The 55,273-nt window shown below is 63.6% G+C and carries 59 protein-coding genes (1 of these 59 cut by a window edge); 24 read left to right on the top strand and 35 right to left on the bottom strand.

The genetic code is table 11. The features are described 5' to 3' along the window. The 4 genes from LPN03_RS07425 to LPN03_RS07410 form a co-directional block, all read left to right on the top strand. Positions 1-32, top strand: partial view of a DUF2637 domain-containing protein gene (locus tag LPN03_RS07425; protein WP_262453774.1) — the final stretch only. Its footprint begins 568 nt before the window's first position; the window shows 32 of its 600 coding nt (coding positions 569-600); the start codon falls outside the window, past its left edge; its stop codon occupies positions 30-32. 91 nt (positions 33-123) lie between these two features. Then, on the top strand, positions 124-261 hold the full coding sequence (locus tag LPN03_RS07420) for a hypothetical protein (RefSeq protein ID WP_262453773.1): 138 nt from the start codon (positions 124-126) through the stop codon (positions 259-261). A gap of 31 nt (positions 262-292) precedes the next feature. Next, positions 293-853 (top strand): hypothetical protein, encoded by a 561-nt coding sequence (locus LPN03_RS07415; RefSeq protein ID WP_262453772.1) that lies wholly within the window; start codon positions 293-295, stop codon positions 851-853. Beyond that, positions 850-1,719, top strand: a complete 870-nt coding sequence (locus LPN03_RS07410) for a hypothetical protein (protein ID WP_262453771.1) — start codon at positions 850-852, stop codon at positions 1,717-1,719. Before LPN03_RS07415 ends, LPN03_RS07410 begins: the two co-directional genes overlap by 4 nt. Before the next feature lie 59 nt (positions 1,720-1,778). On the opposite strand, the gene LPN03_RS07405 is transcribed toward LPN03_RS07410, so the two are convergent. The 18 genes from LPN03_RS07405 to LPN03_RS07320 form a co-directional block, all read right to left on the bottom strand. Beyond that, a complete protein-coding gene (locus LPN03_RS07405) occupies positions 1,779-2,585 on the bottom strand; it encodes a hypothetical protein (RefSeq protein WP_262453770.1) in 807 nt (268 codons plus the stop codon). Positions 2,586-2,648: 63 nt separating this feature from the next. Next, positions 2,649-3,242 (bottom strand): hypothetical protein, encoded by a 594-nt coding sequence (locus tag LPN03_RS07400; RefSeq protein WP_262453769.1) that lies wholly within the window; start codon positions 3,240-3,242, stop codon positions 2,649-2,651. A 165-nt stretch (positions 3,243-3,407) separates the two neighbouring features. Then, the gene (locus LPN03_RS07395) at positions 3,408-3,788 is read right to left on the bottom strand and encodes a hypothetical protein (protein ID WP_262453768.1); all 381 of its coding nucleotides are present in this window, start codon (positions 3,786-3,788) and stop codon (positions 3,408-3,410) included. 84 nt (positions 3,789-3,872) lie between these two features. Next, the gene (locus LPN03_RS07390; RefSeq protein WP_262453767.1) at positions 3,873-5,387 is read right to left on the bottom strand and encodes a CCA tRNA nucleotidyltransferase; all 1,515 of its coding nucleotides are present in this window, start codon (positions 5,385-5,387) and stop codon (positions 3,873-3,875) included. Positions 5,388-5,548: 161 nt separating this feature from the next. Continuing rightward, positions 5,549-6,553 carry a hypothetical protein gene (locus LPN03_RS07385; protein ID WP_262453766.1) on the bottom strand — a complete coding sequence of 335 codons (1,005 nt, stop codon included), beginning with the start codon at positions 6,551-6,553 and terminating at the stop codon, positions 5,549-5,551. Between the two features lie 123 nt (positions 6,554-6,676). Then, on the bottom strand, positions 6,677-8,050 hold the full coding sequence (locus LPN03_RS07380; RefSeq protein ID WP_262453765.1) for a DUF7007 domain-containing protein: 1,374 nt from the start codon (positions 8,048-8,050) through the stop codon (positions 6,677-6,679). A gap of 65 nt (positions 8,051-8,115) precedes the next feature. After that, positions 8,116-8,949 (bottom strand): hypothetical protein, encoded by an 834-nt coding sequence (locus LPN03_RS07375; protein ID WP_262453764.1) that lies wholly within the window; start codon positions 8,947-8,949, stop codon positions 8,116-8,118. Positions 8,950-8,994: 45 nt separating this feature from the next. Continuing rightward, positions 8,995-9,729 (bottom strand): hypothetical protein, encoded by a 735-nt coding sequence (locus LPN03_RS07370; RefSeq protein ID WP_262453763.1) that lies wholly within the window; start codon positions 9,727-9,729, stop codon positions 8,995-8,997. Positions 9,730-9,774: 45 nt separating this feature from the next. Beyond that, a complete protein-coding gene (locus tag LPN03_RS07365; RefSeq protein WP_262453762.1) occupies positions 9,775-10,701 on the bottom strand; it encodes a hypothetical protein in 927 nt (308 codons plus the stop codon). Positions 10,702-10,725: 24 nt separating this feature from the next. Next, positions 10,726-11,577 (bottom strand): hypothetical protein, encoded by an 852-nt coding sequence (locus LPN03_RS07360; RefSeq protein ID WP_262453761.1) that lies wholly within the window; start codon positions 11,575-11,577, stop codon positions 10,726-10,728. After that, positions 11,574-12,230, bottom strand: coding sequence for a hypothetical protein (locus tag LPN03_RS07355; RefSeq protein WP_262453760.1), 657 nt, complete (start codon positions 12,228-12,230; stop codon positions 11,574-11,576). Before LPN03_RS07355 ends, LPN03_RS07360 begins: the two co-directional genes overlap by 4 nt. Before the next feature lie 30 nt (positions 12,231-12,260). Beyond that, on the bottom strand, positions 12,261-13,223 hold the full coding sequence (locus tag LPN03_RS07350) for a hypothetical protein (protein WP_262453759.1): 963 nt from the start codon (positions 13,221-13,223) through the stop codon (positions 12,261-12,263). A gap of 26 nt (positions 13,224-13,249) precedes the next feature. Then, positions 13,250-13,774: a hypothetical protein gene (locus LPN03_RS07345; RefSeq protein ID WP_262453758.1), complete on the bottom strand. Its 525-nt coding sequence runs from the start codon at positions 13,772-13,774 to the stop codon at positions 13,250-13,252. A 36-nt stretch (positions 13,775-13,810) separates the two neighbouring features. Next, positions 13,811-14,728 carry an HNH endonuclease family protein gene (locus LPN03_RS07340; protein WP_262453757.1) on the bottom strand — a complete coding sequence of 306 codons (918 nt, stop codon included), beginning with the start codon at positions 14,726-14,728 and terminating at the stop codon, positions 13,811-13,813. 17 nt (positions 14,729-14,745) lie between these two features. Next, entirely contained in the window at positions 14,746-15,240 is a 495-nt protein-coding gene (locus LPN03_RS07335) for a hypothetical protein (protein ID WP_262453756.1), read from the bottom strand. 70 nt (positions 15,241-15,310) lie between these two features. Next, positions 15,311-16,153, bottom strand: coding sequence for a hypothetical protein (locus LPN03_RS07330; RefSeq protein ID WP_262453755.1), 843 nt, complete (start codon positions 16,151-16,153; stop codon positions 15,311-15,313). Positions 16,154-16,158: 5 nt separating this feature from the next. Then, on the bottom strand, positions 16,159-16,755 hold the full coding sequence (locus tag LPN03_RS07325; protein WP_262453754.1) for a 5' nucleotidase, NT5C type: 597 nt from the start codon (positions 16,753-16,755) through the stop codon (positions 16,159-16,161). 54 nt (positions 16,756-16,809) lie between these two features. Then, positions 16,810-17,313, bottom strand: coding sequence for a hypothetical protein (locus LPN03_RS07320; RefSeq protein ID WP_262453753.1), 504 nt, complete (start codon positions 17,311-17,313; stop codon positions 16,810-16,812). 110 nt (positions 17,314-17,423) lie between these two features. Between LPN03_RS07320 and LPN03_RS07315 the strand changes: the two genes are divergently transcribed. Together LPN03_RS07315 and LPN03_RS07310 are read left to right on the top strand one after the other, a co-directional pair. Continuing rightward, on the top strand, positions 17,424-17,639 hold the full coding sequence (locus LPN03_RS07315; RefSeq protein WP_262453752.1) for a hypothetical protein: 216 nt from the start codon (positions 17,424-17,426) through the stop codon (positions 17,637-17,639). Between the two features lie 478 nt (positions 17,640-18,117). After that, a complete protein-coding gene (locus LPN03_RS07310) occupies positions 18,118-18,333 on the top strand; it encodes a hypothetical protein (protein WP_262453751.1) in 216 nt (71 codons plus the stop codon). A gap of 803 nt (positions 18,334-19,136) precedes the next feature. Here the strand turns inward: LPN03_RS07310 and LPN03_RS07305 are convergent. The 4 genes from LPN03_RS07305 to LPN03_RS07290 form a co-directional block, all read right to left on the bottom strand. After that, complete coding sequence (locus LPN03_RS07305; protein ID WP_262453750.1) at positions 19,137-19,544, bottom strand: hypothetical protein; 408 nt, start codon at positions 19,542-19,544, stop codon at positions 19,137-19,139. Between the two features lie 38 nt (positions 19,545-19,582). Continuing rightward, the gene (locus LPN03_RS07300) at positions 19,583-20,017 is read right to left on the bottom strand and encodes a hypothetical protein (protein ID WP_262453749.1); all 435 of its coding nucleotides are present in this window, start codon (positions 20,015-20,017) and stop codon (positions 19,583-19,585) included. Between the two features lie 290 nt (positions 20,018-20,307). Further along, positions 20,308-21,111, bottom strand: coding sequence for a helix-turn-helix transcriptional regulator (locus LPN03_RS07295; protein ID WP_262453748.1), 804 nt, complete (start codon positions 21,109-21,111; stop codon positions 20,308-20,310). Between the two features lie 73 nt (positions 21,112-21,184). After that, entirely contained in the window at positions 21,185-22,006 is an 822-nt protein-coding gene (locus tag LPN03_RS07290) for a hypothetical protein (RefSeq protein WP_262453747.1), read from the bottom strand. A 156-nt stretch (positions 22,007-22,162) separates the two neighbouring features. Between LPN03_RS07290 and LPN03_RS07285 the strand changes: the two genes are divergently transcribed. Then, the gene (locus tag LPN03_RS07285) at positions 22,163-22,630 is read left to right on the top strand and encodes a hypothetical protein (RefSeq protein ID WP_262453746.1); all 468 of its coding nucleotides are present in this window, start codon (positions 22,163-22,165) and stop codon (positions 22,628-22,630) included. Positions 22,631-22,890: 260 nt separating this feature from the next. Here LPN03_RS07285 and LPN03_RS07280 read toward each other — a convergent pair whose 3' ends face one another. After that, positions 22,891-23,571, bottom strand: coding sequence for a prepilin peptidase (locus tag LPN03_RS07280; protein WP_262453745.1), 681 nt, complete (start codon positions 23,569-23,571; stop codon positions 22,891-22,893). 123 nt (positions 23,572-23,694) lie between these two features. Between LPN03_RS07280 and LPN03_RS07275 the strand changes: the two genes are divergently transcribed. After that, complete coding sequence (locus tag LPN03_RS07275) at positions 23,695-24,366, top strand: hypothetical protein (RefSeq protein WP_262453744.1); 672 nt, start codon at positions 23,695-23,697, stop codon at positions 24,364-24,366. Positions 24,367-24,397: 31 nt separating this feature from the next. On the opposite strand, the gene LPN03_RS07270 is transcribed toward LPN03_RS07275, so the two are convergent. Together LPN03_RS07270 and LPN03_RS07265 are read right to left on the bottom strand one after the other, a co-directional pair. Beyond that, positions 24,398-25,510 (bottom strand): type IV pilus twitching motility protein PilT, encoded by a 1,113-nt coding sequence (locus LPN03_RS07270; RefSeq protein WP_262453743.1) that lies wholly within the window; start codon positions 25,508-25,510, stop codon positions 24,398-24,400. Positions 25,511-25,518: 8 nt separating this feature from the next. Then, a complete protein-coding gene (locus LPN03_RS07265) occupies positions 25,519-27,198 on the bottom strand; it encodes a GspE/PulE family protein (protein WP_262453742.1) in 1,680 nt (559 codons plus the stop codon). A 152-nt stretch (positions 27,199-27,350) separates the two neighbouring features. Here LPN03_RS07265 and pilM point away from each other — a divergent pair, with 152 nt between their 5' ends. From pilM to LPN03_RS07245, 4 genes are all read left to right on the top strand, one after another. Further along, positions 27,351-28,403 carry a pilus assembly protein PilM gene (gene pilM / locus LPN03_RS07260; protein WP_262453741.1) on the top strand — a complete coding sequence of 351 codons (1,053 nt, stop codon included), beginning with the start codon at positions 27,351-27,353 and terminating at the stop codon, positions 28,401-28,403. Continuing rightward, positions 28,403-29,191: a hypothetical protein gene (locus LPN03_RS07255; protein ID WP_262453740.1), complete on the top strand. Its 789-nt coding sequence runs from the start codon at positions 28,403-28,405 to the stop codon at positions 29,189-29,191. Before pilM ends, LPN03_RS07255 begins: the two co-directional genes overlap by 1 nt. Before the next feature lie 29 nt (positions 29,192-29,220). After that, entirely contained in the window at positions 29,221-29,826 is a 606-nt protein-coding gene (locus LPN03_RS07250; RefSeq protein ID WP_262453739.1) for a hypothetical protein, read from the top strand. 101 nt (positions 29,827-29,927) lie between these two features. Then, positions 29,928-30,506 carry a hypothetical protein gene (locus LPN03_RS07245; RefSeq protein WP_262453738.1) on the top strand — a complete coding sequence of 193 codons (579 nt, stop codon included), beginning with the start codon at positions 29,928-29,930 and terminating at the stop codon, positions 30,504-30,506. Between the two features lie 192 nt (positions 30,507-30,698). Here the strand turns inward: LPN03_RS07245 and LPN03_RS07240 are convergent, their stop codons facing one another. Continuing rightward, positions 30,699-30,854, bottom strand: coding sequence for a hypothetical protein (locus LPN03_RS07240; RefSeq protein WP_262453737.1), 156 nt, complete (start codon positions 30,852-30,854; stop codon positions 30,699-30,701). 54 nt (positions 30,855-30,908) lie between these two features. On the opposite strand from LPN03_RS07240, the gene LPN03_RS07235 reads away from it, so the two are divergent. The 9 genes from LPN03_RS07235 to LPN03_RS07195 all read left to right on the top strand — a co-directional run bounded on the left by LPN03_RS07235 (position 30,909) and on the right by LPN03_RS07195 (position 42,661). Further along, entirely contained in the window at positions 30,909-32,168 is a 1,260-nt protein-coding gene (locus LPN03_RS07235) for a type II secretion system F family protein (protein ID WP_262453735.1), read from the top strand. A 101-nt stretch (positions 32,169-32,269) separates the two neighbouring features. Continuing rightward, positions 32,270-32,797: a prepilin-type N-terminal cleavage/methylation domain-containing protein gene (locus LPN03_RS07230; RefSeq protein ID WP_262453734.1), complete on the top strand. Its 528-nt coding sequence runs from the start codon at positions 32,270-32,272 to the stop codon at positions 32,795-32,797. Positions 32,798-32,891: 94 nt separating this feature from the next. After that, complete coding sequence (locus LPN03_RS07225) at positions 32,892-33,086, top strand: hypothetical protein (protein WP_262453733.1); 195 nt, start codon at positions 32,892-32,894, stop codon at positions 33,084-33,086. Beyond that, positions 33,083-35,203, top strand: coding sequence for an FG-GAP repeat domain-containing protein (locus LPN03_RS07220; RefSeq protein WP_262453732.1), 2,121 nt, complete (start codon positions 33,083-33,085; stop codon positions 35,201-35,203). Before LPN03_RS07225 ends, LPN03_RS07220 begins: the two co-directional genes overlap by 4 nt. Further along, a complete protein-coding gene (locus tag LPN03_RS07215; protein WP_262453731.1) occupies positions 35,197-36,453 on the top strand; it encodes a hypothetical protein in 1,257 nt (418 codons plus the stop codon). The genes LPN03_RS07220 and LPN03_RS07215 overlap by 7 nt, the downstream gene beginning before the upstream one ends. A 42-nt stretch (positions 36,454-36,495) precedes the next feature. Then, entirely contained in the window at positions 36,496-39,651 is a 3,156-nt protein-coding gene (locus tag LPN03_RS07210; RefSeq protein ID WP_262453730.1) for a hypothetical protein, read from the top strand. Continuing rightward, on the top strand, positions 39,648-40,712 hold the full coding sequence (locus LPN03_RS07205) for a hypothetical protein (RefSeq protein ID WP_262453729.1): 1,065 nt from the start codon (positions 39,648-39,650) through the stop codon (positions 40,710-40,712). Before LPN03_RS07210 ends, LPN03_RS07205 begins: the two co-directional genes overlap by 4 nt. Positions 40,713-40,780: 68 nt before the next feature. Next, a complete protein-coding gene (locus LPN03_RS07200) occupies positions 40,781-41,512 on the top strand; it encodes a hypothetical protein (RefSeq protein WP_262453728.1) in 732 nt (243 codons plus the stop codon). Positions 41,513-41,638: 126 nt separating this feature from the next. Further along, on the top strand, positions 41,639-42,661 hold the full coding sequence (locus tag LPN03_RS07195) for a hypothetical protein (protein ID WP_262453727.1): 1,023 nt from the start codon (positions 41,639-41,641) through the stop codon (positions 42,659-42,661). A gap of 70 nt (positions 42,662-42,731) precedes the next feature. Here LPN03_RS07195 and LPN03_RS07190 read toward each other — a convergent pair whose 3' ends face one another. Next, complete coding sequence (locus LPN03_RS07190) at positions 42,732-44,483, bottom strand: cell division protein FtsK (RefSeq protein WP_262453726.1); 1,752 nt, start codon at positions 44,481-44,483, stop codon at positions 42,732-42,734. A gap of 135 nt (positions 44,484-44,618) precedes the next feature. Here LPN03_RS07190 and LPN03_RS07185 point away from each other — a divergent pair, with 135 nt between their 5' ends. From LPN03_RS07185 to LPN03_RS07175, 3 genes are all read left to right on the top strand, one after another. Next, positions 44,619-45,467 carry a DNA-binding protein gene (locus LPN03_RS07185; protein WP_262453725.1) on the top strand — a complete coding sequence of 283 codons (849 nt, stop codon included), beginning with the start codon at positions 44,619-44,621 and terminating at the stop codon, positions 45,465-45,467. Positions 45,468-45,503: 36 nt separating this feature from the next. Continuing rightward, positions 45,504-46,022, top strand: coding sequence for a helicase associated domain-containing protein (locus tag LPN03_RS07180; protein WP_262453724.1), 519 nt, complete (start codon positions 45,504-45,506; stop codon positions 46,020-46,022). 124 nt (positions 46,023-46,146) lie between these two features. Then, entirely contained in the window at positions 46,147-46,899 is a 753-nt protein-coding gene (locus LPN03_RS07175; RefSeq protein ID WP_262453723.1) for a DUF5677 domain-containing protein, read from the top strand. A gap of 267 nt (positions 46,900-47,166) precedes the next feature. Here the strand turns inward: LPN03_RS07175 and LPN03_RS07170 are convergent, their stop codons facing one another. The 8 genes from LPN03_RS07170 to LPN03_RS07135 form a co-directional block, all read right to left on the bottom strand. After that, complete coding sequence (locus tag LPN03_RS07170) at positions 47,167-47,556, bottom strand: hypothetical protein (protein ID WP_262453721.1); 390 nt, start codon at positions 47,554-47,556, stop codon at positions 47,167-47,169. Between the two features lie 115 nt (positions 47,557-47,671). Next, complete coding sequence (locus LPN03_RS07165; protein WP_262453719.1) at positions 47,672-48,358, bottom strand: hypothetical protein; 687 nt, start codon at positions 48,356-48,358, stop codon at positions 47,672-47,674. 98 nt (positions 48,359-48,456) lie between these two features. Continuing rightward, positions 48,457-49,632, bottom strand: a complete 1,176-nt coding sequence (locus tag LPN03_RS07160) for an ATP-binding protein (RefSeq protein ID WP_262453717.1) — start codon at positions 49,630-49,632, stop codon at positions 48,457-48,459. 126 nt (positions 49,633-49,758) lie between these two features. After that, positions 49,759-50,877, bottom strand: coding sequence for an AAA family ATPase (locus tag LPN03_RS07155; protein WP_262453716.1), 1,119 nt, complete (start codon positions 50,875-50,877; stop codon positions 49,759-49,761). Between the two features lie 93 nt (positions 50,878-50,970). Beyond that, positions 50,971-51,900, bottom strand: coding sequence for an RNase H family protein (locus tag LPN03_RS07150; RefSeq protein WP_262453715.1), 930 nt, complete (start codon positions 51,898-51,900; stop codon positions 50,971-50,973). Then, on the bottom strand, positions 51,900-52,661 hold the full coding sequence (locus LPN03_RS07145) for a hypothetical protein (protein ID WP_262453714.1): 762 nt from the start codon (positions 52,659-52,661) through the stop codon (positions 51,900-51,902). The genes LPN03_RS07150 and LPN03_RS07145 overlap by 1 nt, the downstream gene beginning before the upstream one ends. Continuing rightward, on the bottom strand, positions 52,654-53,997 hold the full coding sequence (locus LPN03_RS07140; RefSeq protein WP_262453713.1) for a DUF2201 family putative metallopeptidase: 1,344 nt from the start codon (positions 53,995-53,997) through the stop codon (positions 52,654-52,656). Before LPN03_RS07140 ends, LPN03_RS07145 begins: the two co-directional genes overlap by 8 nt. A 13-nt stretch (positions 53,998-54,010) precedes the next feature. Further along, entirely contained in the window at positions 54,011-55,102 is a 1,092-nt protein-coding gene (locus LPN03_RS07135; protein ID WP_262453712.1) for a hypothetical protein, read from the bottom strand. Between the last annotated feature and the right edge of the window lie 171 nt (positions 55,103-55,273).

Genomic DNA, 55,273 nt, shown 5'->3' with positions numbered 1-55,273 from the left:
GTCTTGACCATCCGCAGCCCGTGGCTGTCTGACCCTTGCATGGTGCGGCCCGGATCGAAGTTCTGGTCCGGGCTGCACTTTTTCGCGGGAGCCGCACACATGGTGAATATGAGAGGAATCGAAGTGCAAGCTCCCGAACTCATCTGCATTGCCTGCAGCGGAGGACACCGGGACAAGAACGGCGCCTACACCGTCTGTGCGATTTGTGAACTCTCCGGGGCCACCATCCCCAGCGCCGAACACGACCTGCTCGCCGCCTAGCCACCCACCTCAAGCAGCAAAGGATCCCGCCATGCACATTCCTCCTCGCTTCCAGGCATATCTGGATACGGACACGGACCCGGTAGAGCGTGTGCGAAAAGGCAGAGGGCGCATCGGGGCGTACCGCTCCGCCAATCCGGAACTGCGGCGCTCCGTGCGCCTGGCCGGCCAGTCCGAACACGACAAAATCCGCCGGGCTACCAAGGCACTCAAGGTCACCATCCATGCCGGGTGCACGCTCGACGAGTTGCGGCACTCCGCCTACGAGGCCCACCGCGTGGATGTGGCCGCCCGGCTGGGACGCACTGTCACCGCATTCGAACGGATGCACCCCGACAACCTGGATCGCATCACCGTCAACCACATCCGCCACAACCACACCGAATACGACAGGTCTCTGATGCGCAACCGATTCAACACCGGGGACCTGCGCAGCGCCTACAACAAGGAGATCAAGTTGAAGTGCCTGGGCGAGATCTCCCGCCTGTTTCCCTCGTTGGCCAAGGAGTGCGAACGCCAGCGGCTGGTGGCCAGCAGCAACCTTGAAAAGGCGCTGGAGCGCTCTCGCAGCGTACAGCAGGCCGCCGCGTGATCCCCCGCCAGCCCCGGGGCATCCCCACCGGCGGCCAGTTCGCCGCAACCAGCCACGCCGAGGCGGGCCAGGGCGTGGCCCTTCGGCCTCCAATCCTGGCCACGGTCGCGGGCGACCACATCTGGGAGGCTCATACACGGGCCGAGGAGGTTGCGGCCGAACGCACAGGCCTCCGATCCGGGAGCACCTACTCATTCAGCCATGTCTCCCTCCAGGCGGTGCCCGGGAAACCCCTCGAAGGCGTCATAGTCCTCAGCAACCGCAAGACGGGCAAGCTGGTGCGCCTGGCCCACGACTACCACTCCAACGTCACGAGCCTCACCGACCGCACCGGAGACAACAGCACGGCCGACAGTGAATCAATCCAGGCCGCCGTGGCCGACATTGCTCCGGACTGGTTCGGTGACCCGGCCGGCCTGTTCACCCGCCTGCGGGAAACTGCCGTCAAAGAGCCTGGGTTGGAGCGTTGCACGCGCAACGCGCTCCTGAGCGTGCCCGGTCCGTGGACACTCCACCACGACGCCCAGGAGGCGGCGGCCGCCTCTGTGGGCCTGCGTGACGGTGAGAGCCACCGGTACAACTCGACTGCCCTGATGATCAACCCCCAGGACGAACCGGAGGCCTACATCAACCTGCAGGAAGATTCCGGCGTCCAAGGCCAACTCACCCACAACTACGCCACCGGGGAGAGCGCCTACCTGAGCAGGGTGCGCCGTACCCGCACCGCGGACCCCGACAAGGTCCACGCCGTCCTCTCCGACATCGGCGGCGGCACTGATGCCGGGGAGTTCTTTGGGAAGCTGCGCACCGCGTCCCTGGCCGAACCGAAGCTTCACTCCAAGCTGCGCAAGGCGCTGAACCAGTAGGCCAGGCAAAGAAAAACACCCCAAGTTGTTGGGGTGGCTTTCTGCTGCCTGCGATGGTGTCAGGCCTGGAAAGACCAGGAGAGTAGGGCTCGCTCTCTCTTCCGTCGCATGCGGTTCACATACTCCACGGCGCCCCTGCAGTCGGCGCCGAAGGGGACAGTCCTGTTGTGCGCCTCGACCGTCCACAAGACGCCATCCTCTGCCGTGTCCAGGGGCCAGGCCAGCATCCCCATCTCGGACATCGAGCGGGTCAGCTCGCTGAATTCCAGGGTGCGCGGGAAGTCCGGGTCCGTCTGGTTCCATTCGGCGAAGGTGAGCCCGCGGTGCCCCATGGCGGCGAAGCGGCGGTGGGCGGCCAGTTCTGCGGCGAACTGGACCAGCAGCCCGTCCAGGTCCTGATCGGTGGGCTCCTCCTGTGCCACAGGGGAGTCATCGCGCCACCACCGGTCCTTGCGGTGTTCCTCGGCGTCATTGCTGGCGGCGTAATGGGCGTCGATGGCGTCCGCGAAAAGCTCACGCTGGCTTGAGTCGAGGCGGAGCCACTCATAGCGGCCCAAGTACAGGTCCAGGGTGGACAAGAGCTCGTTGACGGCGGCAGGAGGCTCAGCCGACACCTTGTCCGAGCCGGAGCCCTGCTGGATGAGGACCGGCTGCCCCTGTCGGTGATATGGATCCAGGACAACGCACTTCCACCCCTCGGCAAGGGTGATGCCGGCGGATGACATTGCCCTGTGGACTGCCGCTTCGGCCTTCTGTCCGGCGTCGTGAAAGTCGGTCATGTCCAGCGCCTCCGTCGAATGCCACGACCCGTCGGGGGCAAAGAGGTCAAGCCGGACGCTGCCGGGGTTTTTCGAATAGTTGGTCATGGATTCCATGTGTGCGGACCGGATCGTCACGTTCCACGGACATAAAGGGCGCCATCCAGGATGTTAGGCGTCGAGGTTGAGCAGACCCATTGCCTCTCGGTACCCCTTCGTCGAGGGTGTGATCTCATTTCCCATGTCGGCAACCATCCGGTCGTCGCCGAACCCATCGTCGCGGCGGCGGAGCCAGTAGGCCCAGCTGCACCCGCCCCCGTGCTTGCTGCCGTAGCGAAGCCCCAAGGGCAGGGAGCCGTCGTCGAGAGTCGACGCCCTGACCCAGGAGGCGATGCGGGTTGTCACGTCGCGTGAGCCCCCGCGCAGGATCCCGGTGTCCAGGTGGTCTAACCCTGTTTCGGCGTGAAGGATGGGGCCCAGGGCATTTCGGATGGCCGCAATTGAGTCCGGGTGTTCGACGTCCACCCACCAGCCGGGGCCGGTTACTTGCAAACGGTAAATGCTGCGCTTGTTGGCCCACTCTGGTGGAAGGTGCCCGGTTCCGTAGAAGCCCTGGTCTTTCCAGTCCTTGGCGATGGCGTCCAAGAATTCGGCCAGCGACAGCCCGAGGGCATCGGCGTCCTTGTGCAGTGAGGACGAGGCACCGAGCGGAAGTGCGAATGCCGAGATCATCTCCAGGAAGGCGACAAGTGGCGTCTCTGCCACGTAGACCGTGGAGCCTACCGTATCGTAGCGATTCCATTGGGACCGGGGGCTGGCCGCCCGAGCCGGGGGATCGAGGGGCCCATATGCGTCGGAGGCAACGCGGTGGCCAATCATGGGTGCCGGAACGAGCCACAGTCCCGTCTTCTGGCATTGCCGCTCGGGCACCTACACGTCCTGCCGGTCATCGATCAGGGCTGCCACGGCGCCCATGACGTCGGCGGCCCGGTCTTCGCGGATCGCCGTCATCGGGGTGTCCTCTCCGAGGAAGGGGTTGGCTCCAATAAACCACATCCGCCCCACTGAGTCGCCCTCGGCGCCGGCAACGCTCAGCCATGCCCGGTAGGCAAGGATGAGCCGTCGCTGGAAGTCGTCGCTGGGGACCGGCCCGTCCAGCTTGGCCCAGCGGTGGGGGAGTTTTCGATCCTTGGACCCGGTGAGGGCGGCGACAATTGTCGCCCCAAGGCGCGAATTGAGCCTTTGGACGATTTCGCGCACATCCATCTGGGTGGTCGCATTGAACGCTTCGTTGATTGACATAGTTGCCATGACTCCACCTTACGCAGGATTTACACCAATATTACACCAGAGTGATTGACCTCACAAGACACTGGGTCACCTCCACAGCATGGGCTAGGCGCCGTGTGCGCCCGGATCCACTCCTTGCCGTATGTGGTGGCCGGACTGCTTGGTCTCCCAGCCTGTCCTGCCTGCGGCAATGGCTGCCGCGCCGTGTTCACGCACCCAGGCCAGTGCTCCACTCTCGTCGCTGAACGTTCCGTCATCCTGGGCGGCCAGCGAGCCTTGGATGAGGAAGTGCATGTCGCGGCTTGGCTTCATTCCCAGCGTCTTCAGGTGTTCTCCGCGCAGGATCGCCTTCGACGGGGAGCTGCCCCAGCCGATGGTTTCTGCGACGGCGACCCACCGGTGACCGAAAGGCTCCTTGTTGCCGGCCCCACGGCCGGTCACATCAGCGTCAACGACGCGCGCCCACTGGCGGATGTCCGGCCCCCGCCCGTTGTCCCCGGCCAGGCGGCGGATTAGCCGGCGCACCGCGGCGGGGGAGGGATCGCCCTTGGTGCCGGCATGGCACATATGCTCGGCGACGATGGGCAGCACCTTGTCCACTACTGTCCGGGGCGCCCCGATGGCATTCAGGAAGTCCCGCACCGGTTCCACACCCTCCTGGGCGTGTCCATGGCTGGTGATTGCTCCACTGGCCTCGTGGACAGTGTTCGTGGCTTTGCCCAGGTCGTGGAGCATCGCTGCCAAGACAACGACGGTGCGCTCGGCCGGCTCTAACCGGTCCCGGACGGCAATCGCCGCTGCGCTGTCGGCCGCCAGGCCCAGGTGGACTTCGACACTGCCTTCCGGGTGCCACTTGGGATCCTGGGGGACGGCGCGCACGGCAGCCAGAGTGGGGAAGTGCTCCTCCCAGCCGGTGGCGTGCAGTGTTTCCAGGGCTTTGGATACGTGGGGTGCCTGCAGGGCGATGCCGGAAAATTCGCCCCACAGCCGGCTCTTGGGCAACTCGGGGAAGGAGTCCTTGATGCTGCGGCACAGCTCGGCGGTTTCCGGGTCCAGATCGAACCCGAGCCGTCCGGCGAACCGGACAGCGCGCAGCACCCGCAGCGGGTCGTCAGCGAACGCAGGCGAGGTGTGGCGCAATACGCCAGCCTCCAGGTCTGCCATGCCGTTGTAGGGGTCGATGAGTTGCCCCGACGCCGGATCCCAACCCATCGAGTTGATGGTCAGGTCCCGGCGGGCGAAAGAGTCTTCAAAGCTCATTTCCGCGTCAGTCGTGACCTGGAAGCCGCGGTGGCCTGGCCCGGACTTGGATTCCCGCCGCGGCAGGGCGATGTCGAAGTCCTGGCCATTGATTTTGGTGTTGAGCACGTAGAAGGATTCCCCGTGGAGTCCAGCCTCCCCGGGCATGGCCTCCAGCAGGGCCTCCAGGGTGGTTCCGCGGACTTCAATGTCGATGTCCTTGAACTCCGCCCCCTGGCCGCTGGCGCGGGCCAGCAGCGCGTCGCGAACGCTCCCACCGACGATAAGGGCCCTGCCACCGACGGAGCTGATGGCGTCCAGGACCGCGTGCGCCTCATCGGTGAGGTCTATGAGGCCGGGGAGGGTATTCGGGTTGGGCAATATCGCTCCTTCGGGGTGCACTTGGGAGGTGAAGCGACCTCCGGTTCGGACACCACGCGGTACTCTGCTTTGTTTCATACTCACGATGTGTGCGGCAGCTGGCTCCGAGTCCGCGAGGCTCCTGGTCGCAGGACTTTAGGCGGCACTGCAGGTAAGCATGGCTAATGTGCGTTCAGCGCTGCGACCCGCTCCCGCGCTTTTCGCATGATGTCAGCCAGGTCTGCCACGAAAGTCTTGCCGTCGGTGCCCGTCGAGTTCGCTGCAACATGGTTGAGCAGCGCATCGGTCATGGACTGGTGAACGGTGACGCCGCTTATGGAAATGTCGGAATCACGCAGACCCAGGTCGTACTCTACGCCGTCAACCTTGAGCTCAGCGCATCGATGCTCGGCATCAACGACCCCGAACAGATCGCTGTGATTCTCGAAAGCGGATGCCTTCATCTCCTGGCACAGGATGGCGTGGGAATGCATGCCTGCGAAGTCTTCAGCAACACCTCGAGCGGCGTTGACATCGCCGAACTTGTCACCAATGCTGAAACCATCGACCCGGTCCATCCATCCAGTGCCGTCGTAGTCGTCATCTGCTGCGTGGGCCGAGAACCCGGAATACCGTTCGCCAAGGCGCAAGGTAATAGCCGCACCGCCGTGATCTATGACGTACTCGGCGATGCCACGGTCGACAGATGTCAGGGCGATGGCCCCGGGGATCTTCGACGCTTCGATCAGCCGGTTTGCCTGGAAGGCCGTGGCCATGTCGTCTTCGTCGAGGTGAACGACTACGTCGCGGGGCAGGGCGATGCGCCGCGAGCTGAAGTCAAGGCTGTCAAGAAGGTAGGCGTGATTGTTCAGCCCGGCATCCTTGAGCAGCCGACGCCGGCCCTCCGCATCCAGGGAGTCCCATTCGGCGACTCGTTCGGTGAGTGGGCTGGTCATGGGCAACAGCGAGTCGGGGACTCTCTGTTTTTCTGCTCGGCGCTGAAGATCGCCCAGTTCGTTCGCCGCTGCCGTCCTGAGTTTCTGGGCGATGAGCGCGTCGGCACCGTCTCGCAGGCGCCGGTTGACGGGCGCAGGCCGTCCCAGGGCCACAGGCGACGGGGTTTGGACCTTGTGGGTGAAGGTGCCGTCCCCGATGCGCGGGTGGAGGGCATTGAACGAGGTGGTCATGGTGCTCCTAGATATGAACGGGGTGGCTGGGGCGTCTCACCTTCATGTGTGCGGCTGCCCGGCCGTATGCCCACCGGGAAGCCAAAAGCCCGCCACCACCGAAGCAGTGACGGGCCAGGGCGCTTACCAGTCGGACAGGGCGCCGTAGCGTTTCGGGTCGGTGCGGATGGCCGTGGCCAGCTGGGGTCCGTACTCCTTCTTCGCAATTTCGAGTGCCTTGGCTACCCGCTCGTAGGCGTACTCGCCGTGGTGCGTCAGAGTGGGGATGACCCAGGCGATCTTCTCGTTGTAGAAGCCGTCCTTGTTGCGCCAGACGGGGTGAACGTCGGCGTTTCGGTTCTCGGTCAGCTTGAACGCTGCGAGCCCGCCCTTGGCCCATACGTAGTCGACGCCGGGCAGAGTGCGCTCGGAGCCGGCGGAGATGCCAAACGGCAGTCGGTCGCCTTCGTGAATTCCGGTATTGGTGCCGTAGTGGAAGGCGGCGGCGCGCTTGGCCCTGGCCACGGCCATGACCTCCTGCAGGTCTTGGCCGTGGTCCGATGACAACTGTCGTGAAACGCCGGGCTCGCGGTTGTCCCAGACTTCGTACTGGACGATGGCGCCCAAGTAGTCGTCGCGCACCTTGACGTCGATGCCTCCGACCGTGGATCGGTAATCGTGGTTCAGGTCGTTCATGTCGCTGGTCTTGGTCCAGCTGCCTCCGGCGGCATCGAAGGCGATCTCGCGCAGGCGGCCATCTGCTGGCACATCATCGGGGTTGTCCATGTCGACACCGATCAGGGCCTTGCGCAGCGCACCGTGGACGAATGGGGATGCGGCTGACATTTGGAGGATTTTGTCGAACCCCTGCTGGGCGCTGGTGCCTTCCGGGAAGAGGTCAGTGATGACCTCCTCGAGGGTCAGGTCGGGGTTGTCGCAGTCGGACAGCGATGCTTCGCCGGTCGTGTAGTCGTAGCCGAGGTAGCCGAAGCCGCCAAGCTCGTCCTGGTCGTCGCAGATGATAATGCGAGTGTGAATGTTTCCCTCGCCGTCCGCGTGAATTCCCGTGTCCCGGATTTCGAAGCGGTCGGGCATGGTGGCCGAGTAGACGGCGTTGTTGACGCCCTGGGTGAAGAGCATGTCCTGGACCATGTCGCCCATCTCTTTTGGCGAGGGGTACTCGTCGGAGGTGGTGCGGAAGGAGTTGGCTTCGTCGTAACGGTCCTCATAGAGGACGGCGAAACCCTCGTCGTTCTTCGGGTCGATGACCAGCTCGGTGTCGGAACGCGGGTGCTTGAAGACGATGGCGGCATCGCTGATGTCGGGGTTGTCGCCATCGTAGGGCTGCAGTGTTCCGCGCAATCCGGCGTGGTGCAGGACTTCGACAAAGTCCTGGTCCAGGGACTCGTCCGCGGCAAGTTCGCGCAGTTGCAGGTGCAAGTCAGGTTCGGATTTGATGGGGGTTGCGAACTCGCCGCCGTTGCCCGGCAGGCCGCGGTCTTGCTTGCGTGTAATCATCGGTGTGCTCATACCTATTCGTGTGCGGCCCACACCAAACATTGATCGATGCGGGCCGCGGACAGCTAGGAAGGATCCGCCATGGCCAGGAGTTCGGTGTTCTTGATGGCAGCATTGATGTCTGCCGGCGTCGCTGTCATGGGAAGTTCGGTGGCGAACCGGACAGAATTTTCATCCTCGTAGGCGACAAGGTAGGTATTGTCAGCCTTTTTGCCGATGACCACCTCACCCGCCAGCTCTTCGCGCCAGTAGCGCAGCGCTCCGTCTTCGACGTGGATGTCGCCGTTGTAGGGCTCGAAGTCGCCATCCAGGCCGCCCGCTGCGTAAAGCGAAAGCGGGAATGCCCGGACCTCCTCGGAAAACATCGAAAGGTCTACTTCGGCGTCCTCCAGGTATTGACAGTGGCGCTCCGGAGACAGTTCCTTGATGGCCTGTTTGGCCTCGTATTCCAGGTTGTCGTGGTCTTCGGGGTCGCCGGAATACTGGAAATCACCGATGTGCTCGTTGGTGTTCTCGTCGTAAAGCGAGTAGTTTTCACCGCCGCGGTGGTCGATCTCAACGCGATCGTCGCCGAAGTCGAAAACGCAGACGGTGTCCGAGTCCTCTTCGTCGTCGTCCCCGAATTCAACATCGGCGCAGTCCGGGCACAAGCCGTCGTATCCATCCCCGCATCCGTTGTATGCCTCTCCGCATTCCCGGCAGTGGGTCTCGGCATGGCAGTCCGGGCACAGGCCGGAGGATTGGCTCAGGTCATCCGTTGTCCCGCAGCTGGGGCACGCACCTTCCGGGGCTGCGTTCAAAGTGACGTCCGACGCCTCCCCATGGATCTGGGTGCCGAATTTACCGTCCGCCTGCCGGGCCTGATCTTGCGCGGACTGTGCCGTCTTAGAGATGCTCATGCCCGTCAGTGTGCGGCGCGCCAAGTCATTGCCTATGCCGTGGTGCTAGACGTAGTTGCCGGCCGCGTCATCCTCGAGTTCACCAGCATAGTAGCCGGCGCCGCCGTCCAAGGACGCATGGAAGTCGACCCCCTGGGCGTCGGCGTAGTGCCGGAGATCGGCCAGGATGTCCCGCAGGTAGGTTCCTGATTCGTTGCCCTGGTCATAGAGGGCAATAATTCGTTCGGCGCGGGCGACGGACCTGCTGGCGTAGGGTGTTGGACCGGCTTCGGGCTTTGCGGTTGCATGGGCAACGATGGCCTTGTGGACATCGGGGTTGGAAATCAGGGCACTGGTCAGCGTGTCGACGGCGAGGGTGGCATTTTCGTGGGCGTCCCGTCCATACGCGATGACGGCTTCTCGGTCCGCCTCGCTGAGCGCCTCGAAGTCAGGGTACTCCTCGGGGTCGAGCCGTGCACCGCAGGTGATGCCGCCAAAGTTCTCGGGGTCGCCCCAGAAAGGCACCAGGTCTTCGCCGACGGTGACATAGGTTTCCAGGGTGCCGGCGTCGGAGTAAACGATTCCAACCTCGGGAGCCGGCAGATTGCCCGGCCAGGGTGACATCTTGGAGGTTCCGGTGTTGTACAGGCGGCCCTGTCCGGCAAACGGGATGACTGTGACGTTCGGGCGCGTCAGTGAGGCTGATGCCGGCGGTTCCGAGTGCGCCAGGGCGCCGAATCGGCCACCGTTGCCTGCCTGTCCGAGGTCTTTTTTCCGAGTGATGGGATTCTGGGTTGTCATACCCATCATGTGTGCGGCTGGGACACGGAACTGGAGCCGTCCCAGCTATTCGCCCTTGACGGTGATCCCCGGCTTGTCACGCAGTCCCCAATACCCGTCGGCTCCGGAAAGGATGATGCCCGCGGCAAGATGTCCGCGCCGCTGCTCCTCGTTCGGCAGGTGTTGGAGCTTGTGGCGCCACATTTCTCTGGCGCGCTTGGATGCCCGCCACTTTCCCAGCATCCCCACGGCGTCCTCAATGTCTGTCGGATGTTCTTCGTGCATCAGCGCCTGTGCCCCCGATTCGAGGCCGTCCGCGAAATCGAGGAACTCCCGCTCCCCAGTCTCCGAACCCTGAGCAATCGCCCATTGATACCAGGAGGTCAGGGCGTTGCGTCGTTGCTTGTTGGACAACCCACGGGACAGCGGCCCGTCGGTCACGGTCAGTACTTTGAAGTCGTCCCAGGAGTCGTCCAGGAAGGTTGCACCGTGCAGTGCGACAACGTCCCGAATGCCTGAGTTTCGGGGCTGGTAGCCGTCCTCTGGCAACTGGATGGCACCCAGGTGTCGAGGGTCATCACCCGGGGATGCGTAGGTTCGGTCGGCAGGGTCCATGCGTCCTATGGCGCGTCGCGCTTCTGCTGCCCGGGCCTTGTCACTCTCTTCGGCCATCATGGCGACGCAGCCGACCACTTCCTCCATGAAGTCATGGGTAACCCCGGCGCCCGCATACTCGCTGTGGTCGTGCTCCCGGTCGTCAACGGCCGCCAGCCATCGATCCGCAACTGGTGTCCCACGGTGCTGGCGCAGGAATTCGACAGCCTTGTAATACCGGCCGTGCGTGCCGGCCGCGGCGTAAATGTCAGTGGCCGTGACTGGGGTGGCGCCCTTCAGCCTGATTTCCGGCTCTGGATGGGCGATGGCGCCAAACTGGCCACCGTTGCCTGTCTGTCCGAGGTCTTTTCTGCGGGAAGGGGCCTTGTGAGGAGTCATATTCATCATGTGTGCGGCTCGCGGCTACCTGCTGCGGGCGCCCCAGACATTGTCGTTCAGCTCGTCGGCCGTGAGCGTCATATCGTCTAGCCGGGCCGCTTCCATGAGGGTGGTGGCCCACCCCGCAGCAGAGGCCAGTTCTTTCTCATCGCAGGGTTCGCTGCCGCTGGCGAGGCGCAACCCGGCGTCAAGGTAAACGTCGTGGGCTCCTAGCTTTTCCTGACCTCGTCCTACCGGCGCACTGCTCTGGTAGCTGTCGATGGCGAGACGCAGGAAATGCCCGGCCAGCCGGGCTCGACGTTCCGCGCTGAGCGCCGGAATGTCACCGTTGGCTGTGCTGTCTCGACCCATGGCTGCTTCCCCTAGGTCCCGGAAGTCCTCAGGGGCGGCGTCGGCATTGGAGAGCGCACCAGCCACCTCGATCCATGCTCTGGACTGGCTATCACTGGACGGGTCAGCACACTGCTTCCCGGCGCAGGTGAGTGCTTGGTTGGCGGCGACGGCACGACGGAGCAACTGTGCAGGCACCTTGCCTGAGGCCGTTCCCCCGTCAATGGCATAGCTGTTCTTGAGGCCAGGCATGACCACATCCAAGTAGTGGTCCCAGTTCACTACCTTGCTGGCTTTGGCGTGGACCTGCCAGCCGTCATCGAGCTGGACGATCACTCGGTCGTTGGTGTCCCGCTCCTGAACAATCCGGCCGTATTGCCCGTTGACCCAGGCCCGCGCGCCCGTCGGGTAGGGGAGTGGGTCGGAAGGTCGCAGGGTAACGGGGGCTTCGGCCTGGACCTTGGTCCTGAATTTGCCGGCGAAGCCGCGCGGGTGGTCGCCTTCGATGAACGTTGAAGGACCTTTGCTGGACGGCATGCGGCTCATGGGCGAATACCTCGTCCCATGGCATCTGAAATGCGGGCCATGGCCTCCCTTTCGGAGTCCACCCATTTTTCCATGGCCAACGCCTTTCGCTGGGTTCCGTCGAATGCCTGCACCCGGCGGCCGTTGACGGAACGTGCGAGCTCGCCGTCGGCGGACACCTGGATTTCTGCCAGATAGTCGGGTGTTGAGCACCTGGCGGTGGCATTGAGGGTCACCCCACTGGGGCCCACGCTTTGGCCGGCGGCATGGGCTCGGTCGGTGAGGGCATACAGCACATCTCGACAGTCCAGGACGCTGGTGATCGGCCGGTTGGGGTCAGCGGCCCGGGCCCGGCGTTCATGGAGCTGGAGCAGCCGCCAAGAGTAGGATTCGGTGGCGTCTGCCTGGCCGCGTTCACTGTGGCCGTAGAGCCGGTCACAATCGGAGAGCACCTGTGCCACCGTTTCGCTTGACTGGGATTCGCGCCGCACGGCCTCCGCCGCATAACTGATGTCTTGGGGGTCGATCTCGGACCGAAGGTGCTCCAGGACCGATTCGATGCGCTGGCTGGCATCAGGGCGCAGGGCGACCGAGGGTTCGGATTGCACCTTGTTGGTGAATTTGCCGGCGGCACCGCGCGGGTGGTCGTTCTCTAAGAAGGCTGGTGTGCTCATGCCTGTCAGTGTGCGGCCGGTGGCCTCTCTCTACAGGTTTTCGTCGTATTCGCCGGAATCGGAGGTTTCCAGGATTGCCGCGACCCGGGAGAACTCGATGTAGGACCTCTGGCCGTCCGTGGACATGAACTCGAAGCTGGGGTTCAAGCCCTGCGAAAACACGTTGTGGATCTTGCCAAACACCGGCTTGGGGGCCGAGTAGCCAGCCCCGCGCATGTACACGGCCGCAATCCCATAGAGCAGTGGGCGTGGGGCGTCGGCGGCGCGCATGAAGCGGCGGGCCATGTCCAGGGTGCTGGGTCGCTCGGCAGCGTCCAGGGCGCGCATGAGCATTCCCAAATCCGAGTAGGTGGCAGTCGTCTTTCCGCACTGAACGGTGATTTCCGTGCCGGACTCGACAGTGTAGTTGGTGAAGTCCTCCCACATTTCTTCGGTGACCGTCACCTTTGTGCGTGCAGGCGCCTTGAACGCTTTGCGGACCGCGTCGGCGAACACCTTGTCCCCGGACAGGTCTGTAGTCGTCGTGGTGACGTGCTCGTTCTCCGGGTCGTCGACCTGGACCAGCTGCTTCCGCGCAAGGTGGTGGGTTTTCGGTTGCCGAGGCGGGATCCCATAGACGGTCGGTGTGGGGCGGGGATTGAGGGTGCCGTCAATGACGAAGGCGCACTGGCACTGCTTGCACCAGCTGTCAGGGCTGCTCTGGGCCGGTTCACCGGCATGTGTATGGCAGCGGCCGCCAACGTTTTCCTTCGCCAGCTTCTCCAGCTCTGCCACCGGGTCGCCGCCTTCCTTGATGACCTTTCGGATTTCGCGACAGCGGGTGCTCAGCTCCATCTCGTACCGGCCCTCCCAGATGGTCAGAATGGCGTTCAGCTGCCTGCGGGCGTCATCTGGTGCCTTGGCGGCAAGTTGGATTGTTGACTCAGATTGGGCCTTGGTCGAGAACTTGCCTGTGGTCGCGCGCGGGTGGTCGGCTTCGTTGAACATTGTCATGCCCTTTATGTGTGCGGCTGATTCGCCTACTGCAGCGGAATGATGGTCTCTCCGGTCTCCGGGTCGTAGCCGAATCGGTCCTCACGCCCCTGGCCGTCCTTGGTGATGGCGCTGATTCCTTCCATGAGTTGGATGGCCAGGTCGATAGAGAGGTTCTTGCCGTCGGCACGTTCTGACTGCCAGTTGTCGGTGTGGATGGTGCCGTCGCCAGCTTCCCGGCGGGTTCCGTCAGCGTCAACGACCGCAGTGGTGCCGAACGACAAGGGGCCGTTGCGGTGCCGGGCCCTGTGTCCGAGGCGCAGCTCCGTGCCCGTCGGGAACTGCTCCTTGGCCCGGGCGATGGCCGCCTGAAGGAGGACTTCATTGCGCTCGATCTTCAGCTGCTCCATCTGGCGGTGAATGACCCAGGACTGCGCCAGCAGGTCGTCGTAGTGGGCGGACGGCTCCCCAGTGAGCGTGATCGAGTCGTCGATACGATGGGCGGGAGTGACGAAGCGGCCACCGTTGGTGGGGGACCCTTGGACGTCTTTGGCGCGTGTGTGGTTGCTCATGCCCGGTATGTGTGCGGCGAACCTGGCAGTGCGCTGTTAGATCCGCCAGCGCAGCCGGGCGTCCGTCGTAGATGCCTTGCAGGTGTAGGTTTTGCCGCTGGCCTTTGCCATGCCCCTGGCATTGGCCGTGGAGCAGTAGGCGCCGGGGGAGACCTGTGGCAGCGGGGCCGGCTTCGGGACGGGCTTCGCCACGACCGGAGGTTTCGGGGAAGGGTTCACGGCCTTCCCCGCCGGCTTGACCGGAACCACCTTGGGGACGCCCTGTTTCGGGCAGGCCCTGAGGACCTGCAGCATGGTGGCCTTCTCCGTTGCTGTGACCGAGAGGGCGTACTTTTTCTTCACGGCGATCTGGGTGGCCACGTACTGGCAGCGGAACGCCTTGTTGGCTGGCAGCCAGGCGGAGGCCTCGCTGTCGCCCTTGGCCCTGTTCGCCGGGGCGTCGACGGCGAGCAGGTTGAGCGGGTCGTTGGCCAGGGCGGTGCGCTGGTCCAGGGACAGTTGCTGGGCCCCGGATACCCAGGCCTGGCCGAGAGCCACCACATGATCGATGTCGACGGAGTTTCTGCCCTTGGCCCAGTTGATGGTTTTCCCGGTGTAGGGGTCGCGCAGGGTGCCTGAGGCAACGGCGCATTTCTTGGCGTCGGAGAATCTCGTGGCCGTGAAGTCGCGCTTGAGGATGTCGTTGCGCGTGTCGCAACCGTTGCGGTCCACGTCCTTCCAGGCCTGGCCGAACTGGGCGCGCGTGTAGCCGGTTTTGGCCGCCTTGCCCTTGACCGGCACGGCACCCAACATTGTGGCGGCCGAGCCGCCATCCGACGGGAGGGCCAGGGCAGCCAGCGAGTTGTTTGCCGCCTGATCGAGGGAGACCGTGCTCAAGGCCGGGGTGCAGGCGGTCAGCGCCAAGGAAGTGCCGAGCCATGCGACAGCGAGGATGCGGGGCAGCGAAGTTTTCATGGTCTCCATGTGTGCGGCTAGTTCTCCAGGAATTCTTGCATGTCGGCAAGGAATTCGTCGGCAGCCTGCAGGATTGGTTCTTTGCCGGTGTGCGAGAGACCGCCGAACAGGTCGTTGTGGATGCGGATGCGGTTGCGTGCGTCTCCCAGGGCCTTGCCTAGGCCTTCGGGGTCCTTTTCGGCGTTCAAGAAGGCCTTGGGCACGTCTCTGAGCGAGCCGTAGGCAAAGGCGTACATGGCAGCGGACACCTCGCGGCCGGCGTCCACGTTTGACTTCACGCTGTCCAGGTATGACGTTGCAAATCCCGCTGTCAGGGCGCCACCCAAGAGTACCTTGGCCTCGCCTGTGGTTTTTCCCGAGGCGACGATACTGGCTACTGCCTCATCCCAGTCGGGATGCTTGGACACCTCTGGCGGTGCAAGGGCGACGGCGGACTCCGTGTGGGACTTGGTGGTGAATTTGCCGGCGGCACTGCGCGGGTGGTCGATTTCGTTGAAGGCTGGGGTGGTCATGCCTGTCAGTGTGCGGCCAGAAAGATTGAAGCCCAGGGGCTGCAATACAGGTCAGCCCCTGGGCTTGTCATCACGGCCTGAAACGGGCAGCGTCGCGGATGCGAATAGGGTTGCCGTCGGCCTCGAACCGATAAGTGTCCAGTTCGTCGTAGCGAAGGTGTTTATCGAAGACATGGTTGATCGATTCGACGAGACCGGGCTCCAGCTCGTTTCCGTCCGCGTCCCACGCTGCCCCGACCCAGGATTCGTTGTCGTCGTGGAAGGTGAATGAGTCGGCGTCAGGCACGTCACGGAGCACTTCTTCGGCGACTGTGACGAGCGTTGCCGACTCCAGCCCCAGTTTCAAGCGGTGCACTTCATCGCGCATGGCCGCCAGGTAGTGGCCGCGCTGGATCGGGTCATCAATGTCGGGCATGCCCGCCGGCGCTGGGCCACCTGTGGCGTAGGCCAGGATTGCATCATGGACTGGTGCTTGGTGGATGACATCGCCAGTTGCCCCGTAGATGGCGCAATCCACTCGTTCGTGCACTGCTCTCGCCCATTCCGTGGCTGCTTCCAAGTCTTCCTCGTCGTAGTCCAGCTCCTCCCATGGGTCTTCGCCCTGGCAGCTGCTGTCCAGGGTGCCGTCTAAATCATCCGTCCAGAAGCGCTTAGTCTCGTCGTCGATGGCAATCCAGGTGTTGATTTTCCCGTCGCTCTGTTCGAAATACACGCTGGGTTCCGGCAAGTTGCTCGGATATGGTGGGAGCTCCGTCGAGGGGCCTTGGAGGACGAAATTCCCGGAATACGGTGCGACGTAGTCCGGTTTCCGAGTCGGCACAAGGGTGACGGCGGACTCCGTGTGGGCCTTGGTGGTGAATTTGCCGGCCTCGCCGCGCGGGTGGGCGATTTCGTTGAATGCTGGTGTGGTCATGCCTGTCAGTGTGCGGCCAGGACGGGGGTTGCACGGTTGAAGGGTGCCAGGAGCTCGCGCCAGCGGGACGGGTCGGTCATCCGGAAGTCGGCGTTGACGTAACGGTTGTAGTCCTGGTCGAACATGATGTGGGTCCAGGAGGGGGTGTGGGCGCCGGTAATGACCGGCTTGTCATCAATGAGCACCGTCCCGCGAACTACGGTCTTGTCCTTGGTGACAATCATTCGATCCGCGGCCCGGGGGCCGAGGTGCTGGGCGATGGAGGCCAGCTTTCCGGCCACGCAGCCGGGGTTGGTCCAGGTGGGCGAGGTGCAGGTGAAGACGTCCCAGCCGGCGTCGACCATTTCCAGGTAGGCGTTCACGGACGCCTCGATGGGTGGCAGGTCTTCGTACAGGTGCGGGTCGTCCATGGCAGCCTGGATGGTCGCCTTGTCGGCGCCGGGAACCCAGAAGTAGTCGAAATCCTGTCGCTGCCCCTCGCTGACGATGGGAAAGGCGGGGTCCATGGTGCGGAGGATGGTGTTGAGGCGGTCGCTCCAGTTGAAGAGCGTGCCGTCCATGTCCCAGAGCGCCGTCGGGCGAAATTTTGAAGAGAGTGTCATGTTGACCATGTGTGCGGCAGTGACCCGGCGCGAATCCCGGGTCACTGCCGGTTGTTAGGCGGCGAGTGGGAGCTGGGCGAGGGCGTTCTCCAAGGCAGCGTGGTGGGCGAGCGTATCCGCAACCCTTTCCCAGGCTTCCCGGTTGGCGTCGGTCGCCTCGGTCGGGTCGTCGGAGGCGTAGTCTGCCAGGTCGATCAGCAGTTCCCAGTCGTACTGGTAGGCCAGGATGTGCACCGGGTTCTCCCAGGCCTTCATTTCTTGGTGAACGGCAAAGCCAAGGCGCCGCGCCCAATGGTTGAACCGGTCGTCCGTGAGTGCGGACAGTTCGTGGCGCAGCTGCTCGGCGGCTTCTTCCGGGGTGAGTTCGGCGACTCCAGACTGGTAGTACTCGCCGTGGCTTTCACGGAGGATGTCGGAGAGCCGCGATGCTGCAATGGCGTCGACGGTGGGGATGGCTTGGCGGGCTGTGACCTCCTTGGCCAGAGCGGCACCAAACTGCTCTTCGAAATGGTCGTCAATACGCCCGGCGGGGCCAGATGGTATCGGGAATGTGCCCATGGTGGGGTCCTTTCTGTCTACCCACCATGTGTGCGGCGCCTCGACGTGTGGTGATTTTGCTTGCCGCACACATGGTGGGCATCAACCGCCGCTGATCACGAGGAGTTTCCGTGTCCACCACTTTCGCCCCGGCCCCGCATCTCACTGCCTGTAGCCTTCTGGCCGATCAGACTGTGCTCGCCGTCGCACGCCGCCTGCATGACCAGAAATGCATGCTCAAAGATGTCTGCATGCGACGTGACGCCCACGCCCTCGACTGCTTCGAGCGACAGGTGCGCAACATGTTCGGTATTCTGGCCGAGGCCCGGGACGCCGGGGAGCTGTAGTCATGGACACCGCAGATGACCCGGGGCCGAGGCAGTGCCTGTGCTGCGGGGTGTGGATGCGTCCTGAGGGTGCAACGCCGGCACGGTTTCCCGGCATGGCGCCGCCCTGGGGTGACATGCAATGCCAGCGATGTGACTACCTTGGTGCCGGGAAGGACCCGGGGAACCGGTTCATTCATGTGGAGACGCTCGCCCAGCTGAATGGGTTGCGTATCGCTTTTGAACGTGACCGCCAAGTCCGTCGGATTCCGTCGGCGGGCCATCTCCCGGCGGGCCGGGTCAGCATCAACGAGCTGGTGGCAGGCATGGAGCTGGGAGAGGCATCCTGATGAGTGCCGCACACATGAGGAACATGAAGACTACCCCTGGACAAAGGAAATGCTCCAAGTGCGGCCGGCCCATGCGCCCGCGCGGAGTGCGGAAGGATGAAGCGCCCGGAACCGTTGCCTGGGGCCACTCAGGCCAATGCAAATCCTGTGTGCAGCCCAACACCGCGGGAACCCGCAAGCCTGCGAATGTCAAGACTGAGGTCGTCGAGAACCGGGCGGAGGAGCCTCGCCGAGCGGCCATCAAGGAAGAGCGTCTGGCGTACACCATTGCCAGCCTGGATTCGTTCACGGCGGCGAGGCGTGCCCGCATCGCCGCCCGGGCCGCCGGCGCCAAGCTTCAGCAGACTCTTCACTTGGCAGCCTGACCCCTAGGGTGCGACCCGGCAGGTGGATCAGAGCCGAAAACAGCCAGGGTAGAAGTCCTTCGTGCTGGAGGAGGACCACCGGGCCAGTGTGCCGTCGGGATTGAAGGCCACACTCGCATTCGAACAGTCAGCTCCTGGTTGGCCGCTTGGGTCTCCCTTGACGGTGGAAGCGCACCAATCCCACTCCGAATCCACCCGTCCGCCGACGGCTGCGCATGAGGTCACCTCAGTGGATTGAATTGCTGCTTGCTGCTTTGCCGCACTAGCCGAGGCTGAGGCGCCTTCCTCGGCCTGTAGTGCCGCCGCACTGGCGGACGCCGATGCCGCCGCTTGATCCGCGTCCTGGGCGGTCAGGTGTGCGTCGCAGTTCTGGATTTGTTCGTCGGCCAATGACCTTGCTTGTGGAAGAGGCACGCCGACGTCCTTGGAGAGCAGCACGTCAAGCTCGGGGTCGCCGCCGTTGTTCCCTGTAGCCAAATAGTGCAGCACCTTATTTCCGATGTCACATTGGCTGTGTACGGGGTGCACGAGACTGCTGTCACTGCCGGGTGAAGGGGACGTCGCGGCGGAGGGGTTGGCCTGCCCGACCAGCGGTGACCTTGGAGCCGTAGCGGATGTCGGAGCGCAGGACGTGGCAGTCACCAGCAGCAGCGCAACAGCAATGGCCTGGCCAGCCCTGGCCCACCGCCGGTATGGAACATCCATGGCATAGCCTCCGGGTAGAAAATCAGTGCCAGTCTAGCGAGGCGACACGACCGCTGTGCCACTCTGAGTCCAGACCACGCCGACCCTTCCGGTACTAGCTAGGCAGCCAGACCGGCCACTTCTTCGATAAACCCCCAGCTCAGTGCGTCCACGGAGAAGCACTTGAGGCCGACGCCCGCTACAAATACTGCAGGCAGTTCGGTCACCTGGCTCCAATCGTGGCTAACAATCGTGGCCTTGCCTCGTCCAAAAACCAGGGCGAAGCGGGGGAGCTCGTCGATCAGTTCCACCAGGTCTGTCTGTGGGATGGCAAGTGTGGTCATTGTGGTCGGTGTCGTTACGGCGTCGTGAAATGCGCGGACAGGCCGTGTCCCGGGCAGGGATACCCGCCCGGGCCGAAAACCGGGGGCAAGGCGAATCGCGGCCGTTTTCGCAACGTCGGCGGGCAGCCTTTCCACCACGATGGATCCGTCTTCAAAGTATTTCGTTATCACGTTGAGTCCCATGACTCCCATGTGTGCGGCTGACGCCACGGGTGGCCAGATCAATGCAGGCCGAACAACCGGGCGGCGATGCTTCCGAGCGCCAATGCAGGTGCGGTTGTGATGGCCAGTGCCGACGTGCTGGACCGAACAACGCCGGGAAAGCCGGAACGCAACGCCTCGCCTAGGAACAATCCGATCATGGAGGTGATCGGTGAAACGGCCGCCAACAGCGCTGCGGAAACTGCGGTTACCAGCCAATCAGGCCCACGGTCGTTCACGCTCCATCCCCGCAGCCGGACGATGGCGCCGGCCCAAGCCGCGACAGCCACAGCCAGCAGGGCATTCTCGGCGGGGTTGATAACTAGCGTGCTTGCGATCATGAGGGCCGACACCGCAGCGTAGGCCGCGACATGGCCGGCCGGAATCTGCACCCTCCGGTGTTCCCAGTATCCAAAAAACCCGAGGGCCGCGCCCAAGGGCATCGCCACGATCATGGCCGGTATTGGAGATGTCAAAAACCCCGCGGCCCCGATCAGGATGATCCCAGCCACTGCCCACCCGGTGCCACACAGATAATCATTTGGTAACGGTCGGCCAGCGGTCGCGGGCTCGCCCGCAGCCAGGCCAGGACTAGGTCGGCCAGGGGCAGGGCTGATACCGGATTCAAGGCGGGGCGCACGGGTGGTGTGGTCTAGCAGGGCCGTCATGGCTGGTCCGATCGTCGGCGGGTGTATCTACCTGAAAACATGCGTAGACTGCGCCGTCGTGGCTGGACATGAAATGCCTAGTCTGTGTCTGAGCGCATGTATCCCCAGCGGGTGAGGCGCTTGCGCAGCGCCTCCCAACCTTGTCCGGTCACTCGCTGAAGTTCTGCACGGCTGGCGCCGCGCAGGTACCATTCGGCAAGCAGCGTTGTGTACTCGATCGCATGGCTGAGGGCACCGCCACCGTCGTCTTCAACCCCGCGATTATGGTGGGCTTTCTTCGCCAGTTCGCTCAGACGGTGGGCGTCCGCGGCCGGAACCATCGGCGGTGGAACGGTTGGATGCCTGGCGTTCCAGGCGAGTCCGGCAGGCGCCGGGGGAGCGGGCGGATATTTGGGCATCTGACGGGCTTCGGAAGGCTGGCGGCTGGCGAAGCGGGGAACGGAGCGCGGATGCACCCCAATGCCCAGGCCTATGGAATGGGCATCCCACCCCGCGGCAAGGGCGGCGGCCAGCGCGGTGAAGTAGCTGGAGGCGGTGGGGGCGAGACGGTCGGGCCCGCGCTCGGAGGGGTGCTCCTGAATGGCTCGGGTGAGCCTGCCGGATAGATCGAGCTGCATGGGTGCCGGCAGTTCCTGCACGGGCAGGATGGTCATCGGCTTGGCCCGTGCAGGAACGGGGAAAGCGGTCGGCGGGGTTTCGCCTGTGGCGCGGTTGATGCGAACGCTGATGTACGAGTGGGAGACGTCGAGGGCCGCGGCAAGTTGACGTGAAGTCCAACCCTGTTCTTGGAACCGCTTGAGCTCGTCGGCGAAATCTGGGCTGTCCCGCGTCTTCAGCGCCTTCAGGTGGTTGCAGGCAGCGGCAGGCAGGGCGGTGTCCATGGGATGCCTTTCTGCCGGTTGATGTCGTGGCACAAAGGCTACATCGTGGAGAGTTTTCTGTCAGAAATGTCTCTCACTGTACCGTGGGCTGGTACGCGCGCATGGACGGGGGGATTTTCCCGTACCCGTGCCGGATGGCGCGTGCCCGGGCTCCGCCAGCGTTATATCCGCAGGCGGCATCGATCTGCGCCCATGGGACTTTGCGGTCCCTCGCGGCGGCAATCAGCGCGCTCAGCGCCTCCGAAGCTTTCCGCGCGGCCCGTTTGTCTTCAGGAACGTCCGCGCCGGGCCGGACCTTGGTGGCGGTACGGGCAATGCCTGCCAGCCGGCCCAACTCTTCGAGCTCGACCGCTGTCAGGCTGCCCCGGGCGGCGCGGGGGCGGGGCCCCTTAAGGGGTCGGACGTAAGGGGTAAAGGCAAACTTCTCCGGGGAAGAGGATGCGGGTGTCTCGGCGATCTGTCGCACACGTTCCCCGCTAAGGTCCAAAATCTGGCCCAGCGCAGGGTAGGGCCAGCCGGCGTGATGGGCGGCATGGATGACTGCAGCCAAGTGGGCTTCGGCTCGGGTGCGGCGCAGGGTCACCGACCATTCCAGCTCACGGAAAGCGGTGACGGCCGTTGCCGGGAAAGTGGTGCCGGGGGCATAGCGCGGCATCGGGTATGTGGAGGCGGGTTCAAATTCACAAATGCGCAGGGCGCGTTCGCGCGGGATGCCCAGGGCCGCTGCTGTGGTGCGGCGGGACCACCCGGCGCTAACTGCGGCGCGAACGACAGAGGCAAGCTTCCGGTTCGCCCATCGGTCCCGAGGATTAGTGGCACGCACGAAGTCGCGGTAGGCGCGACGCAGCAGCGATGCCTCCGCATCCGGCATAAACCCGGTGCCTGGTGCCGTCATTGCCGCTCGCCTCGCTCACCGGGTTTTCGCCTGCCGTCATGCGTTAGTGTATGCGGTTTCCAGAATCAGCAGCAAGGCGACCGGGCCGGACTAGCGTCTTCCGTACTCTGCCGCACACATGGTTCACGACATCCTGCGACCCAAAGGAAGACGACATTGATCCCCGCCCCGCCACCTGTGGTGCCCATCCTGATTCTCATCAGCCTCACCGTCCTGATGCTGCTCTTCACGGCGGTTAAATCTGGATCTGGGGCCATGCGAGGACGCGGAGAGCTGCGGACCCGGCGCTGGGGAATGATCGCCGCCGGGGCGTCAGCGGCATTGGCGGCCTGCGGGATGATGCTGGGCGGTACGGTCATCACCACCCATCAGGCCGCATATGATCGGGCTGTGTGGGCAGCCTTGGCCGACAGCTACGGCGTTGTGCCCGTGTCGCCGGGACTGGGATTTCGCCCTGGCGTCTCCTTCGACGCCAAGTTGGCGGGTCGAACTGCAAGCTGCCTGGTGGAACCGCCGTCAGTCGTCCTCTGTGATGATGTACGCGTCAAGCCGCTCGGTGCAACCGCCGTCGAGGAGGTGACCCCACCATTAGATAGCCTGTCACACTTGTCGTATAATTCATGAACCGTTATGCTAAATTCAACAGGGTTGCGAAGCCTCGCACCCTCCCGTTCAAGGAGAGCCATTATCAACCGCCTCAAAAGCGAATACGCCGCAATGTCCACCCTGAAGAAGTCCCTGTACGGTGGCGCCCTCTTCCTTGCCGTCGTCCTGGCGGCCTTGCTGCTGACCGGTGTTTGGGACCCGGCCGCAGTGCCTACCTCGCACTAGTGCCAGAGACAAAGAACCCCGCCATGAATGACGTGGCGGGGTTCTTTGTCTGCCTAATGCACCAAAGGTCCAGTTAGGGCTGGAACGATGGTGTTGGGCAACAGCAGGACCAGCAGCGCTCCAGCGGCCAAGAAAGGCCCGAAGGCAATCTCGCGGTTTTTCCCACCGAAAAACATGAGGGGGAACGCGAGCAGTCCGCCGAGAAGCATGGGCAGCAAGATGCCTCCGATGCCAGCATCCCAGGCCCCGTTGAGGCCCAGTACAAACCCCAGTGCGCCGCCGAGTTTGACATCTCCGAGGCCGATCCCGCCCGTCGCTGCCCCGATCGTCCACCATATGGCCCCGCATCCGGCCATGGCGGCCATGGCTGTGGCCACATGCCCCCAGCCGAGCTCCCCGCGCCAAGCGGCTACGGCCCCGGCCAGCCACAGCAGCGGATAGAGCGGAAGCACTATGGCGTCAGGCAAGCGTCGGGTCCACAGGTCTATGGCGGACAACACCACCAGGACAGCTGCAATCGCGGCAACAGCCAGGCCAACAGTGGTCCCACGCCCACTGTTGGACCACCAACCCAGTAGGCCGACGCCGAGGGCAATCGCCCCCACCGGCAGGCCCTTATCAAGCGTAAGCAGCCAGGGCAGCCACGGTTCAGCTCTGTCGGGGATAATCTCGTCGCCGTCCCACGACGCTGCGGTGTCTTCTGGCGCCGTGGGCTGGGTGGAAGTTGACTCCAAAATGGTCGTAACTCCTTGGTTGAAATTTTCAAAACTGTTACACTAAATATACTCTCACCAGCTGGTTTTGTGCGCCCGATCAACCCGCCGGCCACCACTTATTGACAGAACGGCAGACCTCACTTGAGCACCCAAAGCTCCACGTTGACCCGCATAGCCCACCTACAGGCCGAGCGTGGCCACGGATGGGAGGCTCTGATTGCGCAGCTGGCCGCCGACGCCCATGTTCTGGGTGAAGTGATGGATGACCACCCGAAAGCCCTTGTGGACATCGGGCCGCTTCGCTCACTGGACCTGAAGACAGGACATCTGCGGGAGGCCCTGGAAGGCTCCCGGGACTTGCTCTGCCAAGCGCTGGAACCAGCCGGCCTGGCCGGTACCTTCCGCCGCCGCCTCGACGGGCTGCCCGAAGCGAACCCCTCCCTGAATGACACGGGGTCGGACGAATTCGCCAGGTCCTGGCTTGACGGGGATACACCCGACGCTGCTGCTGCCAGGCTCAGGCGCAAAGCCGGACGGCTCTATGCACTGGCCCGCCGCCTCGACGCCGGAGCGGACCGCGATGGTGCCGTCCGCTCCGTCACAATGGCGGCCCGAACCTGCTTTGCGGCTCACCATCTGGGCGATTCCAATCCGAATGACGCCGACTTGTCCATGCTCCGGGCGGCCCTCCTGCTCGCGGAGGACCGGCTGGAGTCCTTCCGCTTTCCCGAGGATGGGGGTCTCAACATTGACTCGCTCCATGACCTGTTGGACCAGGCCACCTTGGCGCCCACCCCCGTTCCCTGGCCGTAGTCGGCGGCAGCCAGCCCATCACCCCTGGAGACTACCTGCGCCCAGCTGACTTCTGTCGCCGGTAGTCTCCAGGGGTCAGCTCGGCGCGCTCTGCGGCAAATTCATTGACTGTGCCGTCAGCGACCAGGTTCACCAGTGACACTGCGAAGGGAATGGACCCGGAATCTTTCACCATGAGCTGGCTGGCGATTCCCTCGAGGTTGTTTTCACGGATCATGTTAGCGATTGCCGGGTTCATCATCATCACTTCCGCCGCCAGGGCGCGCCCGCCGCCGCCCTTGACCGGCAGCAGCTTCTGGTAGACGGCGGCGCGCAGGGAGCGGGAGAGCTGGGCACGGACATCGGCCACCCGGTCGGCCGGCATGGAGCCGAGAATGCGGGTCGGGGCGTCGGCTGCGGATTCGGCGTGAAGCGTGGTGAAAACCAGGTGGCCGGTGGTGGCTGCGTTGATGGCCGCCTGCATCGTTTCCGGGTCTCTCATCTCGCCGATGACAATAATGTCCGGGGCTTCGCGCATGGCATCCTCGATGCCGTGCGCGAAGGTGTCTACGTCACGGCCAATCTCGCGCTGGACGACCATCGACTTGCCGTGGGTGTGGCGGAACTCGATGGGGTTTTCGATGGTGATGATCTTCTTGGCGTATTTGTCCTTGGCCAGCTTGATCAGGGCCGCCAGCGAGGAAGACTTGCCGGAGCCGGTTACCCCGATGAAGGGGATGATGCCCGATTCGTAGTCGATGAGCTTGCGCACAATCTCTGGCAGTCCGAGGTCGTCAAAGTCCGGGACTTCGTTGGGGATGGTCCGGAAAACGGCCATGGGTTGACCGTCGGAGACGGCGAAGTGCGCACGGAAATGGGACCGATCGGTCGAGTAGGAGAAGTCCAGCCTCTTCTCTCGCTCGAACCTGGCCCAGTCCTCGTCGGAGACCATGGGGCTGAGGATTCGCTGGAGTGTCTCGCCATCAAGGGTCTGGGCGACCCCGGGCATGGGCTGGGTCTCACCGTGGGCACTGACCCAGGCGGTGGTCCCTGCTACGAGGTGCAGGTCGGAACCCTTGAGAGTCAGTGTGCGATTCAACAGTGCGTCAATGTAGCTGCCAGCGGGTGGCGCGGTTGGCGCTGGGGCGAGGGTGGTTGTGGTCATGGGGTCTCCTAATCGACGAGAACATGGGCGCGGACTTCTTGGAGGCTGGTAATCCCTGCCCGAGCCTTGAGCAGCCCGTCCTCCTGCAGGGTCCGCATGCCATTGCTGCGTGCGGCGGCGGCGATGACCCGGTTGGGGACGTCGTCGGTGATCAGATCACGGATTTCCTTGTTGAAGGTCATCAGCTCGTGAATGGGGACCCGGCCCTTGTAGCCGAGTCCCAGGCATTCACGGCACCCGTCTTCGGATGGGCCGAACCACTCATTGGCGGCCAAGTCTTCAGGGGTGAGGTGGAAGTCGCGGATCATTTCCTTGCTTGGTGTGGCTGCCACCTTGCAAGAGCAGAGCAGGCGGGGCAGTCGCTGGGCGCAGACGGCCCGCATCGAGTCGGCCAAAACTGATGGCCGGATCCCCATTTCCCGCAGTCGAACAACGGCGCCGGGTGCATCATTGGTGTGCAGGGTTGACAGCACGAGGTGCCCGGTCATGGCGGCGTTGATGGCCGTGTGGGCGACGTCTTCGCGATTAATTTCGCCCACAAACAGCACAGAGGCAGCGCTGCGGAGGACCGTCTCCATGGTGCCTTCCCAGGTCAAGCCCTGTTTCGGGTTGATGCTGACCTGGGATACTCCCTCGGAGAACTTCATTTCGACAGGGGCCTCCATGGAGACGATTTTTCGCCCCTGCCCCATAAGGTGGTCCAGGGAACTGTAGTTCAGACTGGTCTTGCCCGAGCCCATCGGTCCCACTGCCAGCAGAATGCCGTTGGGCTGGGCCAGGCTGCGCCGCCACTGCTCGCCAGTGTCAGTGCTGAATCCGATGGTGTCGAGCTTGCGCACCTTTTCAGCTCCGAGACGCAGCGTGATCGATTCTCCCCACGCAGTGGGCAGGACGGCGACGCGGATGTCGTAGTTCACCCCGTTGTAGTGGTGCCGGATGGCCCCATCCTGGTTGGTCAGCTCGCTGGAGAGCATTTTCGCCCGGGTCTTGATCAGGGACGCCAGCCGCGGCGCGATCGCCTTGGGCTGGAGGGGCTCGGGTCTGGGCCGGCCATCGATACTGTACCGGATGGAGAGGTGGTGCTCAGCCGGTTCCAGGTGGATGTCGGAGGCTCCGGCGCGCAGGGCGCCCTCGATGATGATGTTGAGGGTGTCCACGATCTCCCCCTGGTCCGGGAGCGTGCCGATCCCCTCATAGACGCTGGTCGTGGACGCCAGGGCTTTGGCCGCCAGGCCACCCTTGCGGGCTGCCTCGGCCGAAGTGGAATAGAAGCGGTGGACTGCCCGGGTTAGCTCGTCGGTGGGGGAGTAGACCAGGTTGACGGGCATCTCCGCGGCCCCGCGGACGACCTTTTCGATATTAAGGTCCGATGGCTTGCGGGTGGCCACGGTTAACGTCCCGCCCTCCAGCGCCACGGGCAGGACATTGTGCTCCCGTGCGAACGAGTCTTCAAAGACCTCGATGACCTCGGGCGGGATGGTGAGGTCATCTCCCAGGGCCAGGTAGGTCCAGCCTTGGGTGTAGGCAAATGCGGCATTGGCCTCAGGTGTGGTGAGTGATCCCTGGTCGACCAGCTGCCGGAAGATGTTCTTGCCGTTGCTGGCCGCCCGCGTCTGCGACTGGGCCCACTCGTCGGACGTCAGCATATCCCGTGAAACGAGATATTTTCCGAGTCGGGTGAGGCTCATGGGGTGGAGTTCCTGACGGTAATTGGGGACGGAATCTTCTACCGGGAAACATGCGTAGTTTCCCCGTTGACGGCGGCAGACCGGTGTGTGGGCCGTATCTACGCATGTTTCCCGGTAGAAGATCGAACCCATCCAGACGAAAGCGGGGCCACGTGGCCGAGAACGTCATTGGCATCGACTTCGGTTCGGCGGGCATCAAGCTCGTCGAGGTGAAGAATGCCAAGGGAACCACCACTGTGATCAGGCAGGCATACTTGCCGCTGTCCCCGGGGCAAATAGTCGACGGCTCCCCGGTGCAGTCGGAGGTTGCGGCCATCGCCTCCGACTTGAAAGCCCTGCTGGCCGAGAAAAAGTTCACGGCCAGGGACGCAGTCATGGGGTATGGCTCCGTCGACGACATTTTCGTCAATCGCGCCCGCACCCCTTGGCACGCGCCGAAAGACTTCCACACTGCGGTCGCTTTTGACATCGTGGCCGACAAGTCGCTTCTGCTCGGCGCCCCGGAGGAGGTCATCATTGATGCGGTCATCTTCGACGAATTCACCGACGTCAACGACAAGCGGATGCTCGACGTCCTCTTGTGCGGGGTAACCTCCAAGCTGGCGGACCGGCAGGCGTCCATCCTGACGAAGGCTGGGCTCCGGGTGGCCGGCGCCGATCTTTCCGGATTGGCCGCCCTGCGTGCCATCGCACCGGTGACCCGGGCGCCCGACAACCTTGACGTTCTGGTTGATGTCGGCAGTGACGTGCTCACGGTGCTGATCCATGACAATGGCAAACCGTACTCGTTGACCTTGCAATCCGACGTTGCCGGCCAGGCCGCGTCCGGTGCCATCGCCGAGGAGTTGCAGGACGACGACGTTGAGCGCGTCAACAGGGAAAAAGTGGTCTTCTCCCGGGACTACCGGGTTCGAAAAGCCGTGGATGAATACTGCTTCAAGGTGTGCAGCGCCATCCGAAGCGCCATCAGAAGCTACCTGGATTTGCGCAAGTCGCCAGCCGCCATCGCCGGGGTCACCCTCATTGGCGGCGGGGCCTTGCTGCATGGACTTCGGAATGCCGTCGAAGAGAACATGGGTGTCGGCGTTGTCATCGGAACCTTCGATCCGGGCATTGACGGGGCCCCGGAACGTTACGATCTGGGCCCCGTTTTGAGTGCCGACTACACTGTTGCCGTCGGCCTGGCGATGGGAGCGACAGCCTGATGACCACCCTTGTGGACAAGCCGGCCGCCGGCAAGAAAACCAAGAAACCCAAAGCTGGCAAGAAGCCGGGGACGGCCCCGGTGGAGAAGGCGGTGGTGTGGCCGGACAGCGCGCGGCCCTCGCTGATGTTCCTGCCGCCGAACGTCCGTGGTGTGCGGGCCCGCAAGCGCGCCGTACGCCAGGCCGTGCTGTTGTCCGTGGGGCTGCTCGTGGCGACGGCGGGCGCGTACCTGGCCGTCGCAGCCGGCACAACCTCCGCGCAGGCAGGGCTGAACGCCGAGAAGGCCGTTGCGGCCGAACACGCCAAATTTTTGGCAGTGAACGCCCCGTTCAAGGACTACTTCGACGGCTACATCGCCCGAAAGGCAGAAGTCAGCCAGGTGCTTGAACGCGATATGGCCAATTCGAAGGTCTTCAAGGCCGTCAACGACGCAAACACTGTCGGTGCCGTCTTCACCACACTGGCCAAAAGCCCGTCGGCCAGTGACTGCGCACGCGGAGACCTGTTCGCGGCCTCCGTCGCCGTCGGGTGCCTGGACCTGGAAGGCCATGTGGGATCCATCGCCGATGTCGGCGCACTGGCCGCGGCGCTGGCCGGGTCGAAGGAGTACTTGGTGGACCCATACGTCACGGAGTCCACGGCCGGCGACAAGATGGCTACCTTCAAAATCACTGTTGGATTCACCGACAAGGCCCTCACCTACAAGGGCGACAAATTTCGACCGACCCCAGACGAGCTGGCTGCTTCCGGCCAGTCCGCCGATCCCTTGAATGCGAGTGGCAAATGAACCCCCAAGCCCGGCCCAAGGCCCCGTTCGTGGCCGCCATCCTGGTCACCGCATTCCTGGTCTTCCTCGCCTACCTGATGTTCTTCGTCCCCAAGATGAACGCGACCGCCGAGCTGAAGCAGCAAACAGCGACCGCACACGACGCCAACGTCAAGTCTGGGCAGCGCGTTGCCCAGATCACAGCAAGCATGAAGAACCTCTCCGCACTCAAAACCCAAATCGGCCAGTTCAACGCAGCGTTTCCTCCAGGAACGCAACAAAAAGACCTTCTGGCCACCTTCACCCGTGCGGCCGGCGATGCTGGGGTAGCCTTGGTTACTCTCAACTCGGAGGTGCCGGTAGTCGCCACGGCCGGAACACCTGGTGCGGGCGGCGCTGCTACCCCGCCCCCGGCACCTGGCGCCGGCGCAGGATCCCAAAGCCTGGCCGTTGTCGGACTGACTATCAATGCCAAAGGAACCCAATCCGGGCTGCAGACCTTCGTTTCCAAGATCGAGGCGATGAGCCGGCCTGTACAAGTGAAGACTGTTGCCATCCAGGGCGAGGGGAACGACGCGAACCTGGCCATCACGGCCGACACCTACTATGTGGCACCCCTTGTCGATCCTGAGAAGGCGGCGCCGGCGGCCAAATAATGTGTGCGGCAGCGGATAAAAGGGTACACGTCGACTTGCAAACTGTATTTTCTCTCACGTAGCTTGTGAGCTAAGACAAGCTCGCACAAAGGGAAAATACCATGAAGACCATACCCAAGCTCGCCACCGCCCTCGCCATCTCCGCGATGCTCCTGGGCGGAGTGACCGCCTGCTCCTCAGACCCGGTGGCTGCACCAACAACCACACACGCTGAGGACCTCTCGGCCATGACCGCCCAAAAGGCAGCGGACACGATCACAGCGTTCGTCGCAGCCACCACATCCGATCAGATCGCTGCCGCGTTCCCAGACAAGGCCGACGCCAAAACGTTCGCCTCGGCTGTGGCGCTGGTGGATCCAAAGGCACCCTCGGCCAAGGCTGCCGCTGCGATGTCCGATTTTGCACTGCTGAAGGTGACCACGCCGAAGGCGAAGGTGTCCGTTGACGTGGATGCGTCCAAGATTGTGGTTGCCGACCGTTCTGCCACGGTTCCAGTTGCCGCAGTGGTGGTGAAGGAAGACGGGAAAAAGGTCACTAACAGTGCCGCGCTGGCAGCCAACCTGAGCAACCTCGTTTTCCGTGACGGCAATTGGCTCATTGCGTTCCCCGAGACGCCGGCCAATACTTCTGCGACCCCGTCCGACAGTGCCGCCCCATCGGCTGCTGCGACGAAGAAGTAGCTCACGGGACCGTCTTTTCTGGGGTTTCTCACGAATAACATGTGTGCGGCATGCTCGTCCATGGGGCCTGTTCTCCGGTCAGGGTGCGCCCCGATTCTGTTCGTCGTCACCAACCTTATGTGTACGGACAGGCCCCTCCGCGACACACCGATGTACCACCTATGAAAGGACATCCTCATGGTCAGGACGACATCACGCGGCGGCCAGCGACGGGTGAAACGAGCTGGATTCTGGCGCATCACCGTAGTGGTCCTGCTCGTCGCTGCCATCGGGGGCACCGCTCTTTTGGGCTTCCTCTAGCGCTGCGCCTTCCCTGTTGCGCCAGGTCAGTTCGGACAATCTACGCATGTTTCCTGGTAGATCATCCGAACTGACCCAACGACGACTACCCAGGGAGAGACCATGACCGCTACCGCTGTGGCCGCCACGAAGAAGAACAGTGAGTTCTTCTACCGCGTCATCCGCACCGACGGGAAAGTCGAAACAGGCACTGCCACCTTCGCCTCCCGCAGCGGCCTCATTACGAAGTTAACCCAGAACCCGGCGTACACCTCAGTGCTGGAGGTGCGCGAATCCGGGCTGCCCAGCGTTGGAAAGAAATCACGGCCCAAAGGCAGGTCACTGGTGGCAGTTTCCCGCCAACTCTCCTTGTGCCTTGAAGTCGGACTCAGCGACCGTGCCGCCATCGACGCCATTCAGGCTGGTGGGGAGATCGAAGACACCGTCCTTTCCTACGGGCTGACCGAGGTTAGCAAGGAAATGGGCAGTGAAGGCATCAAAATGTCCGAGGCCATGAGCCACCACCCTTACATCTTCCCGCCGCTGATGGTTGAAACATTCCGCGCGGGCGAAGCCAGCGGCGCCATGGCCAAAGCCGCCAAGCAGGTGGCTGACGATATGGAGGCCGCCGACGACCTCCGCAGCAAAATCAAGAAGGCGCTCACCTACCCAACCGTCGTCCTGGCCCTGAGTCTGGCCATCTTCACTTTCCTGATGATGTACGTCGTGCCGCGCTTTGCCAGCCTGTACAGCGACCTGAGCAACGGCAAGGCCCAGCTTCCCCTCCTGACACGAATGGTGCTCGGCATCTCCCAGCAGATGGCCTGGGCTGTTCCCACCCTGGCCACCATCGGGGTCCTGGCCTTTGTCTGGTACCGCCGCAACTCCCAGGAGACGCGCGTCCGGGAATTCATCGACCCGATCAAGTTGAAGATCCCGGTATTCGGGAAACTCTTCCGCAAGATCGCACTCAGCCGCTTCTGCAATGTCTTGGCGTCCCTGGTCGAAAACAAGGTTCACGAAATTGACGCCCTCGCCATCACTGCCGGAGCGGTCGGGAACACTGCCATGGAAAAAGCCATCATGGCGGCACGAGAGGGCAAGCTTCGCGGAGAAAGCCTCGTTGAACCCCTGTCCAAGGAGCCGCTGTTCCCCAAGCTGCTCGTCCAGTTCATCGGCATCGCCGAGGAAACTGGCGGCATGGCGGTCTCCCTGCGCGCCGTCGGCCGGCTCTATGACCGGGACGTGGACACTACGACCAACAACATGGAAGCCCTCATTCAGCCGTTCTTTCTCATCGGGATTGCCGGCATGGTCCTCATCATCGCCCTGGCCATCTACCTGCCGTACTTTTCCCTCGGCGATGTCGTCTCCCCGTACTGACACCGATCACGCCAAAATCTACGCATGTTTCTAGGTAAGGGCACCAGGAGTTCGACGACCGTCACACTCCCGGACATCCTAGCCCGGCAACCGACGACCGAATGAGGACCACCTTGACCAAGGCATACCAGCTCCTGGACCCGACTTGGGTTCACCACAAAATCATCAAGCGTGACGGCAGCGAAAAGGAATCGCGCCGCGACGCCGGTTTCTCCCTGATTGAAATCATGGCGGGCATGGCCATCATCGCCATTCTCGCGTTGGCGATCATCCCGCAGTTCTCCAAGTTTTTCGAACGTGCCGCGGTCCAGAACCTCTCCCAGGAAGTCAGCAACGCTGCGCTTCTCGTGGACTCCGACCACTCCCTGTCGGGCAAGGCAATCTATGCACAGGCAGACATTACGGGCTCGGCACCGTCCTCAGCTGCGGCCATCAAGGCCCAGCTGCAGACGGGCCACGCGCTTCAGTTCGCGATTACTGCGGACACCACCGGCTATACCATCGTGGGTTACAGCCCTGATGTGAAGAACTACAAGGTGACGTACGCCAGCAACGGATCCCAGCCCGGGCTCTCCGTCACGCAGGGCACCCAGACAGCACTGACTGGCACTACCGTCGTCACCGGCTAGGCCCGACGCCGCTGCCCATGCTGCGTTGGGGGCGGGCCAAAAATGAGCCTGCCCCCAACGCACTGCCACGTCCCCTCTATACCTAAGGCGCCCTTTGAGTACCTCCGCTTCCCTGACACAGCTTTCCGCGACGGTGTCTGCCATCGGCGTTGCACTGCTGACGGCCCTGCCTTCGCGCGACCATGTCCAGGACCGCAGCGGCGCCTACTGGGGCGACTACACCAAATTTTCCGCCGGCGAATCGTCCATTTTCACTGTCGAGGCCGACGACCTGACGGCGGTGCGATGAACGCATTATTCCGTCGCGGTGTCGCAGATCGCGGATCCCTGCTCCTGGAGGCTATCGTCTCCATGGGCATTCTCGCGGTCCTGGTCCTTGGCTTCACCGTGAGTTCAACCCGGGCAAACGCAACCCAGCACACCGGAGTCAATGAAGCCATCTCCTCAGAGATCATCCAAGGGGAGCTGGAGAACGCCCGCGCCACCACCTGGTCCAAGCTCGGAACGCTTGGTGCCCCAGCCTCGGGGATGCTGCCCTCGGGGATGGCCGCCGTCACCAGTGGAACCTTGGCCCCCTCCAAGACCTCCACCGTCCGCGGCCTGAGCGCGACCATCAAGACCGCCGTCGGCTGGCAGGAACTGGCAGGAACGTCAGGTTACGGCACGAAGCTGGTTGTCGTCGATGTGTCCTGGTCCGACACCAACGCGCCGGGCGGGACACGCAACCGCCGTGAGACTTCCCTCATCACCCCCGGCGTCGGCGAGGTGGCACCATCCACGGTCCGCGGCGCCGACGAGGGCACCGTTCCGAACGCCCCCGTCACCACCACCCTCACTGCAACTGTCGTGGCCGGGCCGGCAGCCAAGGCCAGCTGGACGAACGTACCCTCAGCAACCAGCTACCTGCTCCAGTACCGAATCAACGGCGGAACCTGGGTATCCTCGAGTTACACCATCCTCACGGCCACGGTCGCCGCCTCTGCCGACGACAAGGTGGACCTGCGCGTCCAGGCGGTCAGCCCGGCAGGGTCGTCCCCGTTCAGCGCCATCATCTCCGTAACCATGCCATCGGCGATGGTCCCACCAGTCGTCTCAGGACGCGTGACGGCTGCCACCCAGGCAACGTTCAGCTTCAACGCTGTCAGCGGGGCGACCGCCTACATCGTCGACCAGAAACTTGGTTCGGGTTCCTGGACAACTCTGAGCTCCAACCAGACGGCCCTGTCCAACACGATCACTTCCACAGCGGGGACGGACGTCAGTTTCCGGGCCCGGGCGACGAACGCTTCCGTGACCTCTGGCTACAGCAACGTAGCCACGGTGACCCTGCCTGTCCCACCCGCGGCTCCTGCTGTCATCGGGACGGTCAGTGCCCCCCAGGAAGGCACCTTCAGCTGGAACGCCGTCTCCGGGGCCACGGGCTACCAGGTCGAGTCCAAAAACGGTTCCAACGCCTGGGTCGTCGTCTCCGCCAACAGCACTGCGTTAAGCGTGAAGGTTACCGGCGCCTACGCTGAGGCGGTAAGTGTCCGTGTCATATCCCTCGCCGGGCTATCGGCGTCCGGGTACAGCAACACGGCCACTGTGACCTTGTTGGATGCCCCGTTCGCCCCCGTCCGACAGCTCATGGGCAACGGGTGGGGCGGCTACATCCCGTCAGCGGCTGGCGACCTCAACAAGGACGGCAAACGCGATCTTGTTGCCGTCGATCGGTCAAGCGGCAATCTCTGGAACTATCCGGGGACGGGAAACGGGGGTGTCACCTCCTCCAGCAAGAGCCAAATTGGCAACGGCTGGTACCCGCTTTACCCCCGCTTCTTTGGTGTCAATGACTGGAATCGTGACGGCCGCGAGGACCTTATGGCCATCGACGGGTCCGGCCTCCTGTGGCTTTACACGGCCAAGGCCACATTTAGTTCCGATGCATACAGCCCCCGCGTCCAAATCGGGAACGGGTGGGGCCCGCTGACGAACGTTGTGGGTGTGGGTGATGTGACAGGCGATGGAAATCCCGATTTGCTTGCCATCGACCCGACAGGCAGCGGTACATTGCGACTTTACCCGGGCAACGGCAAGAACAGCTTCAACACGACCATCGTTTTGGGCACAGGGTGGAACCAGTACCGGGCAGTGGTCCCCATTGGGGACCTTGACGGGGACGGGAACAACGACATCCTTGCCCTCGGCAACGACGGCAAAGTGTGGCTGTACGCCGGAAACGGCGCAGGGGGTTTCGTGGCCCGCGTCCAGGTACCTCGTATGACGGTTGGAACCAACAGCACCTTCATCGGCCCCGGGGACATGAACGGGGACGGGGTCTCAGACCTCTTTGAGGTCGACTCAGCCGGAAACCTTTACTTCTGGAGCGGGAACGACATGCGAAAGGCCCTGGCGACCCCATGGTGATCCACGAATTTTGGCGTCGTGCCGGGCTTAGAGATCGTGGCTTCGTCCTCATCACGACGCTGCTGGTCCTTGTGTTGCTCAGCGGCACCGTATACGCCATGCTCGCCAGCACCGCGCGAACGACACAGAGCGCCACGACCGCCCGCGACTTTGGACAATCAGGCAAGCTGGCGGACGTCGCCATTCAGGACGCCGTCTATCAGCTCAACGAAAATGGGAAAAAGCCGGGCGCCTCATTCACCAGTCCCTACCAGGACAAGTCGGGTGGCTGGGAATGGAGTATCGGGGCCGCAACCGGTATAGGAGCGCGTACCGCGACAATCACGGCCGCGGGCACTTTCCGGGGCACTACGCGCAAGGTCTCCGCTGAAGTCGGGTCCCTTGTGGTTGGCGGCTACACAGCGGGAACCAACGAGGTCGTCTACGAGCTCTCCCCGGAGACTGCCTTTTCCCACGTGGCCATCGGGGAGAACATCACGATGCAGAACGGTGCCGGCGTCGGGGCGGCGACAAAGTTCGTCACCGGTCGGGTCGGCGTCCTCAAAAACGCCCCCGTCATGACCCCGGCCGCCGGGACCTCCTCAATCGACGACGGCCGCTACATGCTCTACGGCAAGGACGCATCCCAAGCCCTTCAAAACAACGCCGTGCAAGTTCCCGTGGGGTTACGACTGGATGCACGCTTCGTCACCGACAACGCCGACCGCTGCGTTGGTGTCTCACCCGTACCCTGGGTAGCCTCCGAAAACGGTGGCCGACTCGTCGCCAACGACAACACCGGCTGCTACTCGACAATGAACTTTGACGTGCCCACCATCATCCAGGGAAGTGGCGCTTTCAACGCGTTCGCCACAGGCCAGGTCACCATCTCCGCAAACATCACCGCCCCGCCCAGCACGGGGCTGAACATCTACGCCTCCGGCAATGTCAGCTTCGACGTCGACAAGGCCACGACGTCGTCCCTGACCGTGAACAACACGTTCATCTACGCGCCCAACGGCACCTGCAAAACCCTGGTCACCGGCCAGCCTGCAGAATTCCGGTCCACCACGAAGAGCCTGGACTTCACAGGCTCCCTTGCCTGCAACACGATACTCGTGGCCGGAAAGTTTGCGCCGGCCACTCCCATCAACCCATTGGGAAGCAAGCGTAACGCCGCCGGGACCCTGTTGCCGGGCCTCTACAACTCCGAGATCTGGTACCTGGCCGACTACACCCAACCGGCCGGAATCAGGGGTCCCGCCAGCTAATTGGGCTTTCCATCCAAACGCCGCACACCGAAGGGTATGAGCATGAATTTTTTCCGCCGCCGCATGAAAGACCGGCCTGACCGCGGCTCCGGGCTGCTGGAAGCCATCGTCGGCATGGCCCTGGGTGCGATGATCCTGGTCGGCGCCGGGACGTTCATCGCCTCCACCAGCCAAACATCAGCCGCGAACAGCTCCATCCAAACCCAGAGCACGGCCATCACCCAGACCATGGCCCGGATGAGTCAGGATGTCCAGTTTGCCGGGACGATCCTGACCGCCGCCCCCAACGAGCTGGTCATCGCCTCCAAGGACGGAAGTACACCCATCATCAATCGGTGGGTGCGGAGCGGGACCACGTTCTACCGCCAAATCTGGCAAGGCGCCAAGGGATCCTACCCTTTCGGGTCTGGGGCCTGGATCCCCGTCACCAGCACTGGCGGCGCGGCACCAAACACCGACGGGACCCAGTCCACGGAAATCTCGGTAAAAGACCTGAAGGCTGACCTTGTCTCGGTCTTTAGCTACTACGACGCGGATAAGAACGAACTAAAGCCCACAGATGCATCGCCACTGTCGGCCCTGAACGGTGGGACCAATGCGATCCGCCTGGTTGAATTCCACCTCAAATCCAACACGCTGCGCAACGGTGTGGCAGAAGGGCAGACGGCAGCCTCACCGCGTAACTACAGCGCCGGCGGAGCCACCGGAAGCAGCGTTGGAACACCGCCGGTCTGCCCGGTCGTCGCCTTCGACTCCACAGACACATCCATGCCCATCCTGCGCTGGTCCACCGTACCCGGGACGACCACTTACGTCATCACCCGCAACAGCGTCACGGCGGCTACCGTCACCGTGCCGGCAGGGAACACCGTAGGCACCTGGACTGACACCCTCAACCCCGGCGCGTCCGGCGACGTCGTCATGTACAGCGTTCTCGCCAAAGCTTCCGACGGCACACTGTCCGCAGGCTGTCGGCCAGCCTTGTGGCGGGTTAAGATCGACGCCCCCGTCTGGAACGCCAGCTCTGTCCTGCCGGCCAGCCCGGAAGCCGCCGGCTGGACGACAGCACCCGACGGCACGCTGAGCACGCCGCGCATCATTCTCAGCTGGAACCCGGTCACCGGCAACAACGGCTATGAGCTTTACTACCGGTCTGTGGACCCGGCAACCGGCACAGCCACCGGAAGCACCTACCTGCCAGCACCCGGATACGACGGCACCTCGACCACCTTCACCTGGGACGGGGGCGGCTGGGGCCAGCGCTACGAGTGGTACATCAAAACGTCGTCGCGTTCCGGGCAGTCCAGCGAATCGGTCCACATTCAGACCTTGACCCACCCCAGCGCGCCTGGAGCGGTGTCGGTGAAAGCCCAGTACGGAACCGGCGCCACCAAGGACACCCAGGGCGATAACGTCCTTAGCTGGAATCCCGTCGCCACGGCGACCCAGTACGAGGTCCGCCGGTACAACTCCGGCACGACAGGCGCCAGCACCAGCCTGGGCACCACCACTGCACTGACCTTCACCGACACCGTGAACTACGGCACCACCTACTCCTACTACGTGGTCGCCCGCAATAACGGCCCGCGCGGGGTCGACATTTCCGGTGCTCCTGTCACAGCGGACCGGTCCAGCGCCGCGCCCGAATCCGTGGCTATAAGCAAGTCCGCCGTAGTCACCCAGCTGCAGTACCCGCCCGTCCCCGCTGTGGTTCCGGCCTCCTCCACTGGATCCCGCGACATCAACGGAGCGAACATCGTCCAGTGGGGCGCTGCGCCCTCCGCAACGGGTTACCACGTAGGCAAGTACACCCCAGTGACGATGAAACTCACCTGCCTGACAGGCAACTGCGCAGCACCATCCAACGGCACCACGGCGCTGACGCTTTCAGACCCGGCTCCGCCTGCATCCCAGAGCGACTATGCCGTGGCCGCGTACAACCCGACCGGCATGAGTGTTGGATACTCGGCCAACGTTCGTTTGACACAGCGACCTGCAGCGCCAGCACTCAATACCGTCAGCGCGCCAACTCTCTCCACCGACAGCGCTTCATTCGCCACCGTCATGAATGGGGACTCCGGAAACGACTCGGCCAACAAGTTCTGCTCGACAACCACGTGCAGCTACGAGCTGGCTCGGGGCTCCACCGTCCTGAGCACCGTTGGCCAGCAGTCCGGGACAACCGTGCCGTGGAACAACGTCCCCAACCCTGCCGGTTCAACGATCACTTACTTTGCGCGGTCCAAGAACGCAGCCCTGTACAACGGTGGTTGGAGCGACAAGTCCTCAGCCACTGTGATGACCTACCCGGGAGCCTTTGCTACCGGATTCTGGAGTGGTGACAGCTCGGGGCGCCAGGCCAAGCGCTTCAACTTCGACGCGGTGAACCTCAACTCCAGCGGGTCAAGCGAAACAATCCAGCAGAACGGTTACAGCACTCTCTCCTGGGGGGCATCAGCGGGGGCGACCAAGTTCAGCGTCAAGCGAGTCTCAGTCGCCAACGATTCGACGTCGACCGACTCCAGCCTCGGCCTGCCGCCGTCCACGAACATCTCCTCTGCTACCGGCTCCGGCTCAGCCGGCACTTGGACCCTCGTCGCGGCCCCGGGAGCCACGTACCGGTACGAGATGTCAGCATTCGCTGCCAATGGGCTCACCCGTCCGCAAACGTCCATGGCCTCCTTCACCACGCCGGCTGACCTTCCTCAAGCCGGCAAAATCATCATTGTCTGTTCCGGGAACTACTACACTGACCAGACCACCGCCCTCTACGACCATCCTGAGCAGCTTCTGGGCAGCCGGCTGATCGACTTCACATCCAAGCCGCGCCGGGGGGCCTGGAACAGCATCAGCGTCACCGGGCTTCAACGTCCGAAGGGGCAGGCACTCCAGCCGCAGTACACCTCAACCCTTGGCCAGGGCTCGACGGGCGTCACTCTCACCAGCGGTGCCGGCCTCGGCTACTACTACAGCGCCGAAACCGGTTTCGACATCATGACGGTCGGCCAAGGTGGAGCCAACTCCGCGACATTGCGCATCACCAATGACACCTACGCCACCTTCAACTCCGGCTGCGGACCCCAGGGCGGCACCTGGGGTCAGATGCTGGAGCCTACCTACCCTTGCTACGGCTACGTCCCCGGTACGAGCTGCGCCGCGGTCAACGACCAGAACCGACCCCAATGGAGTACCAAATGACAGTATCCAAGGCGGCCACGACCCGCCGAAAACTGGTTGTCGTCCTCGTTGCCTTGGCCATCCTGGCCTTGACAGCGAGCGTGATCGCCGTCCTAAACTTCCAACGGGCAGACGAGACACCGCAGGCCAGTGCCATCCCCTCCCTGGCTCCGGCGGATTCAGACACTTTTGTCGTCGCACCCTACAGCCAGAAGTGGTGGGCAACGGTGGCGGCCTTCGACGACCCCAACAAGCAACTCTTGGGACTGGACCCGGCGGCTTCCGGGTTGAACATCACCCACATCGGCTACTCCCGCAGCACCGACCATGCCAAGAGGGACCTGCAATTTACCGGGGCGCTGCGGCTGTTCTACCTCGAATCACCCACCGCCGTCGAGGCAGGCAAGGTGGCGGACTGGCTCAAGACATCGGCCCTCTCTGAAGGACGCCGGGTTTACATCCGAGGGACCATTGTGGTTGTGGGAGGCAGCTGGTTGGATTCCTACACGCCGCCTGCCAAGACCATGTCCAGTGTGGGGCAATACACCGCCAGGCCGGCCGGCACCGAGGCCACCATGTGGATGAATCCCTCTGAGGAGGCATCATCCCTGACAGGCCGGCCGTCGGCAAGGTTTAACGCATTCCTGTCGGACACCACCGGCTTCACCACTGCCACCACCTGGATTGGAACCAGCACTGACGGAGCAACGTGGTCGGGCGACTTCACGTCCGGCGGTGCGGATCCAAAACGTGTCAATCTTGAAAAAGCCAACAAGGCGCTCCGGACTGCCGAGAAGACACTGGCCACCGTGGTCGGTCCAACCAGCACAGCAAAGATCATCGATCCAGGGATGAGCGAAATCCTCGACGTCGCCTCTTTTGAGGCAGGGACGCAGACTCTGGGCAAATCGGTCGACCGCCTGGATGCGCCAGCCGTCAAAGATCCGGTGGTAAGCGTCGTCAATGACGTGACCGGCTGGGACGCTGCCATCTCCGGAATTAGCGGCCCCCGCGAAAACCAGGGCACCAGGATTCTTTCAGCCAACGAGAAGGCCATGACCATCTCGTACACTGGTTCTTAATAAATTGTGAGAGAAACTCGAAGACAAAAAACTTGCCCTCGTGTACCGTTTGGGATATGGAGAACCCTATGAAGCGCATTTTCGCCGTCCTCGGTACCACCGCGCTGCTCGGTGCCGGTCTTATCCTCGGTGCCGCGCCCGCCCAGGCGCTGTCCTGCGGTGCCGGCATGCACGTGGTCGATGGTTTCAACGGACCATTCTGCGCTCCCGACACGAATGCTGGTGGATCCGGAAGCGGGGTTGACTTCGGTGGCGGAACAAGTAGCGGGGGAGGCGGCACCATCAGCGCTCCCGGCGGTGACGGTGGGAATGACTGCCTCGGCTGCGGCAGCGGACCAGCCCCTGCTCCGTATGTACCGCCTGCGGCCCCCAGGCCGGCCCCGGCACCTTATGTGCCGCCGGCGTCTCCCCAAGTTCCTGCCTACGCTCCACCCGCCCAGGCGTACACGCCTCCTGAGCAAGGCTACAACCCGCCTGCCAACAGCGGTGGTGGCTATGGGCCTCCAGCTGACCCAGGCGCCACAAGTTACGTGGATCCGGGGTCGGGGGCAGCCGTCGTGGAAACGCCGTCCGGGGAATGGGTCAACCCTGACACTGGTGTCGCCGCCGATCCGGCAGTCGCTGCCAAGGCGCAGGCCAAGGCCACCGCTGCCAAAAAAGCCGCGGCCGTCGTAGCCCAGCAGGCCGCCGAGAAGAAGGTCCTGGCAACCAAGGTCGCTGCCATCAAGGTGTCCACAGTTCAGTCCGTCACCTACGCCCAGATGATGTCCGCTGCTCTGGAGGCCCTGGCCAAGCATTAGGCAAGGGTGAGTGCGCCCCGTAGTCGTAACGATGCGGGGCGCACTTTTTTGTCCAAATATGGCTGATGTCATTTGTCGTAATTTGCCATAGACTGTTACGGTATAACGTCTACATTTTGGAGCCCCATGACCACCGACACCCTTGCCACCCCGATTGAAGCCTTCCGGTCCTCCCGGGATGCACTCCTCACGACCCTCTTGACCAGCCTGAACGGCCTTGAAGTGTCCGTCCTGAGTTACGACCAGGAGCGTGAACGACACCTCGAACAGCTCGAAGCCGAATTGGCCGCAGCACTTACGCAGAACGTGGAACCATCCATGTCGCTGGGGGAGAGGGGTGAGGAAACTGTCCAGGTGCCCATCGTGGCCCCGGAACTCGTCGAGGCCCGGGCAAGCATCGAACACCTTGAGGCCGAGCTTGCCGCATTGCGCAAGGCGGCGGCTGGCAAAACACCCGTTTACGGCGCCACGGACATCCCGGAACTGGAATCAGACGAGATCCTGGTCCCCGTCGATATGGGGAAGGTTGACAGCGATGCGTTTGAGAGGGCGCAGGCCCGCGTGGCCGAACTGGAATCCGAAGCACTGGAAGCAGTTGAGAGGATCGAGTCCTTGGAAGCAGAACTCGTAGACATGCACGACAAGCTGACTGCCACCACAACACGTGCAGACGAGTCCGACGCCAGGACGACTGCCCTGGAGGCTGAACTGGGCACCAAGAAGGCGCAGTTCGCCCAGGAACGCTTGGCGGCGGTGGACACGGCAACACGTGCGGCTCTGAAAGTCCTTGCCGCCGTAGCCGCCGACGAGCCGGACGCACCACTTTCGGAGGCAGTGGAGCTGGTGGAGATCGCCCTCGGTGTCGAGGCGACCCGGGAGTCTGCGCCCGAGGTCACCGATGCCACCTCAGAACTTCCCGTCCTTCCGGACCTGGCAGACTTTGACGCATTCAATTCCGAAGAGCCGGTGGCTCCGGCGGCGGGCAGCGACGGAAAGGAAGAAAACTCCGACCCACAGCCACTGGCGAGCGTCAGTACCTTGGAATTGATCGCGTTCGAAGAGCTGACCGACGACCAGGCACACTCCTCCGGCGAACCGGGTAAAGGGTTTGGTTTCTTCGGCCGCAAAAAGGGTGACAAGGCCGCATAGGGCCACGACAACAAAGAACCCCTGCAGCCCACTACTGCAGGGGTTCTTTGTTGTCGACTTCAGAAACAGGCTACCTGCTGACAGAGGCCAGCATCCGGGACTGCGCTGCCGCCAATGCGGCGCCCTTCAACGGACGGCCATTCTCATCCAGGCCGGAGTCGCCCATGAGCGCAGCAGCCGGGTCTGGCATGGCAGCTCGGCGCTGTGCGGTGGCTCCCCGGTCATCGTCCTCGAAGGCATCCTCCAGTTGGGCCATCTGGGCGCGTGTCGGCTCTGGCTGACTCGTCTTCGGGACGCCTAGCTTTTCCAGCCAGGCGCGATAGTCGGCCACCGAGGCGTAGTAGGACTTGAAGATGGCAGGTTCGTCACCTTCGGGCTCGGTGGTGCCAACCCCGCGGGATGCCCCGCTGTCCGTCCGAACATTTTCGGGCACGAGAGGGACGCGGTCAGGATCGGAGAAGACCAGACGCCGGTTCCCCTCCGTCGGCTTGGCGCCCATCAGCAGCTTGTGGTGGAGGTTCGTGCGCAGCGAGGGGTCGATGCCAGTGTTCGCGGAGGCGACCTGGGTGGCCAACATCAGGAAGACACCAGTGAAACGGAGTTCGGCGGCAACCCGCTTGATTCCATTTTTCAGGATCTCCTTGAACAGGTTGGTCCGGTTGGCGTCGTCGGCCATGTCCCTGAGCAGCTGCGGTGCGTCCTTGCCGGCCTTGGGGACCGCCTCGAGAGCGAACAGCCCTGTCAGCTCGTCGACGACGACGATGAGTGGTTCCAGCGCTTCAGCTTTGGGCAGCAGTTTCCAGTCGTTGACCCCGTAAGCCTTGATGTGCTTGGCCCGACGTTCGCCTTCCTCCATGATGAGCCGGATCGCCACGGCCGACTGGGCGGGGGAGTCGCATCCCCAACCGCCGGGACGGACAAAGTCTTTGACCCACTCAAAATCGGCGCTTTTCGTTGGCAAATCGATGATGGCGCAGGATGCACCCTTCGCAAGCCAGGTCGAAAGGAAGCAGTTGAGGAGGACTGTCTTTCCACCACCTGAAATGCCGCCCAGCTGGCTGTGGGAGCCCGCGTTCATGTCCAGGTAGAACGTCTCACCAACAGTTTCGCCGGCGGCCGGAAGCTTCATACCCAGGGGAATTTTGAACGTCTCCTTGTTCGTGTGATCAAACTTCACGACGCTGTCCATGGGAGTTTGTATCATGGCCGGGAAGGTTGGAGGGGCGCTGGGGATGATCGCGGCAGTGAGCTTGCGCGCGTCTGCCTTCACGTACCAGCCATCGTTTCCAACGACCGTGGTGGCCACCTCGTCCAGCTTGGATTCGTGCTTGGACGGAACGTACTGGCGAGGGAGTTCGAGGTTGAAGCCGCCGTCTCGCCGGGATGAGACCTGAACTTCCCAGGGCTTCACGCCCAATGCGACGGCGACTGCGCCGCGGCACCGGGCCTCGTCCTCCGTGAGTTTGGTGAGGACCGCCTTGCCGAGGAAGGGCTCGAAGCGGGTCATCGCCCAGCCGTCGCCATGCTGGTCGGCCAGCTTGATGGCCATCTTGTCCCCGTCGCCTGGCTTGGTGCCCCGGGTGAGGCGGACTTCTTTGGTCTTGGAGTTGCCTTTCTGGCTGACTGACGTGATGGCCACCTGTCGGGTGGCAACAGCCACCTGGCCCTTGGTGCCGTCGGCGTTGGTGACCGACTCAATGGAGTCGATTTCGAAGCCGTCGCCATGGAGCTCGGAGATCATCTTCTCGACTTGCTTCATGTGGCGGGCCGGATCAAAGGTCGGGGGCAGCTTGACCCGGACCCGTTCGGTGCTTGTGGCCATTGGTGGCCCCCTTCCAAGTAGACAACTCTCTACCTGGAAACATGCGTAGACGGCGCGTGCGTCGCCGATAGGAATCATAGTAGTAGTAGGAGTATCATTACTACGATTACTACTACTACTACCTGAAGGTTTTCAATGTCGCAGAATGCCAAAGACCGCGTATTCGCTGCCGCTGAGGAAATCGTCGCTGAGCGGCGCCCCACGGTGTCCAGCGTTCGGGAGGCTGCGGGCGTCAGCAACTCCGACGCCACGCGGTTCCTTCGTCAGTGGTGGGCGGAAAGGGAGGCCGTAAGCAGCCAGGTTGCCGCCACGCCGCCGCAGGTGGTGGAACAGGCCACCCGGCTGGCCGGTGCAATTTGGACCGAGGCGGTGCGCCAATCGGAGAGCCGGCACAGCGCCGTCGAGGCGGCGTGGTCACAGGAATCCAGTAACAAGGCCGCCGAATTGGCGGAGCTCGTGGAGGACCTGGATAAGGCCGCTGGCAGGTTTGATGCCATGTCGATGACGCTCAACGCCGAAAAGACTGCGTTGGAGGGGAAGCTTATGGCTCGTGAACAGGAGCTGGCGGAGATGCAATCCTCTCGGGACACGCTGCGCGTGGAACTGGAAGAATTGCGGCGTGAACTCGCCGGCGCGTCCGCCCATGCATCCTCCCAGCAGACCAGGATTAAGGCACTGGAGACTGATCTGGCCGGCGTGCGGGATGACCTTAGCCAATCCCAGGAACGGGCCGTCCGCGCGGAGACCCAGGCCGCCACCCTGGGCGCCACATTGGAGTCCCTGCAGCGCCAGCTGGATGACAGGCAGGCCCGGCTGGACATGGCCGAAACTGCCCAAGCCGAATCCCAGCTGGCTGCCTCTGCCGCGTCGGCCCGGGCGGCAACACTGCAGGAAGCCAACGCCGCCTTGATGGCCCGGCTGACCCAGCCAAAAACCAAGAATAAGGGGGCAACTGCGGCTGACAGCAGCCCGGGCGACGAGTAGCCTAGCCACAAGATGCTGCCGGGCGAGGGAGGGATGATGTCAGATCACGACAAGCTGCCGCCTGACCTGGATGAAGAGGCTGATGAAGCCGATCTTGCCCCGATCCGTCCACCCACCGTCCAGTGGCTTAAGCGTCTCGCCGAACTCAAGGCGTTCCTGGCGGTCCATGGCAGGTACCCGAAACGCAGAGGCATCGAACGCGGTGAGGTATCTCTTTACGACTGGCTGACCGCCCAGCGCCACGCATTCCTGGCCCACAAGCTGACCTGGAATCAGGCCGTAGCCATGGACGTGCTGGGGGACTGGATCACCACCGATCAGGAGATTTTCTCTGACGACCATTGGCAGCAGCGACTCGCGGATCTGCTTGCCTTCCGGAAGCGTTTCGGGCGGCTGCCGAACCGCCGGCACTTCCAGTCCGACGAGGAAGATGCCTTGGGCATCTGGATGGAAACCCAGGTGTCAGCCCGCAACCGGGGGAGCATGCCAGCCTGGCGCGTCGAAGCGATGAATGCGGCTTTTCCGGGTTGGGCAGCTCCGCAAGCCACCGGCTAGGGGTGGCTTGCGGATCCGTGGAATATCCGACGCTAAGATCGGATGGAGCGTATTTCGGGGCCCGTCGCATGCGCAGCGGATTTGAAGCCCGGGCCGGGGGACAGTGTGCGATAGGAGAATCGCGATGTACAAGACCACGGAAGCGAACTTCAGAAGATCCATCACGCGGTTGCTGGAGACCTTCCACGGACTCCCCGGGTTCGATGTGCGAACGGACAGCCACGAATCAGACATCAACGTAATCGGACTCACCTTCGCGGCTGCCGAGCTGGCCCAGTCATACCTCGACACTGCGACCGACAACCGCATCGCCCGAGCCGTGCTCGGGCGTGCCATTCTCGAGTTCAGCACCAGGGCACTCTGGCTCGCGCTCAACGGCGAGACAGGGCTTGAAGCAATGCGCTGGTATAGCCACAAGAAGATTCACCAGTACGCAACTGCCCTCGCCAACCAGGACCTCAGCGACTTCCCCGAACTCCGCAAAGAAGTGGACGAGGCGATGGCCGAAGGCAAAGCACCACCGATGCCACCACTCGGCGGCCAGGCCGAACATGTCGACCAGATGATGGACACCCTCAACGCGGGCAAGGGCATGTACGTCATGTACCGTGGCTTCAGCCAATACGCCCACCCCACCCTCGGAGTATCAGGGAGCTACGTCAGGGTCGACGATGAAGGCCGTCCTCGCTTCGATAAGGTCTCCAACGCCCCCTTCCACGACGAGAACCTAGGAACAGTCATGGGTGCCCTCATCTTCGCCTTTGAGGCCGCAGACGTCGCAATCGTCGGGACACCGTTCAAGCAGCAGCTCGACACACTCCGCAAACAGCTCTCCATCATCAACCCCTCGGCCGAAATGTCCCGCGACGCCGATTAGACCTCGCTGAATCAGGAACGACCGTTCGCGAGACGCTTCAGCCCTGAGTGTTGGAACCACAGAATCACGGGCCCACGATGTAACGCTTCCCGTGTACGCGTCAATGTAACGGCTGCAGGTCTTTTGCGATAAACGGTGCCTGCGAAGGTCGGCCCTAGAGCTACTAACTAGACAGATTGCAGGTCGATGGCTGCACGTTTTTGGGCGGAAAATCGCGCTATCGTTGGATATTTCACTTTTTCACAAGCCACCCCAGCTAGCGGCTGGTCAGCCGTTTAGCGGGCCGGGATTGGTGTCGTTGAGCGCTTCGATTCGGGCAAGTGAGGCTAGGCGATCTCCCTCCGTCGCCGGCATGGTGAAGGCCACCAGCCGTTCCTGGGGCGAATCTATTGCGCGACGCCATTCCCGGCGCTGAGCCTGCAACGGCTTAGACGACGGGTCGGCGGTCTTGACGACTTGCGAGATGCGCCCCGGGCTCAAATCTGCAAGCACTGACAGCAGGCGCTGCCTGACACCGTTCTGCTCAGCATGCGCAATGGCTTGCTGCTGGAAAAGCTCGATTTCAGCCAGCTGCTTCACCAGGGCCGCACGCAGGGTGCTGAGCTCCAGGACGTCCGTTGCCAATTGCCGCTGGGTGGTGGTAAGTTTGCGAGCCATAGGATAAGTATAGTCAACTAAACTAAATTTGGCATTCAATAGTTAGTTTAGTTGACATAACAGTCGTTATCGGCGTTGGACCAGGACGAGTAAGCATGGCCCGGAACGGCCTCATTTACCTTCCGATGAGCACGGCATCGGCCGGTGCCGGGACTGCCTGCGGGTCGTCGGCGAGGCTGTAAATCGTTTCGAACTGGCTGGTGATCTCGGTGACGTCTTCGGTGGTGATGTTGATGAAGGCGGACTTGTTCTTCAGGTGCAGGAGAAGTTCAGCCTGGGGCCACAGCAGCTCATCCAGGTACCTGCCGAATGATCGGCCGCTGGCCTTGGTGTAGGCGGACAGAGCCTTTTGATTGGTGATCCTGCTGCCGTACGTGAGCTCGATGTCGATGTCGCCGACGGGGTCAACCTCCGGGCGGAGATAGCTTCCGAAAACAGTGAGCGTGTTGATGAACATGGGCTTGCCGGGGTCTGCGTTGTAGTCGCGTGCACGATCCAGCAGGCCGGCAACGAGCCGATTCGCGGTTGTCCTTTTGATCGGTTTCCCCAGGCTGGCCATGGCCAGCGCGTTTCCTTGGATTGTGGTTTCCCACCAGACTTCTTCGCCATGGCGGACCAGTTTGCCCTTCAGGAATCCAGCCTTTTCAAGACCATCAAAGACGGGCCCGGGCTCCAGTCCAGTTCCTTCCAGCAGGTCTGCGATGGCCTCTGGGACCAGGTACCCGCCCTTGAATTGGCGGATGATGGTGCGGGCCAGCTCGGCCGGCAGCCCGGCAATGGTGTCGGTCTTTGAAATCCTCACGGTCACAACCTCAACACTGGGAATGGACGCCACCAGGGCGTGTGGACGGGTATCGTCATGCGTAGTCCGAATCTCAGGCCTGTCACCCCAGGGACCATCTAGTCGGTTTGGCGGGCGATGAATGCGCCCATCCCCGGGACGGTGAATTGGATTTGGCCGTGTTCGGGGGAAAAGATGATCCCCTTCTCGATGAGGCGCCCTCGCTGGCTGGTGAGGGAGCTGTGGTTCTTCCCCAGCCTGTCCCCCAGGTCCGCCGTGTTGGTGGGGCCTTCACCGTCCAGGCTCATCGCGCGCAGGTAGCTCCGCTCGGCGCCTGTCGCACGCTGCCACCGGGCGACGAAGAAGTCCTGGTCCAGGGCCTCGGCGCCCAGCTGCACGGCCAGGCGGGCGTCGCCGGTGGAAATCTCCTTGCCGGATGCGGCCTCCCACAGGGTATGCCCGTAGGCCTGGAGGGAGTACGGGTACCGTCCGGCCGCTTCCAGGACCAGTTCCAGGGCTTCGCCGCCGAGGAGGCCGCCCAGTCGGCTGATGGGCGTTGTCAAGGCGTCAGAGGCCGCATCGTGGCTGAGTTTGCCGATCATCCGGTACTGGAAGAGTCGTTCGGCGTAGGGCCGTGTCTCGCTGACCTTGCCCGGCAGTGACGGCAGGCCGCCGCCGATGATGTAGAACGGCCAGCCGCGCTGGCCGGCGGTGTGCTGGACGGTCAGCAGCGCCCCGAGAAGCTCATCGTCAAGGTCCTGCATTTCATCGATCACGAGCGCGAAGCCGGCCCGGGCCTTGTGCATCGAGAGGGAAACGTCTTCCACCATTTCTTCCAGGTCAATGTGGAGGTCCTTGGAGTCGGCGCGTCCTGGTGTGAACTCCATGTCGGCGGTGAGGCCTTTCAGGCCCAGGCCAACGGAAATGTTGGAGATGCTCCCCAGCCCCTGGAGGCGGAGGTGGCTCCATGCGGAGGACTGCTTGAGTCGGCGCACCCCTAGCTGGAGTTCCCGGGCCAGTTTCATGCGAACGACCTTGGGCCCTTCGGCCCCGGGCTGAGCTTCGAATTGCGCGACCAGCCACCCGTTCCGGCGGGCCTGTTCGGCGAACATGTTCAGCAGCACGGTCTTGCCCACCCCGCGCAGCCCGGTCAGCAGGATGCCCCGGTTGCCGGCGGTGTTGGCCTTGGCCCGGGCGATGAGCAGATCAAAGGCGTCGATCTCGGTCTGGCGTCCGACCATGGCCGGTGGCATGACGCCGGAGCCGGGGGCGAAAGGGTTCAGCGCAGGTTCCATGACCCCATACTAACCAAAAAATCTCTCACTATCTCAAAAATTGAAATTCTCTTAACGTTTTTGGGCGATGCAGGACGGATCAACTGGTTGGCATCTGCATACCGGTGATGCCAACCAGTTGATCCACTACGCGGCGCTGACCGTGTAGTGCGTCTTGGTGTACAGCTCCCGGAACGCGTCCTTGAACACCGCAGGGGTCTTGCCATCTCCGGGGATGTTGCTGGCGAGCTTGGTGGCGCCGGGCAGGGCCACGTCGGGCTTTCCGGCAAGGGCGCAGGTGGCCAGGGCGACCGAGGCCTTGCGCCACAGTTCCGGCTTGGACAGGCCCAGGGTGGTCACGGCCTGAATGAGCGCGAAGATGCGGTCGGCACGCTCCCCCTTCCAGTCCACGATGGACGGGTCGGCGAGGACGGCGCTCGGGTCGTACAGGTCGTTCTGTTCCTTCCAGAGCAGGAACTGGGTGGCCGCGCCGTCCCCCACCAGTCCGGTCAGGGCGAGGGAGGCGGCTTCGTCGTCGGCCTGGTCCAGCTGGGAGAGGACGTTGATCGCGTTCGTCCAGGAGCGCGGCGAGGGCCACGCGCCACCGGCCTTGACCGGGTCCTTGGGCGGTTCGGGGGCGAGCAGGTTGGGGCGGACCTTGAGGAATCCGGTGATGGTGCCGGCGACCCGGGCCTTGCGGGTGATTGGGTCGGCGACCAGCAGCTGGTCCAGTGGGGGGTAGGTGACGTGCTCGAACCCGGTGCCGACGTTCTCCAGCCAGGTCTGGGTGTCGAACACCCACTGCAGGTGCATCATGCGGTTGGCCATGGGTGCCGGGAGGTCGTAGGCGTCCACGGCCGTCTCGACAGGGTTCATGGCCGCGACGATGGAGACCGTGTCGGGGAGCTTGGTGTCGCCGACCCACCCTTCCTGGACGACCCGGAGCATGCCCTTCATGGTGGACGGGGCGGCGGTGTTGAACTCGTCCATGAACAACAGCGACTCGGAGGCGGTGATCAGGTTCTGGGCCCACTGGAACGTCGAGTACTTCACGACGCCCTTGTCCTCCACCATGACGCCCAGGAAGTCGGTCGATTCGCGGGTCGAGCCGATGATCGTCTCCGCGTGGCGGCCCCACGCCTTGGCGCAGCCCTCAATGGTGGCTGTCTTGGCCAGGCCCGGGTTGCCGACGTGCACGACCGGGACTCCGGCGCGGACACCGGCGGCGTAGGCCCGCATGAACGGGGAGGAAACGAACTGGGACACGGTGTTCTCCTAAGTAAGCTGGGTTGTTGGGCTGTCGCCCCTTGCTGAACACCATGTGTGCGGCACCCCGGCAACCCCGAAACACTCCCCCGCTCAGGCGGCTTTCATTGCCGCGCACAGGGCGCGGGCGTCCTCCCTGACCCCGGCGACCATGCGGGCGTTGGTGACCTCGTCGATGCCCATTTCCCGGTTCCGCCGGGCCAGTTTCGCCAGCCGGTCCGCCAGCTCGTTGAGTAGGTGGCCGTTGTGTCCGCGCACCCATTGGAAGTTGATGTTGATGCCGCGGGCCGAGCCGAGGATGCGCCGGCATTCCAGGAGGGCGTCGCTGTCGTCGCCGGGGTGGAGGCTGTCGGCTGCCACCCGTTCCAGCAAGTCCAAGGCGGGCAGCGAGTCGGTGAGGATGGTGAGCGTGCCCACGCCCTCCCGCAGGACGGGATGCAGGTTCAGGGTGGACTGCAAGCCGCGACGAATGGCCGCCAGCTCCCCCGCCCGGATGCCCCCGCGCACGCTTTCGCAGGTGTAGGCGCCGATGGCCGGGTCGGCGCCGTCCTTGTACGCCAGCACCCAGCCACAGCCGTTGATCGACGTCCTGCCGCCGCGGGAGGAATCGCAGGCCAGCGTGAGTCCGTCCACCAGCCGGGCTTCAAGCGCCTCTATTGCCGCCCGGGCTGCGGCGACCGCCGACGGGGGCGCGCACACGTCGCTGACCGGCAGGTCGGTCTTGTCCCGCAGGATCCGTGCCGTCTCAAAGTCGGAGGCGAAAACGACGTCCGGGGTGGCGTTGACCCGCTGGACGGCGGCGGCGATCTGGGCGGCCAGTTCCCGGTTGGACGGGTTCGCGGCCTGCCGGCGGCTGGGGCCGGAGATGATGCGCTCCTTGCCGCCGGGGGTGGTGCTGTGGACGGCCCAGCGGCACAGGTTCGGCTGCCGGTCCACCAGCACGGTGACACCGGAGCGTGCGGCCACCTCCGTCAGTGCGGGGACAATCCGGCGGATGGGCGGGGCCGGGACGGGCGCGAGCATCAGGCACCCCCGGACAGGTCGCCGAGGGCGATCGGGCACAGCAGGTTGCTGATGCGTTCCAGGTGCGAGGGGACGCTGGCCATGAAGTCGATCATTTCTGACGGGTTGTGGAACTCCTGCCCGTGCAGGAACTCGTTCATGATGACCTCCACCCGGGTGGTCATGGGCGGGATGGCGGCCAGGACGGCTTCGGTGTCGGTGATGGCATCAAAGCCGGGCAGCGGCGAGCCAAATTCGATCTGAAACACCCCGTGTGGGGCCGCGGACGGGGCACCGCGCAGTGCACGCTCCCACGCCTCGCCCCGTGCCGCCCAGTGGGCGCCGCTGACTCCGGCCGGCCGGCTCTCACCGGTGGCGTCCTCGTCCCAGTACGGGAAGAACTCCCCGATTTCGGCGTCGTCGAGTGCCTGGCCGTATTCGTCGTGGCTGAAGTCGGCCATTACCAGGATGTCCCCGGTGGCCGGGTCGTCCAGGCAGGCCAGCTTGAGCGTGGTCAGGGGGCAGTGGTGGTCCCCGGCCAGGGTGGCCTTGACGTGCTCGGCGTGGGCTTGCACGGCGTCGAAGACCACCGAGGCCGGGCGGGTTGCCCCCGTCAGGTCGGCCTGGTCGAGTATTTTGGCGGCAAAGAAGGCCACCTCCCTGATTTCCAGGTTGCGCCTGATCGGTTCAACCACGGGGCGCAGACGGTTGGCCAGCGTGAAGATGTCCGTGCCGGCAGGCAGCTTCCAGGCATGGCTGATCGCCAGTTCCGGGTCAGTCATTGCTCGCAACCTCCACCGTCAGGGCCCAGTCGGGCACTCTTTCCTTCCAGACTTCGGAGCGCAAGTTCACCAGCAGGACCACCACCGGGACGCTGGGGCGCTCCTGCGGCCACCCGGTTTCACCGTCCGTGGCGATGACAATGACGGACGGCTTGGTTCGCAGGGAGCAGGCGTGGACGATCGCTTCACCCATTTCGGTGCCGCCACGGCCCTGAATGTTGGTGATGGAGTCTCGTCCGGTGAAGCGCTGTGACTGGTGGACCTGGGTGTCAATGTCGGAAACCACCAGGTCGTCCCCGCGGATGCCCAGCTTCCGGGCAATGGCGACAACCTCGTTGGTGGCCAGGTCCAGGTCGTGGCTTCTCATGGAGCCGGACGTGTCCCGGTAGAAGTGCACCGACGGCACGGGCTTGATGTACCCGGGCGCGATCACGCGGCCACGAACCCGCCCGCCCGTGGTCCGCAGAGTTTCGTTCATGCGGCGGCGGTTGCGGCGGGTGAAGGTGGTGTCGAAGTATCCGGCCTTGCTGGCCACGGCGCGGCGGATGAATGACGCCAGCACCCGGTCCCACGGGGTGACGGACGGTGCCAGCACCTGGTCAAGGATTTCGGCAAACCCGCCGGGGACGGAACCGATGCCGTGCTGCTTTTGGTGTTGCTGGATGGCCGCGGCCGTGGCAATGCGGACGAGCCTTTTCTCCACCTCATTGGCTGGCTCGGCCGCGCCTCCCAGGCTGTCATCCTCGCCCAGTTCGAAACTACCCGCCTCGCCGCCGGAACCGGACCCGCACCCCTTGAACGGCTGGTCGCCGTCAGTGGGCTTCCCGCCCTGCCCCTGGCCCCCGGACCCGCCCTGGGGCTGGCTGTTGGGCTTCTTGAGCTTGCGGAGGACGTCCAGGTAGTGGAGGGGGGTCTGGTAGTCGGGCTCCCCCAGGTGCGCGGCGAACACGCCGTGGGCGGCCAGCGCGGCGCACCCGGCGTCCCGCAGGTCGTCATTGATGGCCGCATCCGCGGCGACATTCCACATCTTGCGCTCTTCGTCGGTGACCCCGGCTGTCACGGCCAGCATGCTATGTTCGGCGATCAGGTGGGAGCATTCGTGCAGGAGCCCCTCGGCGCAGAACTGCGGGCCCTTGGGGATGCAGTTGTCGAAGTTGATGTAGAGGCGGTGGCCGGGATCAACGGCGAACGTGTCAACGGCGCTGCAGTGGACGGGCCGGAGGGAGAACATGACCGAGGCCATGTACCCCATCGTTTGCAGTGCCGTGGCACGCCATGCTTGAAAGTGCAGGGACTGGTCTTCGGTCATCGGGGAAATGGTGTTCATGGAAGCCATGTGTGCGGCACCCCTAGTCCGTGGGGGCGCCGGCGAGCACCACGTCCATGGGCACTGTCCGGCCAGTGATGCGCTCCACGGGCCCGCCCAGCCAGCGCTTGTTCTGCAGGGCGCTCCCCCGGCTTTCAAAGACCTCCTCGGCGGCAAACAGCGGCGCCGTTCCCGCATGGGCGGCCTGGACCAGCCCGTACCCCCTGCTGCGCGGCCCGACCTGATTGAACACGGCGTGCAGCGACCCGGAGGCGTAGCGGAGCGAATCCAGGGAGGTGGTGCCCAGGCTGGAGCCGTCGGTCAGGCGGACGTTGCGGCCCTCCTTGAGCTTGAACGGGGCGGAGACTGACGCGGTGAACGTCTTGGCCCCCAGGTTCATCGGCACAATCTTGCACACCTGCCCGTCGATCATGTGCATTTCCAGCAGGCCGGGGTCGATGGTGCGCAGTCCGTTGGCCTTCGCGGAGTAGCTTTCCAGCATTGAGTAGACGTAGCAGTCGGTGGAAATTTTCGGCCAGGCGGCCTGTTCCATGATGCGGCCCTCGAGAGCCTCCAGGGCCGTCACGGTCTTGTCGTACTTGAGGGCCTCCGGACGGTGGCCTTCCATGGCAAGCTCGGTCAGCGCCCGGACGGTGATGGCCGTCGTCGGGCCGGTGACCCCGAAGGCGTCCGCCCAGTCCTCAACGCTGTTCTCGGCCATCTCCTCGGGGAGCCAGTAGCGGGAGGCGAGGGAGTCGGTGAGCACAGGGAGTTTCATGGAACCAGGAAGGCCCTGGATGATCCGCAGGCGTCGGCTGAGGGACTTGAAGTCGTTGGAAGGCATGTTGTCGGCCATCACCAGCATGCGTCCGAAAGTCTGGCGGTCGGCGACGATCGTGGAGAACAGTTCGGTGGTGACCAGCTCGGCGATCTTTTCCGGCGTCAAAGGTTCCCGGCGGCCGCGCATCGGCTGGAACACCAGCGACTTGCCGTTGAGGTAGATCATCCCGGTTGCTTCCAGGCCGAGCCCGGGAAAGGCGGAACGGTCAAGGGGGCAGCCGGACTGGGTGGCGTTGGCCCTGGCCTCCTGCCGGTAATTGGCCAGAAGGTCGCGGGGTGAGGTCGATGTCGTCATACCCACTATGTGTGCGGCACCGGCACGATCCGACAGCCCGCTCCCCCGCCGGCGGGCCGGTTCACCAGCCCACCAGGGGTTCCCACCGTGCCCACCATTGTCCCACCACCAGGTGGGCTGGGGACTTCGTTGGATTCTAGGGGATTTTGGACCTATATATCTATATCTACC

Source organism: Arthrobacter sp. A2-55, assembly GCF_025548615.1.
GTDB lineage: Bacteria > Actinomycetota > Actinomycetes > Actinomycetales > Micrococcaceae > Specibacter > Specibacter silviterrae.
Note: the sequence above shows the minus strand (reverse complement) of the source record. Positions and strands in the feature narration are given on the sequence as shown.

What these genes read in the sequence shown, in the direction of transcription:
- LPN03_RS07415 (WP_262453772.1), top strand. Translation starts at nt 293, where the DNA reads ATGCACATTCCTCCTCGCTTCCAGGCATATCTGGATACGGACACGGAC.
- LPN03_RS07405 (WP_262453770.1), bottom strand. Translation starts at nt 2,585, where the DNA reads ATGACCAACTATTCGAAAAACCCCGGCAGCGTCCGGCTTGACCTCTTT.
- LPN03_RS07395 (WP_262453768.1), bottom strand. Translation starts at nt 3,788, where the DNA reads ATGGCAACTATGTCAATCAACGAAGCGTTCAATGCGACCACCCAGATG.
- LPN03_RS07385 (WP_262453766.1), bottom strand. Translation starts at nt 6,553, where the DNA reads ATGACCACCTCGTTCAATGCCCTCCACCCGCGCATCGGGGACGGCACC.
- LPN03_RS07380 (WP_262453765.1), bottom strand. Translation starts at nt 8,050, where the DNA reads ATGATTACACGCAAGCAAGACCGCGGCCTGCCGGGCAACGGCGGCGAG.
- LPN03_RS07375 (WP_262453764.1), bottom strand. Translation starts at nt 8,949, where the DNA reads ATGAGCATCTCTAAGACGGCACAGTCCGCGCAAGATCAGGCCCGGCAG.
- LPN03_RS07370 (WP_262453763.1), bottom strand. Translation starts at nt 9,729, where the DNA reads ATGACAACCCAGAATCCCATCACTCGGAAAAAAGACCTCGGACAGGCA.
- LPN03_RS07365 (WP_262453762.1), bottom strand. Translation starts at nt 10,701, where the DNA reads ATGACTCCTCACAAGGCCCCTTCCCGCAGAAAAGACCTCGGACAGACA.
- LPN03_RS07360 (WP_262453761.1), bottom strand. Translation starts at nt 11,577, where the DNA reads ATGAGCCGCATGCCGTCCAGCAAAGGTCCTTCAACGTTCATCGAAGGC.
- LPN03_RS07355 (WP_262453760.1), bottom strand. Translation starts at nt 12,230, where the DNA reads ATGAGCACACCAGCCTTCTTAGAGAACGACCACCCGCGCGGTGCCGCC.
- LPN03_RS07350 (WP_262453759.1), bottom strand. Translation starts at nt 13,223, where the DNA reads ATGACAATGTTCAACGAAGCCGACCACCCGCGCGCGACCACAGGCAAG.
- LPN03_RS07345 (WP_262453758.1), bottom strand. Translation starts at nt 13,774, where the DNA reads ATGAGCAACCACACACGCGCCAAAGACGTCCAAGGGTCCCCCACCAAC.
- LPN03_RS07340 (WP_262453757.1), bottom strand. Translation starts at nt 14,728, where the DNA reads ATGAAAACTTCGCTGCCCCGCATCCTCGCTGTCGCATGGCTCGGCACT.
- LPN03_RS07335 (WP_262453756.1), bottom strand. Translation starts at nt 15,240, where the DNA reads ATGACCACCCCAGCCTTCAACGAAATCGACCACCCGCGCAGTGCCGCC.
- LPN03_RS07330 (WP_262453755.1), bottom strand. Translation starts at nt 16,153, where the DNA reads ATGACCACACCAGCATTCAACGAAATCGCCCACCCGCGCGGCGAGGCC.
- LPN03_RS07325 (WP_262453754.1), bottom strand. Translation starts at nt 16,755, where the DNA reads ATGACACTCTCTTCAAAATTTCGCCCGACGGCGCTCTGGGACATGGAC.
- LPN03_RS07320 (WP_262453753.1), bottom strand. Translation starts at nt 17,313, where the DNA reads ATGGGCACATTCCCGATACCATCTGGCCCCGCCGGGCGTATTGACGAC.
- LPN03_RS07305 (WP_262453750.1), bottom strand. Translation starts at nt 19,544, where the DNA reads ATGGGACTCAACGTGATAACGAAATACTTTGAAGACGGATCCATCGTG.
- LPN03_RS07300 (WP_262453749.1), bottom strand. Translation starts at nt 20,017, where the DNA reads ATGATCGTGGCGATGCCCTTGGGCGCGGCCCTCGGGTTTTTTGGATAC.
- LPN03_RS07295 (WP_262453748.1), bottom strand. Translation starts at nt 21,111, where the DNA reads ATGGACACCGCCCTGCCTGCCGCTGCCTGCAACCACCTGAAGGCGCTG.
- LPN03_RS07290 (WP_262453747.1), bottom strand. Translation starts at nt 22,006, where the DNA reads ATGACGGCACCAGGCACCGGGTTTATGCCGGATGCGGAGGCATCGCTG.
- LPN03_RS07270 (WP_262453743.1), bottom strand. Translation starts at nt 25,510, where the DNA reads ATGACCACAACCACCCTCGCCCCAGCGCCAACCGCGCCACCCGCTGGC.
- LPN03_RS07265 (WP_262453742.1), bottom strand. Translation starts at nt 27,198, where the DNA reads ATGAGCCTCACCCGACTCGGAAAATATCTCGTTTCACGGGATATGCTG.
- LPN03_RS07255 (WP_262453740.1), top strand. Translation starts at nt 28,403, where the DNA reads ATGACCACCCTTGTGGACAAGCCGGCCGCCGGCAAGAAAACCAAGAAA.
- LPN03_RS07245 (WP_262453738.1), top strand. Translation starts at nt 29,928, where the DNA reads ATGAAGACCATACCCAAGCTCGCCACCGCCCTCGCCATCTCCGCGATG.
- LPN03_RS07240 (WP_262453737.1), bottom strand. Translation starts at nt 30,854, where the DNA reads ATGCGTAGATTGTCCGAACTGACCTGGCGCAACAGGGAAGGCGCAGCG.
- LPN03_RS07235 (WP_262453735.1), top strand. Translation starts at nt 30,909, where the DNA reads ATGACCGCTACCGCTGTGGCCGCCACGAAGAAGAACAGTGAGTTCTTC.
- LPN03_RS07230 (WP_262453734.1), top strand. Translation starts at nt 32,270, where the DNA reads ATGAGGACCACCTTGACCAAGGCATACCAGCTCCTGGACCCGACTTGG.
- LPN03_RS07220 (WP_262453732.1), top strand. Translation starts at nt 33,083, where the DNA reads ATGAACGCATTATTCCGTCGCGGTGTCGCAGATCGCGGATCCCTGCTC.
- LPN03_RS07215 (WP_262453731.1), top strand. Translation starts at nt 35,197, where the DNA reads ATGGTGATCCACGAATTTTGGCGTCGTGCCGGGCTTAGAGATCGTGGC.
- LPN03_RS07210 (WP_262453730.1), top strand. Translation starts at nt 36,496, where the DNA reads ATGAATTTTTTCCGCCGCCGCATGAAAGACCGGCCTGACCGCGGCTCC.
- LPN03_RS07205 (WP_262453729.1), top strand. Translation starts at nt 39,648, where the DNA reads ATGACAGTATCCAAGGCGGCCACGACCCGCCGAAAACTGGTTGTCGTC.
- LPN03_RS07200 (WP_262453728.1), top strand. Translation starts at nt 40,781, where the DNA reads ATGAAGCGCATTTTCGCCGTCCTCGGTACCACCGCGCTGCTCGGTGCC.
- LPN03_RS07195 (WP_262453727.1), top strand. Translation starts at nt 41,639, where the DNA reads ATGACCACCGACACCCTTGCCACCCCGATTGAAGCCTTCCGGTCCTCC.
- LPN03_RS07190 (WP_262453726.1), bottom strand. Translation starts at nt 44,483, where the DNA reads ATGGCCACAAGCACCGAACGGGTCCGGGTCAAGCTGCCCCCGACCTTT.
- LPN03_RS07185 (WP_262453725.1), top strand. Translation starts at nt 44,619, where the DNA reads ATGTCGCAGAATGCCAAAGACCGCGTATTCGCTGCCGCTGAGGAAATC.
- LPN03_RS07180 (WP_262453724.1), top strand. Translation starts at nt 45,504, where the DNA reads ATGTCAGATCACGACAAGCTGCCGCCTGACCTGGATGAAGAGGCTGAT.
- LPN03_RS07175 (WP_262453723.1), top strand. Translation starts at nt 46,147, where the DNA reads ATGTACAAGACCACGGAAGCGAACTTCAGAAGATCCATCACGCGGTTG.
- LPN03_RS07170 (WP_262453721.1), bottom strand. Translation starts at nt 47,556, where the DNA reads ATGGCTCGCAAACTTACCACCACCCAGCGGCAATTGGCAACGGACGTC.
- LPN03_RS07160 (WP_262453717.1), bottom strand. Translation starts at nt 49,632, where the DNA reads ATGGAACCTGCGCTGAACCCTTTCGCCCCCGGCTCCGGCGTCATGCCA.
- LPN03_RS07150 (WP_262453715.1), bottom strand. Translation starts at nt 51,900, where the DNA reads ATGCTCGCGCCCGTCCCGGCCCCGCCCATCCGCCGGATTGTCCCCGCA.
- LPN03_RS07145 (WP_262453714.1), bottom strand. Translation starts at nt 52,661, where the DNA reads ATGACTGACCCGGAACTGGCGATCAGCCATGCCTGGAAGCTGCCTGCC.
- LPN03_RS07140 (WP_262453713.1), bottom strand. Translation starts at nt 53,997, where the DNA reads ATGGCTTCCATGAACACCATTTCCCCGATGACCGAAGACCAGTCCCTG.
- LPN03_RS07135 (WP_262453712.1), bottom strand. Translation starts at nt 55,102, where the DNA reads ATGACGACATCGACCTCACCCCGCGACCTTCTGGCCAATTACCGGCAG.